This window comes from Actinoplanes subglobosus, from assembly GCF_042650585.1.
Taxonomy (GTDB): Bacteria; Actinomycetota; Actinomycetes; order Mycobacteriales; family Micromonosporaceae; genus Actinoplanes; species Actinoplanes subglobosus.
The window spans coordinates 199,537-254,206 of sequence record NZ_JBHSBL010000015.1; the positions used below are offsets into that span (position 1 = coordinate 199,537).

The window sequence follows — 54,670 nt, forward strand, 5'->3', positions numbered from 1 at the left end:
GGTCAGGATGGAACCGGCCACGACACCGGCCAGCGTCAGGCGCCCGGCCGTCCCGGCGTCGAGCAGGGCGGCGAAGACGGCCTCCTTGCCGACGAAACCGATCGCCGGGGGCAGGCCCGCCATCGAAGCCGCGGCCGTGACCGCGACGACCGCCAGCATCGGCGCCCGACGGCCCAGGCCCTGAAGGCGGCGCAGGTCACGGGTGCCGGTCGTCTTGTCGATGACGCCGACCACCAGGAACAGCGACGCCTTGAACAGCGCATGCGCGAGCAGCATCGCCACCCCGGCCAGTGCCGTGCCCGCCGTCCCGAAACCGAGGACCGCCGTCAGCAGACCCAGTTGGCTGACCGTCCCATACGCCAGGAGAAGTTTGAGATCGTGCTGGAAGAGGGCCGCCCAGCCGCCCAGGAGCATCGTGACCAGGCCCAACCCGACGACCAGGACCTGCCAGACCGACGCCGCCGTGCCACCGGCCGCGACGATCATCGGAGCGAACCCGGCGATCAGGAACACCCCAGCCTTCACCATCGCCGCCGCATGCAGATAGGCGCTGACCGGCGTCGGAGCGGCCATCGCCGCCGGCAGCCAGAAACTCACCGGGAAGATCGCCGACTTCGACAGCGCCCCGCACAGGATCAGGACCACCGCGACCACCAGGAGCGGGCCATCCGGCATCGCCGCGGCCACCTGCGACCAGCTATAGCCACCCGCGTGCTGACCCAGGATCACGATCCCGACGAGCATCGCCAGGCCACCCGTGGTCGTGACGATCAGGGCCTGGAGCGCGGCCCGCCGGTTGGGCCGGGCCGTGCCGGTGTGCCCGATCAGCAGGTAGGAGAAGACCGTCGTCAGCTCCCAGAACACATACATCAGCAGCAGGTCGTCGCTGGCCACCAGACCGAGCATCGCCCCGGCGAAACCGACGAAGACCGCCGCGAACCGGCCCAGCCCCGGCGTCTCCGGTGTGAAGTAGCGGGCGCAGTAGGCGAGCACCAGCGCGCCGACCCCACCGACCAGCATGACCAGGAGCCAGGACAGCGCATCGACCCGGAACGCCAGACTCAACCCGAGATCAGGCACCCACTGATGGATCCACGCGCCCTCGCGGTTGGTCACCGCCCAGCCGACGACGGCCAGAGGCGCCGTCGCCAGCACGTAGAAGGCGCGCGGACCCAGGAAACGGACCAGCACCGGTGCCAGCATCGCGGCGACCAGGTGCGCGGCCAGCAGGATCAGCACGGCTCGGCCAGCATGTCGTGCAGACGGGCGAGCGCGGGCGAACTGCCGACCGCCAGCAGCACATCGTCGGCCTGGAGCTTGAGTGCGGGGTCCGGGTGGGGGAGCACCCGGGCCCCGCGGATCACGGCGACGACGTCGGCGCCGTGTGGGGTGGCCAGCGACCGGTCCGCACACGCCGAACCGGCGGGAACCCGGATCCGGACCGCCTGCGCCTCGCCTGCCGTGATCCCGTCGGCAGACAGTGCCGGCGTGCCGAGGTGATCGAGCACGACGGTCGCGTGCAGGACGTCGGCCACCAGGTGGGCCTCGTCGGCGCAGAGCAGCACCGTGCCGGCCACCCGATCCGGCTCCTCCGGGTCGTAGATCGCCAGGTCACGACACCCGTCTGGCCGCACCACGACGGCCAGGCGATTCCCATCGCGTGTGGTGAGCAGGTGGGACACGCCGACTCCGGGCAGACCGATCCGTTCCAGTGTCATAGCGGCGCCTCCTGCTCGTTCCTGCATGTCCTCCATCCAAGTCAGCGGCAGTGCCTTTGACCATCCGGTGAGCTCTCCATTCAAGGAGCGGGCTGCCACCCATTCCGTGTTCGGGTAACCGAACTCCGAATGGGTGGCTGCCCGGATGGACGATCAGTACGCGGATTGGGCAGGCTGGGCCGGACATCCCGTTCGCCCCTCGGATAGGCGATGGGGTGGATCGGACGGTGACTTGGCCGGGCGACCGGCGGATGGGTGCGATGGTGGAGGAAACACCGGCGAGGAGGCCACAGCGGTTGTCCCTGTTCTGGCGGATCTTCCTGCTCAACGCGGTGGTCGTGACAGCGGCGTTCGCGCTGCTGATGGTCGGTCCGTTCACGGTGTCGACGCCGGTGCTGCTGACCGAGGCGATGATCCTCACCGGCGTGCTCGTGGTCATGCTCGTGGCCAACGCGGGCCTGCTGCGCATAGGCCTGGCCCCGCTGGAGCGGCTCGCCCGCACCATGACCACGGTCGACCTGCTCCGCCCCGGCCATCGTCTCGCGGTCACCGGGCGCAGCGGCATCGCCGACCTGATCCGCAGCTTCAACACCATGCTCGACCGGCTCGAGGCCGAGCGCGCCGCCAGCGCCGCCCGCGCTCTGTCGGCCCAGGAGGCCGAGCGTCAGAGGATCGCCCAGGAACTGCACGACGAGGTGGGGCAGACCCTTACGGCGGTGCTGCTGGAGTTGAAGCGGGTCGCCGACCACGCGCCCGAGCCGGTCTGCGGCGAGGTCCGGCAGGTGCAGGAGACGGTCCGCAACGGCCTCGACGAGATCCGCCGGATCGCCCGGCGGCTACGGCCGGGGGTCCTCGAGGAGCTCGGTCTGGCCAGTGCTCTCAAGTCGTTGGCGGGCGAGTTCTCGACGCCCGGGGTGACCGTGCGCCGCACCATCGACAGTGACCTGCCCGACCTGGGAAAGGAGACGGAACTCGTGCTCTACCGGGTCGCGCAGGAGTCCCTGACCAACACGGCCCGGCACTCCGGCGCCCGCCAGGTGACGCTCAGCCTGTCCTACGTCCCGGTTCCGGTACGTGCCGCCACTGGTTTAGGACCGGCCTCGGCGCCCACGGCCGCCACAAGCCGGGGCTTCGACCGGCTTCTCCCCAGCCCCGGCGGCCGATCCGCCTTGGACTCCGATCCGCCGGGGACAGATGCGGGACACCCGGACTCCGAGCGGCCGGGGACGGCGCCGGGGTGGCCAGGCTTCGAGCGGGCGGGGACGGCGCCGGGGTGGCCAGGCTTCGAGCGGGCGGGGACGGCGCCGGGGTGGCAAGGCTTCGAGCGGGCGGGGACGGCGCCGGGGCGGCCAGGCTCTGAGCGGCCAGGCTCCGAGCGGGGGGATGCCGGGTGGGTGGAGTTGCGGATCCGCGACGACGGGCGTGGAGTCGGGGGAGCCCCGGAGGGTGCCGGCGTGCGGGGGATGCGGGAGCGCGCGCTGCTGATAGGCGCCGATCTCACGGTCGGGCCTGCGCCGGGGCGGGGGACCGAAGTTGTTCTGCGAGTGCCGCTCGGCGGAGAGGAACACCATGAATGACCGCGGGCCCGCCCGTATCCTGCTCGCCGACGATCATGCGCTGGTCCGGCGCGGGGTGCGGCTGATTCTGGACAGCGAACCGGACCTGACCGTGGTCGCCGAGGCCTCCGACGGGGCCGAGGCGGTCACCCAGGCCCGCGCGGAGCGGCCGGACCTGGCGATCCTCGACATCGCCATGCCGCGGCTGACCGGGCTGCAGGCGGCCCGCGAGTTGTCCCGTCTTCTTCCCGACATGCGCATCCTGATCTTGACGATGTACGACAACGAGCAGTACTTCTTCGAGGCGCTGAAAGCTGGGGCGTCCGGATATGTGCTCAAGTCTGTCGCCGACCGGGATCTGGTCGAGGCGTGCCGCGCCGCGGTTCGGGGTGAGCCGTTCCTCTATCCGGGGGCGGTCAACGCCCTGATCCGCAACTATCTGGAGCGGGTGGCCGACGGCGAGGACCCAGCCTCCGGCCGGGCCATCACCGACCGCGAGGAGGAGGTGCTGAAGCTGGTCGCCGAGGGCCACTCGTCCAAGGAGATCGCCGACCTGCTGGTGATCAGTGTCAAGACGGTTGAGCGGCACCGATCCAACCTGTTGCAGAAGCTCGGCCTCCGCGACCGTCTCGAACTGACCCGATATGCGATTCGGGCGGGCCTGATCGAACCATGACGCCCGCTGACCTGGTGGCCCGCTGACTGGTGACCTGGTGACCTGGTGACCTGGTGACCTGGTGGCCTGCGGCCTGGTGGCCTGCGGCCTGGTGGCCCGCTGGCGGGGGACTGGCCCGGGGTGGCGCTTAGTTCTGGTCAGCGGGAATGTGGACGGCTTGTCAGAGCAGGCCGGGATCCTTTCCGGCGCCGTAGAACCAGTGGTGTTCGGCGTCGGGTAGGGACGGCAACTCGTCACGGACGAGGAGGGCGATCTTGTCGGCGAGGTCGGCGATCACCTCACCGTCGATCTCTTTCGCCAAACGGAGGTGGTATGGCTCTCCATCGATCTGATAGCGGCGGTTCGCCTCGGCGGCGGAGATCACTCCCCGGACCCTCAGCCGACGGGCGGCCTCGGCGATCAGCGTGGTCAGCCGGGTTCGTTGAGCTCCGGTCCAACTGCTGTCGTCGAGTTCGAAGGCGTAGCTCGCACCCACCTCCACCTGCGTCCGTAGATCGGTGAGGACGTTGGCGAACGTGGGATCGGGCTGTTCCGCGGCGACCTCGATCGTCTCCAGCAGCAGGATTCCCAGGCTGACGTCATAGGCCCAGAACATTCGTTCGCCGAAGGTCACGGGGACGGTCTTGCTCACGACTCGGCATCCTAGGGATCACCGCTGACACGCGCAGTCCCGCCCGCTCCAGGTGTGTGTGTCGATGCTTTCGGTGACGCTTTGGCCGTACCGCATGGTTATGAACTTAGTTTCCGGATTGCCGCCGTCAGGCGCGGACCGTCGAGTTCGGTGTCGCTGACCAGGGACTGGAGGATGAAACCGTCCAGCAGGGCGCATATGTCCCGGGCCGTTGCCGTTCCCACCGCGGCGATCAGGGTTTCCGGGATGTCGTTCAGCCAGGCCTCGGCCAGGGGACGCAGAGCCTCGTCGCGGGCTGCGGCGACGAACAGCTCGTACTCGATGCGGACCTGGCGGCGGTCGGCCAGATACTCCTGGACCAGCCCGGTCAGGGCCTCGGGCATGTCGGGGGCCTTGCTCAGACGCTCGTCCCAGGCCTGCAGATCAGTTTGGAGGGTGTCGAGTGCGTGTCGCAGGCCGGCCGCGATCAGGTCGTCGAGCGTCGGGAAATAATAGGTCGTCGCGCCCAGAGGCAGGCCGGCGCGGGCCGCCACCGCACGATGGGTGGTGCGGCCCACGCCGTTCTCGGCGACGACCTCCATGGCGGCTGCGGCCAGCGCTGCCTTGCGGGCCTCGGGATCGCGGGCGCGCTGGGGGCGGCGTGCGGTCAATGGGCGCCGCTGGTGTTGAGATTGAGCATCACGACTCCGCCGATGATGAGGGCAATGCCCGCCACCTTAGCGGTCGTGAGTGGTTCGCCGAGGAAGACCGCGCCGATCGCGACGATCGCGGCGGTGCCCACCCCGGACCAGATCGCGTAGGCGACGCCCACCTCGATGGTTTTGACAGCATGCGCGAGCAGCACGAATGACGCGGCGTAACCGGCGAGGACGGCGAGGGTGGGCCACAGGCGGGTGAAGCCGTGGGTGCTTTTCATGAGGGCGGTGGCGACGAGTTCGGCGGCGATCGCGATGAACAGGAACAGGTAGTGCACGGTAGGCCTTCGATCTAATCTTGTACGGATGTACAAGTACGATCGTACAAGAAGGGATCAGCCCAATGCCAGCGCGATGAAGCCCACTCCGATCGCCGCGCACAGGCCGCCCAGGCCGATGACCAGCAACGTCACCTGCCATGCCTGGTAGGCGCCGAGTAGCGCGCCCCGCAACGTCTCGCCCATGAAAGCCGTCTCGCGGAGCTTGCCCAGCTTTTCGTCGGTCTTGGAGTTCTGGCACTCGGCGGCTATCTCGGCATAGGTGCGCCCGCCCGTCGCCGCGGACACGTGCTCGGCGATCAGATCCGAATAGGCCCGGGCCTCCGTGCCGGTGCGCACCGGGCGGCCGGCATAGACTCCGAGGGGGGCCGGCAGGCCGGTCGGCGGGAACGAGATGCGCTGCTGTTCCAGTTCGTGGGTGACGCCGCGGCGACCGGCGAGGCCGTGGAAGATCATGATTGGGGCGGCGGCGAGCAGGGCCAGGCCGACCAGGCCGAGGATGGTCTGAATCATGCCGCCGAGTCTCGTGCGGGTGACGCCCGTCAGGCAGGGCCGGACGTCCTCACCCGCCGGGACGGCCACCTGCCGCGTCTCACCAGGCGGGCGTCGATGTCCCGTCGGCCGGGATTCCTGCCGTAGCGGCCGTCGAGGGCCGCCTCACCCGGCGGAATTCCGCCTGCTTCCGCGCCGGCCATTGCGTATGGGCTGGTGGGGTGGCAGCCAGGTGGGTGCCGGCTTCTCGGGTGGCAGCGGCTCGGTGAGGCTCCCTGCCTTGGTCAGCCGCCCGGGCGGCTGCACGGGGTGCCTATCGACAGCTCCGCCGTGGCCTCCTCGCCGTTCGCCGTGGTGATCCGGATCGGCACGCAGTCGGGCTCGATCACCCACGTGCCGCCGGCGAAGACCGACCATCCGCCGTCGCCCGGGCAGGCGATGACGCGCACCGCGGTGGCCGGCTCGACATCGGTGTCGCCCCAGCTCAGACGGGCTCGATCGGCCCATCCCGGCAGCAGGCTCAGGTCGGCCGTCACGCCGCTCCGGACCAGTAGGCCCCACTTCGCGAACAACCGGGTCGGGCCCTCACCGGACGTCTGCTCGGCGGGCTCCAGCACCTGACCGGGCGCGGGCACGGCCACGACGTCCGCTACCACCCGATACGTCCCGCCGGGCTCGTCTTCCCTGCCGATCGCGTCGGGGCACCCCGTGACCGGGCCGACCGTCAAAGGGCTGCCCGGCGGGACGGACGGCGGTGGGTTCAGGATGCCGGGATCGTCACCGCAGCCGGCGGCGCCGGCCATCAGGAGCAGGACGATCATGCGTCGTACGATCGGCATCCGCCGATTTTGTCAGAGGGTCCGTCTAATGTGCCTGCCATGGATCCCGTGCGCCGTGGCCGGACCGCCACCTCCGTCATCTTCCTGATGTTCGGCGTCGCTCTCGGGGTGTGGACTGCCCGCATCCCGGCGGTGAAGGAGCAACTCGGCCTCACCGATGGGCGGCTGAGCGTCGCGCTGCTGGCCTTCGCCGCGGGCTGCATCACCGGGATGATGGTGATCGGCCGGCTGACGGATCGGTTCGGCAGTTCTCGGGTGCTCGTCCCCGCCGCGCTGCTCGAGGGCGTGCTGCTCATCCCACCGGCGCTGGCCGGGGGCCTGGTGGCGCTGTGTGTGGCGCTGTTCGTCTTCGGGGCCGGCCACGGGACTTTGAACATCGCGATGAACGCCAACGCGGCCGAGGTCGAGCGAGCCCACGGGCGGCCGATCATGGCGTCGTTCCATGCGCTCTACAGCATCGGTGGGTTCCTCGGGGCGATCGTCGGCAGTCTGTTCGCGCACGCGGGTCTCGGCGTCGGGCCGACCCTGATCAGCGTGGGGGTGATCGCGGTCGTCCTGGCCGCCTTGGCTTCGAGGTGGGTTTTCCGGTCGGCACCGCAGGTGGCGGTTGTGACCGGCTCCGACAGTCCAGGTGCGCGGCGGCCGCTGCTCCTGCTCTTCGGGGTCGTGGTGCTCTGCACCCTCGTCGGTGAGGGCGCGGCGGCCGACTGGAGTGCGGTCTATCTCCGTGATGACCTGGGTGCGTCCGAGGGTTTCGCGGCGTATGGCTACGCGGCCTTCGCGATCATGATGACCGCCGGGCGGCTGGTGGGTGACCGGGCCGCTGGACGGTTCGGCTCGGTGGCCCTGATCCGGGTCAGCGGGTTGATCGCCGCCGCGGGGCTCGGCGCCGGTCTGCTGATCGATCATCCGGTGGCCGGAGTTGCCGGGTTCGGCCTGCTGGGTCTCGGGGTGTCGTGTGTTGCGCCGCAGTTCTTCTCCGCGGCGGCGGGCGTCGACCCGAGCCGTGCCGGGCAGGCTTTGTCGACCGTGGTGAGCATCGGCTATGTCGGGTTTCTGCTGGGTCCGATCGCCATCGGGGCGGCCGCCACGGCGGTCGGGCTCCCCGCGGCGCTGTGGATTCCCGTGGTGCTGGCCGTCTTCGTCGCGTTGAGCGCCGGGAGCATCCGGACCACGTTGCGGCCGCTCGACGCCCATAGCGGCGAACGACCAGCGGCCACCGCCTGATCTGCGGCCACCACCTGATCTGCGGGCGCCGCCTGATCGGCCGGGCGGCCGGCGGCTGCCGCCTGATCGGCCTGGTGGCGGTGGGTACCGCTCTATCGATCGTGCGGCCAGCGACCACGGCTTGATCGGCGGCTGCCGTCCGAGCTGCGGTGCGGCCATCGGGTCGGGGTCAGGCGGGGGCCAGGAGGCTTCGGGTGATCGAGCCGATGTCCCGGGTGCCGGTCAGGGCCATCGTCAGGTCCAGTTCGGCGATCACGTTGCGGATCACGTCCTCGACACCGCGCTGGCCCTCGAGGGCCAGGCCGTACATGTAGGGGCGTCCGAGTAGGACCGCGTTCGCGCCGAGGGCGATCGCGGTGAAGACGTCGGCGCCGGTGCGGATGCCGCTGTCCAACAGGACCGTCGGTTCCGGGCCGATTTCGGAACGGATGGCGACCAGAGCGTCGAGGGAGGCGATGGAATTGTCGATCTGGCGGCCGCCGTGGTTCGACACCACGATCGCGTCGGCACCGAGGTCGAAGGCGCGGCGGGCGTCGTCCGGGTGCAGGATGCCCTTCAGGACCACCGGCAGGCGCGTCCGGTCGCGGAGCGTGGCGAGATGATCCCAGCTCAGACCCGGGTTGGAGTAGACGTCGAGGAACGTCTCCACCGACGCCTTCGGCAGTGGCGAGCGCAGGTTCGCCCAGAACCGGCCCGGGTGGTTGCGGGTCATCGCCAGCAGCGTGCGGATCGCTCCGAGCGTCACCTCCGGCCGAGGCGAGGGCTGCGTGGCCCGCTCGGCGGCGATCTGCTGGAAACGGGGGTCCGAGGTGTACTGCGCGATGCCCTGACCACGGCTGAACGGCAGCGACCCCAGGTTGAGGTCCTGCGGTCGCCAGCCCAGGACCGTCGTGTCCAGGGTGACGACCAGGGCGCCCGCCCCGATCGCCTCGGCCCGGGCGATCAGGCTGTCGACGAGCTGCTCGTCCTTGCTCCAGTAGAGCTGGAACCAGCGGGCCGCGTCGCCCATCGCCGCGGCGCAGTCCTCCATCGGGTTGCAGCCCTGATTCGAGAAGATGTAGGGCGTACCGGTAGCGGCGGCGGCTCGGGCGATCTTGAGGTCGCTGTCGGCGCCCATCAGCGCGCCCGCGCCCACCGGCGCCAGGAGCAGTGGCGTCGGATGGCCGGTACCGAGGAGGTTGATCGAGAGGTCCCGGTCGGCCGTGCCCGAGGCCATCCGCGGCACGATCGCCCAGCGGTCGAAGGCCTCCCGGTTACGGCGCATGGTCCGCCCCTCGCCGGCGCCACCGGCGACGTACGCCCAGGCGCGGGTGCTGCTGTTGCGGCGGGCACGGCGTTCCAGCTCGGCGAAGTCGGCCGGGACCGCGGGGCGGCGGCCGAGGACACCCTGACGGTAGATCGTGCTCAGGCGTTCGAGCCCGGCTCCGGACATCGGCTCCTCCTCCGGCGGTGGCACGTGACGGCAGTCGGCGTTGTGCTGGTCCGCGAATTTTCGGCCGCCCGATCGTGTGGCTGACACGCTAAACCAAGTCAGATGACTTGAGAAGGCGACTGACCAGGAAAGTTAAGATTTGGAGGTGGCAAGTGGTGGGGTACGCGCGGCGCGGCGCGAGCAAGCGGTCGAAGCGCTTCTCGACGCGACCTTGGAGAGCCTTGCCACCAGCGGGTTCGCCGCCACGACGACGCGTGGGGTCGCCCAGTTGGCCGGGGTCAGCCAGGGGCTTCAGCAGCACTACTTTCCGACGAAGGCCGCGCTCATCGACGCGGCCATCAACCGGCTCGCCGGGCGGCTGCTGGACGAGGCATCGCAACCCGTCGAGGGGGCTACCGAGCGGCAGCGGGCCGAGCTGTTGCTTCGCCGGGTGTGGGAGAGCTTCAGTTCGCCGGTGCTCGCGGTCGTCGCGGAACTGCTGGTTCTCGGGCGCACCCATCCGGATACGGCGGAGAAGACCGCCGCCACGCTGGTTGCTGTCACTGATCGGGTGGTTGCTGTCGCTGAGCAGGCACTTCCTGGGTATGCGAGGCGGGCCGGGTTCAGGGAGGCGCTGCTCGTCGCACTCAGCGCGATCCGGGACGCCACGACCGTGGCCCGGATTCCCGGCACCGGTCGCGCGCTGCCGGCCCTCGACGCGATCACCGCCGGGTTCCTCCGGTCGGTGGGCGAGCGGGTGCGCTGACCGCGGCCGCTCAGCACGGTCTCCGGCACCACCCCGACATGTCCGGCGGCGATCAGGCGGCGGGCGCTCACCGTGACCGGCCCGCCGACGACCAGAGCACCAGGCCTGGCAGCGGGAAGCCAGGGCCGGCGGAGGAGGCTCCAGGGCTGGCGGAGGAAGCTCCAGGGCTGGCGGTGGGAAGCATCACGGTCGTCGGTGGGAGCTCCCGGGCCGAAGGGGGCGGACCGCGTCCGGGCGGCGCGGGTGGACCACGACAGGTGGGAATGGTGCGGTTGGGCGGCGGGGTCGCGTACTAGATGGGGGTCTTGATTCCGAGGTAGGTGAGAGGGCCCGGGTCGGGGACCGGGAGGACGGTGAAGCCGAGACGGTCGTAGAAGCCTCTGGCCTTTACGTTTGCGGTGAGCATGCCCAGATGGACGCCGGGGGCGTCTACCGCTGACAGGAAACGGGTGATCAGGCGGCGGCCGAAACCGCGGCCCTGGTATGGCGGCAACAGGTCGATGTGCAGGTGAGCGGGGTAGCCGTCCAAACCGTCGACCAGCATGCGCTCGGGGTTGAAGTGCAGGGCGACCATGTCCTGTTCGGGGGTGCGTGGTGGCGGTGGCGGCACCGGGTAGCGGTCGCCGACCAGCGGGATCCATTCGGCGCGGTAGCGATGGACGAAGTCGGGGGTGTCGGAGGTGCCCACCACGTAGCCGACCGCCTCGCCGCCGTCGTCGACCACGAAGGCCAGGTCCGGCTCCAGGTGGGCGTAGGGGCCGGCGAACAGGTCGCCCATCAGGTCGTCGGTCGAGTAGTGGCCGCGGGCGTCGTCGCCGGCGTCGGCGGTGCGGACGCAGATGTCGTAGATAGCGGCGCGGTCGGTGGGCCGGTACAGGCGGATCTCGGGCACCCACGCACGGTATGCGGTGGAAGCGCTTCCACCGCAACCGCCGACCCGCGCCGGCGAGCGCAACCGCCGACCCGCCCCGGCGAGCGCAACCGCGGACCCGGGTCGGCGACCGCAACCGCTGATCAGGGTCGGCCGGCCGTAACCGCGGATCCGGGTCGGCGACCGTAACCGCTGATCAGGGTCGGCCGGCCGTAACCGCGGATCCGGGTCGGCGACCGCGACCATGGAGCCGGGTCGGCCGAGCGCAACCGCGGATCCGGGTCGGCGAGCTGGGGTCGGGCTACGCCTTGGTGAGGACGTCGAGGTAGTGCTGGTTGTACATGATGCCGAGGATGTTGCCGAACGGATCGGTCACCGAGGCGGTGATGAAACCGGGGCCTCGTTCGGTCGGTCTGTCATGTTCCGCCGCACCCAAGGTCAGCAGGTGCCGGTAGGTGGTCTCGACGTCGTCGACCGCCCAGTAGACGATCGCCCCGGACGGGCGCTCCACCGGCCGATGCGGAGCGAAACGGGCGTCGAGCACGCCGAATTCGTGCTGGTAGTCGCCGATCCGCCATTCCAGGTAGGCGTGTGACGGGCCGGCGTCGCGGATGAAATAGGGCTCGGTGCCGAGGACCTTCGTGTACCAGGTCCGGGCCGCGGCCATGTCGTCGGCGAAGAACGTCGTGGTGGTGAGTCCGCGGAGCATGTCGGGTTCCCTTCGATCGCTGTCGAGGTCCAGGTTGCCGGTCAAAGTGCTCACCTTCTGAGCACTTTCTCTGCGAATCTGATCGGCATGCGTGCGGACCGGCTCGTCGCCACACTTCTGTTCATGCAGACCCGTGGGCGGGTGACCGCTGCCGAGGTCGCCGCCGAACTCGAGGTCTCGGTGGCCACCGCCCGCCGTGATCTCGAAGCGCTGTCGGCGGCCGGGATTCCGGTCTATCCGCAGCCCGGGCGGCACGGCGGATGGTCGCTGGTCGGCGGTGCGCGGACCGACCTCAGTGGGCTGTCGGCAGCTGAGGCGCGGGCGTTGTTCCTGCTTGCCGGGCCGGCCGCGGTGTCCGGTGAGGCGAAGGCGGCGTTGCGCAAACTGCTCCGGGCGCTGCCCGCCCCGTTCCGTGACGAGGCCGAAGCGGCGGCTGCCGCCACGCTGATCGACCCGGCGAAATGGGGTGAGCGACAGCGGCAGCCGCCCGCGGTGGTGGGCCTGCTCCAGGAAGCGGTGGTCCGTCGCCATCGGGTCCGCTTCACCTATCGAAGCGCCCAGCGGGACGCCGACCCCTGGGGTGTGGTGGAGAAAGGCGACGTGTTCTACCTGGTCGCCGGGACGCCGAGGGGACGGCGGACGTTTCGGGTCGACCGGATGTCCGCGGTGACGGTGACGGGGGAGACGTTCGAGCGGCCGTCCGGCTTCGAGCTGGACTCGGCCTGGGACGAGGTCGTCGGTGAGGTCGAGGGGAAACGGTCTCGCACCTGGGCGACGCTGCTCATCGAGGAACGTTTCGTGTGGGTGCTGCGTGACCACTTCGGCCGGCACTGCGAGGTGGACGAGATGCTCGGTGACGGGCGGGCGCGGGTTCGGGTGGGTGCGCCGGAACCGCGTGACATCGCCCGCACGCTCTCCGGCTGGGGGTCCGCCGTCGAGGTCCTCGACCCGCCGGAAGTCCGCGCCGAACTCGCCCGGATCGGCACCGAACTCGTCGCCCTCTACGACGCACCCGATCGAGGAGAGGAGACGGAGGGGAGCGCGGCGGGAGGCGGGGAGGAGGCGGACGGGAGGCAGAGCGGAGAGGTAGCGGAGGCAGGCGGGGGACGTAGCGGAGGCAGGCGGGGGACGTAGCGGAGGCAGACGGCGGACCGAGCGGAGGCAGACGGCGGACCGAGCGGAGGCAGACGGCGGACCGAGCGGAGACGGATGGGAGACGGAGCGGAGGCGGAGCCGGAGTGAGGGCGATCAGGCGGTGGACCTGAGCACCGGGCGGCTCGGGAACAGGCGGGCAGACGAATCCGCACCCAGGGCGGCCTTCGCGGCGGCCGCGGCGATCAGTTCGACCGGGTGGGTCGCAGTGGACAGGGCGGCGCTGACGCAGGCGGCGACCGGGATGTCGTCGAACCCGGTGACCGCCACATCGCACGGCACCCGGACGCCGGCCGCGGCGAGCGACTGCAAGACCCCGAACGCTGTGGCATCACTGACCGCGGCGATCGCGTCGGTGTCCGGCCATCGCCGCAGTACCGTGGCGGCCGCGAGACGGCCGCGGCCTGCGGTGAAATCACCGGGGACGACCCGGATCGGCAACCCGGCCTCCCGCATCAACGTCGTGTAGGCGCCCAGCGGAGCACGCGCCGCCGCCAACCAGGCCGGGCCGCTGACCAGGGCGATCCGCCGGCGCCCGATCACGTGCAGATGCCGCAGAAGGGCACCGATCCCGGCCGCGCTGTCCACATCCAGTCCGTCGGCGCCGATCGCGGCGAACCGGCCCCGCAGGCCGGCGGGCACGTCGTCGAGCGAGTCGTGCCCGGCGAGGACGACGGCGGCGACGCTGCGGTCGGCGGCGATCCGTTCGAGTCCGGCGGCCGCGTCCAGAGGCAGGTGCCGCAGGGAGACCCCGAGCCCGTCGGCGTCGACGGCGGCGGCCATCGCCGCGGCCGCCCGGGTGACGAACGGGTCGTGCACGATGCCGGCCCGGCGATCACGGACCGCGAACAGGATCCGGGTCCCCGCGCCCCGGGCCAACCGGCTCGCCACCGGGTGCGGCACATAGCCGACCTCCGCGGCGGCCCGCCGGACGGCCTCCCGGCTGGCCGCCGACGCGGGTCCGCGGCCGGAGACCACACGGGACGCGGTGGCGAGGGACACCCCGGCGAGGCGCGCGACCTCGGCGAGTCCCGGGCTGCTGCTCATGGCCGCAAATATCCAGGACAAAACCCCGAAAGACCAGGCGGCGGTACGCCCATCGAGCCGACCGGCAGCGATGAGGCAGGAGCGGGAACCAGGAATGAAGCGCGGCCTGCCCGGAGCACGTGGTGGGCGTGATGTGCCCAGGGCAGGCGGGGCGGTCCGGGGGTGGGCGTGATGGGACCAGAACGGACGGGCGATCCGGGGGATGGGCGCGATGTGCCGAGGGCAGGCGGGATGGGGCGGGATGGCGCCCGGGCAGGTCGGGTGGTCCGGGGATCGGCGGGACTTAAGTCCCGCGCAGAGGGGGACCGCGGGCTCAGGCGGCCCGCCGAATCATCGGACAGCCTTGAGGGGCGTCGGGCACCCGCTCGGCCGATCGTGAAAACGGCGAAGGAAACCACCGTGTCACTGGACCCCGGAACCGCCCCACTCCTCGGGGCCCGCCGCTTCCTCACCCGCGAGACGGTCGGCGACCACGGGCGCACCCTGCACAGGGTCGACAACAGCGAATGGGACGCGTTCTACCGTGACCGCTGGCGCTACGACAAGGTCGTCCGCTCGACCCACGGCGTCAACTGCACCGGCTCCTGCTCGTGGAACGTGTTCGTCAAGGACGGGCTGATCACCTGGGAGCACCAGGCCACCGACTATCCGACGACCGGGCCGGACTCACCCGACTACGAACCGCGGGGCTGTCCGCGTGGGGCGAGCTTCTCCTGGTACGAATACTCGCCCTCGCGCGTGCGTCACCCGTACCTCCGTGGCGTTCTTGCCGAGATGTTCCGTGAGGCGCGGCAGCGTCTCGGTGACCCGGTGGCCGCGTGGGCGGAGATCGTCGAGACGCCGCTGAAAGCGCAGGCCTACAAGGCGCAGCGTGGGCGCGGCGGGTTCGTCCGGGCCACCTGGGACGAGGCGATCGAGCTGATGGCGGCCGCGCACGTCCACACGGTGAAGACGTACGGCCCGGATCGTGTCGTCGGTTTCTCCCCGATCCCGGCGATGTCGATGGCGTCGTTCGCGGCCGGCACCCGCTATCACGCGCTGCTCGGCGGCACCCTGCTGAGTTTCTACGACTGGTACGCCGACCTGCCGATCGCGTCGCCGCAGATCTGGGGCGACCAGACCGACGTCCCCGAGGCCGGCGACTGGTGGAACGCGACCTACCTGATGATGTGGGGTTCCAACATCCCGGTCACGCGTACGCCGGACGCGCACTTCCTCGCCGAGGCCCGCTACAAGGGCACCAAGGTCATCGCGGTGAGCCCGGACTACGCGGACAACGTGAAGTTCGCCGACGACTGGCTGGCCCCGCACCCGGGCACGGACGGCGCGCTCGCGATGGCGATGGGCCACGTGATCCTCACCGAGTTCTTCCGCGACCGCGAGGTCCCGTACTTCCTAGATTATGTCCGTAAATATACTGACCTGCCGTTCCTGGTGACGATCGTCGACGGCAAGGCCGACCGTTTCCTCACCGCCGCGGATCTCGGCGAAGCGGACGGCGAGCACAAGACCGTCCTGATCGACTCCCGGACCGGCGAGTTGATCACACCGAACGGCTCTCTGGGCCACCGCTACGGCGAGCCCGGCAGATGGAACCTCGATCTCGGCGAGGTCGTTCCCGAGATCGGCCTGAAATCCGACGAGGCGGTCGAGATCGCGATGGCCCGCTTCGACGTCGGCGACACCGAGGGCGGCACCACGATCCGCCGTGGCGTCCCGGTCCGCCGTGTCGGCGAGCACCTGGTCACCACGGTCTTCGACCTGGTCATGGCGCAGTACGGAGTGAAGCGCGGCGACCTCCCCGGCGACTGGCCGACCGGCTACGACGACGCCGGCTCCCCGAACACCCCGGCCTGGCAGGAGCGCATCACCGGAGTCGACGCCAAGCTGGCGGCCCGGATCGGCCGCGAGTTCGCCCGCAACGCGGAGCGCAGCAACGGCCGCTCGATGATCGTCCTCGGCGCCGGCGCCAACCAGTGGTTCCACTCCGACATGACCTACCGCGCGTTCATCTCCCTGGTCACGCTGACCGGCTGCCAGGGTGTGAACGGGGGCGGCTGGGCACACTACGTCGGCCAGGAGAAGGCCCGCCCGATCACCGGCCAGCAGCACATGAGCTTCGCCTTCGACTGGCAGCGGCCGATGCGGCACCAGGCGTCGACACCGTTCTGGTACCTGCACACCGACCAGTGGCGCTACGAGCGGATCCCGGCCGACGAGCTGGCGTCCCCGCTGGGTACGGGCCGGTTCGCGGGGATGGCGTTCGCCGACACGGTCGCGGCGGCCCAGCGGATGGGCTGGAGCCCGGGGCACCCGTTCTTCAACCGCAACCCGCTGGACATCGCGGACGAGGCGGCGGCGGCGGGCAGGAGCACGCAGGAGTACATCATCGAGTCCCTGAAGGACGGGTCGATCAAACCGGTCGCCGAGGACCCGGACGACCCGGCGAACTTCCCGCGCTGCCTCACCCTGTGGCGGGCCAACCTGCTCGGCTCGTCCAGCAAGGGCAACGAGTACTTCATGCGTCACCTGCTGGGAGTCACCTCCCTTGACACGGCCGGCGAGTGCGAGCCCGGCCAGCGCCCCCGCGACGTGACGTGGCGTGACGACGCACCGGTCGGCAAACTCGACCTGCTGACCACCATGGACTTCCGGATGACCAACACCGGGCTGCACTCCGACCTGGTCCTGCCGGCCGCCACCTGGTACGAGAAGCACGATATCTCGACCACCGACATGCACCCGTTCGTGCACGCGTTCAGCCCCGCGGTCCCGCCGCCCGGCGACGCGCACACCGACTACGACACGTTCCTGGCCCTGGCCGACAAGGTCAGCGAGCTCGCCGGTACGCACCTCGGCACCCGGACCGACGTCCTGGCCGCGCCGCTCCAGCACGACACCCCGGACGAGCTGGCCATGCCCGGCGGCCGGGTCCGTGACTGGAGGTTCGGCGAGTGCGAGCCGGTTCCCGGCAAGACCCTGCCGAAGCTGATCGAGGTCGAGCGCGACTACACCCTGATCGGCCGGAAGATGCGTACGGTCGGCCCGCTGCTGGACAGGCTCGGCACCACCACGAAGGCGATCACCGTCGACGTGAACCCGGAGATCGCCTACCTGAAGCACCAGAACGGCGTCATCGACGGCCGTCCGTCGCTGGCCACCGCCGACCGGATGTGCGAGGCGATCCTGACCTTCTCCGGCACCACCAACGGCCGGATCGCCCACCAGGGCTTCGCCGAACTGGAGAAGCGCACCGGCCAGAAGTTCACCGACCTGATCGAGGGCCACGAGAACGACCGGGTCACCTACCAGGAGACCCAGGAGGCGCCGCAGCCCGTCTTCCCCAGCCCGGAGTGGTCCGGCTCGGAGAAGGGCGGCCGCCGCTACTCCCCGTTCACGATCAACGTCGAGCGACTCAAGCCGTGGCACACCGTCACCGGCCGCCAGCACTTCTTCGTCGAGCACGACTGGGTGGCCGAACTCGGCGAGCAGCTGCCGGCCTTCCGCCCGCCGCTCAACATGGCCCGGCACTTCGGCAGGCCCGGCGACGCGGTCGACGGGGGAGTGACGGTCCGGTTCCTGACCCCGCACGCCAAGTGGTCGATCCACTCGATGTACCACGACAACGAGCTGATGCTGGCCCTGTCCCGGGGCGGCCCGGTGATCTGGATGAGCGTCCAGGACGCCGCGAAGATCGGGGTCCGCGACAACGAGTGGATCGAGGCCCACAACCGCAACGGCGTGGTCGTGGCCCGTGCCGTGGTCTCGCACCGGATGCCCGAGGGCACCGTCTTCCAGTACCACTCGCCGGAGCGCACGGTGAACGTCCCGAAGACCGAGGGCACAAGAAGGCGGGGCGGCTACCACAACTCGATGACCCGGCTGCTGATCAAGCCGACCCACCTGGCCGGCGGGCACGGCCAGCTCACCTACGCCTTCAACTACTACGGCCCGATCGGCAGCCAGCGCGACGAGATCACCGTGATCCGCCGCCGCACGCAGGAGGTGGAGTACTGATGCGCATTCGAGCGCAGGTCGCCATGGTGATGAACCTGGACAAGTGCATCGGCTGCCACACCTGCTCGGTCACCTGCAAGCAGACGTGGACCAACCGCGAGGGCACCGAGTACGTCTGGTTCAACAACGTCGAGACCAAGCCCGGCATCGGCTACCCCAGGCACTACGAGGACCAGGAGCGCTGGAAGGGCGGCTGGAAACTCGACCGGAAGGGCCGTCTGGTGCTGCGCAGCGGGGGCCGGGCCAAGCGCCTGTCCCGGATCTTCGCGAACCCGGACCTGCCGACCATCGACGACTACTACGAGCCGGCCACCTTCGACAAGGACATCCTGGTCAGCGCGCCGGCCGGGCTCAAGGACACCCCCGTCAAGCAGCCGTACTCCAAGCTCACCGGTGAACCGATGGCGATCGAGTGGGGCGCGAACTGGGAGGACTCGCTCGGCGGCGACACCATGGCCGAGGACCCGAACCTCCGCGGTCTGCGGGACAAGGTCCAGTTCGAGTTCGAGAAGACCTTCATGTTCCACCTGCCGCGGATCTGCGAGCACTGCCTCAACCCGGCGTGCGTCTCGGCCTGCCCGTCCGGCGCCATGTACAAGCGCGAGGAGGACGGCATCGTCCTGGTCGACCAGGACCGGTGCCGGGGCTGGCGGATGTGCGTGTCGGCGTGCCCGTACAAGAAGGTGTACGTCAACCACGCCACCGGCAAGGCCGAGAAGTGCACGTTCTGCTTCCCGCGGATCGAGGCCGGTCAGCCCACCGTCTGCTCCGAGACCTGCGTCGGCCGCCTCCGCTACCTGGGCATCCTCTGGTACGACGAGGAGGCCGTCCTGGCCGCGGCATCGGTCCCCGAGGAGGAGCTGCTGGACGCCCAGCGCGCCGTCTTCCTCGACCCGCACGACCCGGACGTGCAGCGGGCCGCCCGTGAGGCCGGCCACCCGGACGAGTGGATCGAGGCCGCGAAGGCGTCCCCGGTGTGGAAACTGATCAGCGAGTACCGGATCGCGCTGCCGCTGCACCCGGAGTACCGGACGCTGCCGATGGTCTGGTACGTGCCGCCGCTGTCCCCGGTCCTGGACGCCGCGGGTGCCGCCGGACGCGACGACACCGACGCCGACGACATCTTCCACACCATCGACGACCTGCGGATCCCCGTCGCATACCTGGCGTCGCTGTTCACCGCCGGCGACACCGCGGCGGCCGGTGGGGTTCTGATGAAGCTGGCCGCGATGCGCGCCTACATGCGGGCCCGCACGCTGGACGGCACCGTCGCGGCGGAGCTTCTCGACGGCATCGGCATGACCGGTGAGCAGGTCGAGGCCATGTACCGGCTGCTCGCCGTCGCGAAATACGACGAGCGGTACGTCATCCCGGCGGCGCACCGGAGTCAGGCCGCGGCGCTCGAAGAGCTCGGTGGCTGCTCCCTGGACGGCGAGGGCGGACCGGGCATGGGCGGCAGCGGCCCGGTCCCGGTCAGCATCGCCACGAGGAGGGGCTGATGAACCGCTCGCACGCCTTCCAGCTGGCCTCGCTGCTGCTCACCTACCCCGACGAGGAACTGCTGGCGGCCGGTGACGAACTGCGTGCCGCCGCTGCCGGAGTCGACGAGTTCGAACGGTTCGTCGAGTGGCTGCTCACCGGCACCCTCACCGAGGCGCAGCGGCACTACGTGCAGACGTTCGACCTGCGCCGGCGGTCCGGGCTGTACCTCACCTACTACCTGCACGGAGACACCCGCAAGCGCGGAATGGCGCTGCTCATGCTCAAGCAACGGTACCGGGCCCACGGGCTGCGGCTGTCCGACGGGGAACTGCCCGACCTGCTGCCGATCGTGCTGGAGTTCGCCGCCACGGTCGGGCCCGGCGACGGGGAGGCACCGTTGCGCCAGCACAGGCAGGGGATCGAGCTCCTGCGTTCGGCATTGCACGAGGCTCGTACGCCGTACGCCCTGATCTTGGATGTCGTCTGCGCCCTGCTGCCGCAACTGACCGACGACGACCGCGCCGCGCTGATGTCCCTGGCTTTCGACGGGCCGCCCGTCGAGACCGTCGGTCTCGACGAGGTGGGCCTCGGCCCCACCCTTGCTCCTTACTCGGAGGTGTGCGGATGAGCACCCTTGTCTGGATCGTGCTGCCCTACGCCTGCCTGGCCGTCTTCGCCGCCGGGCACGTGTGGCGGTGGCGGCACGATCAGTTCGGCTGGACCACCCACACCAGCCAGCTCCTGGAGAACCGGCTGCTGCGGCTCGGCTCGCCGCTGTTCCACCTGGGAGCCTTCGGGGTGATCGGCGGGCACGCGATGGGCCTGCTCGTCCCCGCCTCGTGGACCACGGCCGTCGGCGTCTCCGAGCACACCTACCACCTGGTGTCGGTCACCGGCGGCACGGTCACCGGGATCATGCTGGTCGCCGGCCTGGCATTGCTGATCGCCCGCCGCTTCGTCAACGGCCGGATCCGGCGGGTCACCACGACCATGGACCGGATTCTGTACGCCGCACTCACCGCCATGGTGGTCCTCGGCATGAGCGGCACCGTGGCCGTCAACCTGCTCGGCGACGGCTACGACTACCGCGAGACGATCGCCGTCTGGTTCCGTGGCATCTTCTGGTTCCAGCCCGACCCGTCCCTGATGAGCGGTGCCCCGCTGGTGTTCCAGCTGCACGCGATCGGTGGCTTCCTGTTCCTGGCGCTCTGGCCGTTCACCCGGTTGGTGCACGTCTGGTCGGCACCGCTGGCCTACCTGTGGCGGCCCTACGTCGTCTACCGCGGCCGGCGCACGCCCGCCCCCGCGCCGCAGCCGGCTCCGGCGGCCGTCCGGAAAGTTGTCACACCCTCGTCCTAGGGTGGGGGCCATGACGACTCTGACCGATCGGCCCCACACCGCCCTGCTCGTGATCGACGTCCAGGTCGGTGTGGTCGCCGGCGCACCCCACCGTGACGACGTGATCGCCAACATCAACACGCTGGTGGCCAAGGCACGCTCCGAGGACGTCCCGGTCATCTGGGTGCAGCACTCCGGCGAGGGCCTGGCCCGCGACACCGACCCGTGGCGCTATGTGCCCGAGCTGACCCGCCGCGACGAGGAGCCACTCGTCCACAAGGAGTTCGGTGACTCGTTCGAGGCCACCGACCTGGAGGCGCTGCTCGCCGAGCGCGGGGTCGGCCGGCTGATCGTCACCGGCGCGCAGAGTGACGCGTGCATCCGCTCGACCCTGCACGGCGGATTCGTCCGGGGCTACGACGTCACCCTCGTCACCGACGCCCACACCACCGAGGACCTGTCGGCCTACGGCGCTCCCGCCCCCGAGCAGGTCATCGCCCACACCAACCTCTACTGGGGGTTCCAGCGCGCCCCCGGCCGCACCGCCGGGACCGTCGAAACGGGGAAGGTCGACTTCGGCGCATGACTACCGTGAGGTCATGACCACCGACTACCTTCCCAGCGTCTACCAGCAGTTTCTCGACCGTTTCCCGGAGGTGGCCGAGGCCCAGGGCAACCTGGCCCGGACCATCCGGGAGCGCAACCCGTTCGACGAGCGCACCGACCGCCTGATCAAACTGGCCGTGGCGGTCGGTGCCGAGGCCGAGGGAGCGGTCCGGTCCAACGTCCGTAAGGCCCTGCAGCAGGGGTCGAGCATCGACGAGGTCCGGGCCGTGGCCCTGGCCGCCGTCACCACGTGCGGGTTCCCGACCGCCGTCGCCGCACTCGGATGGATAGAAGAGGTAGCAACCGCACCATGAGCACCACCGACAATCTCTGGCTCCAGAAGATCGCCGCCGACCCGGGCCACTCACGGTGGTATATCGATCGCTTCCGGCAGATGGCCGCCCGCGGGGACGACCTGGCCGGTGAGGCCCGCATGATCGACGCCATGGTGTCGCGCGGCGCCCGCATCCTCGACGCGGGCTGCGGCACCGGGCGCGTCGGCGGGTACCTGGCCGCCGCCGGTCACGACGTCACCGGGGTCGACCTCGACCCCGAGCTGATCACCGAGGCCCGTTCGCAGCATGCTCGGGCCGTCTGGCAGGTCGGTGACCTCAGCGAGCTCGACCTGCCCACCCGGTTCGACGTGATCGTCTGCGCCGGCAACGTGATGGCCTTCGCCGGCCCGTCCAGCCGGGGCGAGATCCTGCGCCGCTTCCGCGCCCACCTCGGCGACGGCGGCCGGGCCGTGGTCGGTTTCGGTGCCGGCCGCGGTTACGAGTTCGACGACTTCCTCGCCGACGCGTCCGCGGCCGGTCTCACCCCCGACCTGCTGCTGAGCACCTGGGACCTGCGGCCCTACCAGCCGGGAGCCGACTTCCTCGTCGCGGTCCTCACCCCCACGGCCTGAGACGGTCGGAACGCGGCCTTTCGCCGGCCTGCGGCCTTTCGCTGGCCTGCGGCCTTTCGCCCGGCTGGCGGTCGTCCGCCGGTCGGCTCGCGACTTCGCTGGCTCGCGGCCGTTCGTCGGCTCGCGGCCATCCGTCAACCCCATGGCCGGAACGGTGTTCCGCCGGTGTCCTCGGGGCGTGGTGGCTTCGGGCGTTCCTCGAGCGCCCTCTGGAGGGCACGGGTGACCATGTTGAAGACGCGTGGTTCCCGGCTCTCGTAGAGGCTGACCACCCGGCCCTGGTAACGGGCCTGGAGCACCCACACCTGCTTCGTGCGCCACGGCTCCCACCAGTTGCGCTCGACGACCTTGATGGCGACGTCACCGATGTCGGCGATCGCGAACCTCTCCGGTTCCCCGCCCGTCTCCCGGATGAACGCCTCGCTGGTCACCTCGGCGTCGTAGCTGCGGTAGTACACCCTCCTCACCAGGACTCCTCTCGGAACGGCCCCCGAACGTCATGGTCACACGGGCGTCGACACCTCTCAATCCGTGGACCGGCCGACTCCGGTTCCGGCATCTCCAACCGGCCCTTTGATCGCGCCGCGCGGGCCCGGCACTCCCGCCGCGCGGGCCCGGCACTCCCGCCGCGCGGGTCCCGGCCCTCCTGGCCCGCTGGCCCCGGCACTCCTGGCCCGCTGGCCCCGGCACTCCTGGCCCGCTGGGCCCGGCACTCCCGGCAGGCTGGCTCCGGCGTAGCGGCCCGCTGGCCCCGCCGGCTCCGGCGTCCCGGCCCGGGCCGGCGGGGACGGGGCCCCTCCGGGACGGGTCCAACGTCCCTGTTCGTGGGGCCGGGCCGGAGACGAGGCTGGTGGTGACCCGCTGACCGGGCCACCGCCGGACGATGGAGTGGAAGATGAGCACACCGCAGACCCCGACCGCCCGAACCGGAGGCCGGGCCGGACTGATGCTCGCCCTGGCGACCGTCGGGTTCGCCGTCAACTTCTGGGCGTGGGCGCTGCTCAGCCCGCTCGCCAGCAGGTTCCAGGCGGCCCTGCACCTGACCCCGTTCCAGCAGGCGCTGCTCGTGGCCGTGCCGGTGGTCGTCGGCTCGGTCGGGCGGATCCCGGTCGGGGCGCTCACCGACCGGTACGGCGGTCGCATCATGTTCCCGCTGATCTCCCTCACCACCATCGTGCCGGTTCTCCACCTCGGCCTGTTCGGGCACGACGCCCTCACGTCGCTGCTGGTGGGCGGGTTCTTCCTGGGCATCGGCGGTACCGCGTTCGCGGTCGGTGTCCCGTTCGTCAACGCCTGGTTCCCGCCGGAGCGGCGTGGCCTGGCCGTCGGCGTCTTCGGCGTGGGCATGGGCGGTACCGCCATCAGCGCCCTCACGACCGTCAAGCTCGTCGACGCCCACGGGACCGCCACCCCGTTCCTGATCACCGCTGGGGTGCTGGCCGCGTACGCCGCCGTCTCCTGGATCGTCCTGCGTGACGCGCCCGGACGGCCGGTGCCGACCGCACCGCTCGCGCAGCGTCTCGCCGCCGTGCTCCGTCTGAAGATCACCTGGCAGGCGTCCGCCCTGTACGCCGTCGCGTTCGGTGGCTACGTGGCGTTCTCGGTCTACCTGCCGGCATACCTGAAGACCGCCTACGGCCTGACCCAGGCCGACGCCGCCAACCGGATGGCCGGATTCGTCCTCCTGGCCGTGGTGATGCGTCCCGTCGGCGGCTGGCTCTCCGACCGCTTCGCCGCCAGCCGGGTCCTCGCCGTCGCCCTCGGGGTCGTCGTGCTCGGCGCGGTCGCCCAGTCCTTCACGCCCGGCCTGGCCCCGGTCGGCACGATCGCCTTCCTCGCGATGGCCGCGGCCCTCGGCACCGGCAGCGGCGCCACCTTCGCGCTGGTCGCCCAGGCGGCCCCGGCCAAGATGGTCGGCGCGGTGACCGGCGTCGTCGGTGCGGCGGGCGGCCTCGGCGGTTTCGTTCCGCCGCTGGTGATGGGCGCGATCTACGGACAATTCCAGTCGTACGCCCTGGGCCTCGCCCTCCTCGGCGTGGTCGCCCTGGCCGCCCTGCTCCTGGATCTCCTCTCGGTCGGCCGCCGCCCGGTGGCCGTCTGACCGACTTCCGCAACCGGCGCCCGGGCACACCTTGTGGTGCGGCCGGGCGCCGGGGTGTCGTCAGCCGTCGCCCGGCTGGTCAGCCGTCGCCCGGCCGTCAGTCGCCGTCCGGCCGGTCAGCCGTCGCCCGGCCGTCAGTCGCCGTCCAGCCGGTCAGCCGTCGCCCGGCCGTCAGTCGCCGTCCGGCTGGTCAGCCGTCGCCCGGCCGTCAGCTGCGGGCGCGCGGCCCGGGCCGAACCCGGAGCCCGGCGGCGGTCACTGCCCGGTCGGCTCACCGTCGCGGTCCGGCTGGAAGATGTCCTCGATCTTCAGGCCGAACACGTCGGCCAGGGTGAACGCCAGTGGCAGGCTCGGGTCGTAGCGCCCGGTCTCGATCGCGTTGATCGCCTGCCGGGACACCTGGCATCGGTCGGCCAGGTCGGCCTGGCTCCAGCGCCGGGCCGCCCGCAGCTCCCGCAACCGGTTCCTCATCGGTTGAAGCGGGTGCGCAGGTCGGCGATCACATGCCACACCGCCATCCCGCCGATCACGATCAGCTGCGTGACCTGCCGCATCTCGATGATCCCGGCCGAGTCGAGCACCGCGGCCACCTGCAGCGCCACGAGCACCACCGCGAACGCGACGGCCATGCTCTCCAGCTGGATCTTGCGCAGGTATTCGTCGGCGCGCCGGAACGCCCGATACAGCACCCAGACCATGGCCAGCGCGAACACGGCGGTGGCGGCGATCCACCATGCCTTCTGCGCGGGGGTCTGGTCGGGGTCGCTGCCGAGCGCCAGCGCCAGCCAGCCCAGCACGACCACCGGAAGCCCGTCGACGAGGACGGCACGGCGGGCCGCGCGTGCCGAGTGATCCTGCTGTGCTTCTCTCACCATGAGAGAAAAGTAAGGTGTACCTGACATCTGGTCAAGTGTCCCTGACATGATGGCGGCGGCATCGATGACACGGGAGGCATCGCGATGGACGGCGTACGGCGGGACCCGATCCGGATGGTGACGCACCGGGCTCAGTGGGCCGTCGATTTCGAGCGCGAACGTGCCCGGGTCGCGGCCGTCCTGGCGCCCTGGAGTGCCGGGCCGGTCGAGCACATCGGCAGTACCGCGGTGCCCGGGCTCGTCGCCAAACCGATCATCGACATGGCGGTGTGCCTCACCGATCACCGGCACGGCGCCTCGGCACGGACCGCGCTCGCCGGGATCGGCTGGGTGCACGCGCCCGAGCCCGGCGACGCGGACCGTCGCAAGTGGTCCTTCTGCCTCCCGGACCCCGGCTGGCGTACCCACCACCTGCACGTCTACGAGATCGGCGACCCGATCCCGCGGTCGCTGACCACCTTCCGGGACCACCTGCGCGGGCATCCGGAGGACGCCGCCGAGTACGGCCGTATCAAGACCATGCCGGCCGAGGCCGACGAACACGACCGGCCCCGCTACCGCGCCGGGAAAGCGCCGTTCATCGAGGCGGTGCTGCGGCGTGCGCGTAATGCCGGTGCGCCCCGCGCCCCGGATCCCTAGCATCGGCGGTGATGACTCGACTCGTACACATCGGCAGGCAGCGTGATGCCGCCCGGTTCACCCGCGGTGGCATCGCCGCGCGCAGCCGGGGCCGGTCCGGCGTCCGTGGCGTCTACGCGATGGCGACGCTTCCCGACTACACCCTCACCCACCAGTGGGTTCGTGAGCTCCGCCGCTGGCATCCGGGTGTGCTGGTCGCCGTCGACCTGCGGATTCCCGACGACACCCCGGTCACCGTGGGGCGTTACGGTCGCGAGCCGTGGGAGAGGACGGCTGCCGAGGCCGCGGGGCTGCTGCGGGAGATCGCCGATCCGCGCGGTTACGAGATCTTCATCCCCAGGGCGATAACCCCGGCGGAGGTACGGGGAACGCGAGCCGTTCCACAGGGCATCGGATGGCGGTACCTGCCCGACGCCCACGGCCGTGAACCCTGCACCTGCATGGGATGTCTGCAACCGGGCACACCCGGCGTGGCCGGACTCCGTCGCCGGTCGCCCGACTTCGAGCCGTCGCCCCGGAAACCCGAGCTGATGGCCGGCCTGCGGGCGGCGTCGAGCCCGGAGGAGATCGCCTACGCGCTGCGCCTCCTGGGTGGCCGCAGCCGGGGCGCCGCCGAGGAGTTGGCCTACCTGGTCGACCACCCCGACGCCGACGTCCGGGAGGCGTTGCACTTCGTTCTCGACAACTACCGGGGCCGGACCGCCCGGCGCTTGCAGGAGCACCTCGTCGCCCGTTACGAAGCCGAACAGGCCTGACCGCGCCGCCCGCTACCTGCTTCGCCGCGAAGGACCGCGGAGTGCGTTGGGGGAGGCCGGGGACGGCGTCAGGCTTGCCACTCGGGAGCCAGGATCGACATGACGGTCGCGTCGATCCAGTCGTCGCCGTCTCGGAGCGACTGGCGCAGCACACCCTCGGCGACGAAACCGACCTTCTCGTAGACGCGGCGGGCCCGGGGGTTGTGGGCGAACACCTCGAGGGAGATGCGGTGCAGGCCCAGTTTCTCGAAGCCGTAACCGACGATCAGCCGGATCGCCTCGGTGCCCAGGCCGCGGTTCCGGCCGGCCGCCACCATCAGGGTCCGGAAGTTGCAGCTGCGGTTGTGCGGGTCCCACTCGTTGAGGACCACCTCGCCGACGCACTCGCCGGTCGCCCGGTCCACCACCGCCAGGTCGAGCCGGTCGTCCTGACTGTTGCGGCTGCCGTACCAGGCCCGGGTCCGCTCCTCGCCGGGTGCGTCCTCCGGGGAATTGCCGGTCAGCCGGGCCACCTCCGGGTCGGCGATCGCCGCGAGGAACACGGGGACGTCGGCGTCGACGAACGGCCGCAGGACGACCAGCTCACCGGTGAGCGTCGGCTTGATCGAGAAATCGGACATCAGCCGATCCTCCGACCCGGCCGCAAGAGGCGTCAAACCATTTGCGAGCCGCCGGGACCTCAGGACGGCGTCAGGCTCTGTGTGCCGATCACGGTGAGCAATTTGAGCCGGTCGGCGGCGTCGCTGCCGACCGGAGCCGAGTAGGCGACGATCTTCACATCACTGCCCGGCGCGGTCAGCACGTCGCAGTCGACGGTGAACGTGCCGACCGACGGATGGTGCACGGACTTGCTGTTCGACTCGTGGACACCCACCGCGCCGCTGTCCCACAGGTCGGCGAACTCACCGTTCGCGGCGCGCAGGCCCTTCACCAGCTCCCGCAGGCCGCGATCCTCCGGATACCGCACCGTCGCCGCCCGCAGGTCGGTGACCAGCACGGCACGGAACAACTCTCTCTGCGACGGCGTGCAGTGGATCCGGCTCGGCATGTCGGTGAACTCGCGCCACGCGACGTTGCGCTCGCGGCCCCGGAACTCCGACATGTCACCGATCAGGGCGGCGGCCAGCGGATTCCACTCGATCATGTGCCACGCGGCGTCGCACACGGTCAGCGCCACGCCGTCGAGCTGATCGAGCAGGCGGCGCACCCCGGGCGGGATGTCGGCCGGGATCCGCCCGGCGCCGGGGGCGGTCTGGCCGGCGAGGACGAACAGGTGCTCCCGCTCGGCCGGTGACAACCGGAGAGCGCGGGACAGAGCCGACAGCACCTGTACGGACGGGGACGTCGCCCGCCCCTGCTCCAACCGGACCACGTAGTCGACCGACAGCCCCGCCAGCTGTGCCAACTCCTCACGGCGCAGCCCGGCGGCCCGCCGCACCCCACCGGCCGGAACACCCGCCGCCTGCGGTGTCGTGCGGTCACGCCAGCCGCGCAGCGCCCTGCCCAGTTCACTCACACCGTCAAGTATCGCCGCGTCCCGGCCGGTCAGCCTGGTACCGCTGGTACCACCCGGTCAGTCGCGCGACCGGGACCGGCGCACCGGCAGGCCGGCCAGCAGCGCGTCGAGGGTGTCCTGGTCGGCCCAGCCGTTCAGCGCCACCGCACCGGACGGCGACACCGTCACCTCCACCCGGTCGGGGGCGGCGACGTCACGCAGACGGTCGGTGAGGTGCACGAACTCCTGGTTGGTGGAGCCCGCCCACGGACGGCCGTGGTCCAGGAGATCCGCCCGGAACGGGCCCGCGACCAGCAGATCCGTCGCGTCCAGCAGAGCGGCGACGGCCGGGTCGCGGCTGCTGGACAGGTACGCGTACCCGTACCCGCTGAAGGTCATGACGGTGAGCCCGGCCCGCCGCACGCCGGAAGCGACGGCGGCGAGCCCCGCGGCCTGCTCGAAGGGTTCGCCGCCGAGCAGGGTGACACCGCTCGTGCCGGCCGCGACCACCCGGTCGACCAGCTCGTCCGCGCTCGTCGGCGTGCCACCGCGGGTGGTGAACAACTGCGGGTTGAAGCAGCCGGGGCAGCGGATCGAGCAGCCCTGCACCCAGATCGCGGTGCGCTCGCCCGGGCCCTCGGCCGTCGTCCGGTCGAGGAACCGGGCCACCCGGACGAGCGGGTCAGATGTCGACGACGCGGCCATACGGCACGTCCCGCTCGGGCTGCGCCTGCACCGGCGGCGCGGGCGGTGTGCAGGTCAGGCGGTCACGGACGGCCGCGAACTGGTGCGGCGCCAGCTCGGCGGCGGCCGCGAACTCCGCGACCGTACCGAAGCCGTTGCGCTCCTGCCGGGCGGCCACCGCGCGTGCAGCCCGCTCCGGACCGAACGACGGCAGGGCCGCGAGATCGTCCGCACTCGCCGTGTTGACGTCCAGGGTCACCGGAACCGGAACCGGAACCGGAACCGGAACCGGAACCGGAACCGGGGGTGGAGGCGGCGCCGCATAGTACCGGTCCGGAGCCGGCACTGCCTGCTGGATCTCCGGCGGCAGCGGTGGGTGCGGCGGGTACGTCCAGGGCTGTGCCGGGCCGTAGGACCACGGCGGCGGCTGCGGCGCGTGGGCCTGCCACCGATGGCCGGCCAGCCATCGCAGCCAGGAACCGTTGATGGCCACCGCGTGCGCCACCGACGCCACCCACGTCAGCACCCAGAGCAGCGCCATCAGCGTCGACGCCGCCGAATCCTGGGGCAGGCTGTCGCCGGCGAACAGGAACACGTTGGCCGCGACCGTGTAGACGATGCCGGCGATCCACCACGCCGGCCGCCTGGCGCGCAACCCGACGTAGAGGAACCCGGCCACGCTGGCGCAGCCGAACGTCAGGATCGGGGCGAGCAGCCAGGAACTGTTCGCCAGCTTCCAGGAGAGCGGCTGACGGTACGGGTCAGGCGGGGTCCACGTCACGGTTCACCTGCTGTTGGCGCGCGGTCTGCTGCTCGCGCGTGTAGTCCGTCGTGTAGGCGCTGTCGTGCACCCGGCCGTCGACCAGGTCCTCCAGGACGGCGATCCAGTCGAGGCAGCGCTCACCGAGGATGTCGACCGTCTCGGCGGTGACGGTGCCGTCGGGGGCGACGGTCACCACGATGCGCGGCTGCTCGCTCATGCGCGCTCCCTCTGCACCTGGAAGACCATGCGGACCGACGTGTCGGCGGCGACGGTCTCCGACTCCAGGCGCAGCCCGGCCGCCGGGGCCTGATCGCGGAGGCGCTCCAGCACCGCCCGCTGGACCAGCCGTCCATACGCGGCGTCCACCTCGGACACCTTCCGGATCGCGCCAGCCTCGTCCGCACCGCTGAAATGGGCTGACCAGATGCCCTCGGCGTCGCGGGAGAAGGTCGCATCGACGCCGTCGGTCCATCGGACCGCGGCGTGATCGTCCGTCAGGGTGACGGTGGCGCCGGTGTCGCGCAGCGCGTCACCGAGCATGCCGGTGTCACGCATCCGGGTGGCGACCCGGCAGACGCCGTCGGCCTTGCGGTCGGCGGCGGCCTTGACCGCGGCGGCGCCGGCCATCGCCAGCGGCACCAGGAGCATCGTCACACTCACCGTGAAACCCCCGTTCCTGTGTGGTGTGCCGACACCCTACCGCTCGGACAGCCCCCAGTCCTCGTTGCCGGTCGCCGAGACGGCACGGGTGCCCGCCCAGGCGCGCAACTCGGTGATGTGCTCGGCCTGCGTGACACTGAGCGGCACGATGCTCATCACCGCACGGACCAGGTCGTCACGGCTCAGCGGTCGCCGGTCGGAGAAGGCGTCGAACAGCGCGGCGGTGACCGCCTGCTCGATCTCGGCGCCGGAGTAGCCGTCGGTCAGGCCGGACAATTCGATCAACAATGGATCGTCGAGCTCGATGCCGCCGGCTGCGCGAGGGTGGGACATCGCCCGGCGCAGATGCACCCGCCAGATCGCGATCCGCTCGGCGTGGTTCGGGAGGTCGACGAAGAACGTCTCGTCGAACCGGCCCTTGCGCAGCAGCTCCGGTGGCAGACCGTGGAACGCGTTGGCGGTCGCGATCACGAACACCGGAACCGTCTTCTCCTGCATCCAGGTGAGGAAGGTGCCGAACACGCGCGAACTGGTGCCGGAGTCGGTGGTCCCGGTGCCGGCGAAGCCCTTCTCGATCTCGTCGATCCACAGCACACACGGCGCGATGGCCTCGGCCGTGCGCAACGCCGAACGCATGTTGTGCTCGCTCGCGCCGACCACGCCCTCGAAGATCTTGCCGATGTCGAAACGCAGCAGCGGCATGCTCCAGGCCGCCGCCATCGCCTTTGCGGTCAGCGACTTGCCGCAGCCCGGGATGCCGGTGATCAGCACACCGCGCGGGGTCGGAAGGCCGTAGTCGGCGGCGTCGGCCAGCCACGATCCGTTGCGCTTGAGCAGCCAGGACTTCAACTTGCCCAGGCCGCCGACGTCGTCGAGGCCGAGGTCCGTGGAGACGACCTCGAGCACGCCCGATTTGCGGATGGTCTGGCGCTTCTCGTCGTGCACCACGTCGAGCCCGGACCGGTCCAGGACCTGACTGCTGACCATGGCCCGGGCGTAGGCGTTCTCCGCCTCCTGCATGGTCAGACCGGCCGCCGCCGTGGCCAGCTGCTCCCGGCCCGCCTCGTCCAGTTCGACCCGCAACCGCTGATTGGACTGGATCATCGCGTCCAGCAGGGCACGTCGCTCGGCCGCACCGGGCAGCGGGAAATCCACGATCGTGACGTCCTTGGCCAGCTCCACCGGCAGGTGCAGCACCGGCGACATGAGCACCAGCGTGCGCGGATGCCGTCCGGTCCGGAACGCCTCGGCGATGTCGCGCAGCAGACGGACCGGCTCCGCGCCGGTGATGTCGTCCGGGAGCAGCCGGTGCAGGTCCCGGAAGACGAAGACGCCCGGCTCCTCGATCCGCGGCAGGGCCCGCAGCGCGTCGGTGGCCCTCTGCACGCCGGAGCGGGGCTCCCCGTTCGGCTGGATCAGGCCGCCGGTCATCGTCCACGTCCAGACCGGGCGCGGCACCCGCACCAGATCCGGGTGACCGGCCACCGACCGGATCTTGTGCAGGGCGCGCTGTTCCTCGTAGGTCTCCAGGTAGAGCACCGGAATCCGGGCCTTGAGCAGCTGTGCGAACGTCTCGGCGAACGGCCTGTCCACTCCGGCGCCTCCCTTCAGGCTGCTATCAGCTTGCCGTGCCGGTGCCCCGGATGGGCTGCAGGGCCGGTGCGGTCCGGTGCAGGACGACGATCCGCTTCGAGTCGGTGATGTAGACCTGCCGGAAACCCATCAGGTCGAGCTGCTTCATGATCTGCGGGATCTCGTTGCGGCCGATCGGGCAGCTCGGGTTGACCTTGTCCACGATCGCCCAGTCACCCTCGTCCACGTTCGAGCCGATCAGGGTCACCTCGTTGGTCGGCAACAGGGGGATGAGCAGGTTGTTAGTGGCCCGTACGGTCACGCCCCCGGGAATGTGGGCCAGTGCTGCCGGGGCCTCACCGACGATCGCCTGGTTGTTGAACGGTTTCGCGGTGCCCTGGTACCACGTCACGATCGCGTTGTCGGTCAGGTTCTGCACGCCGAACCAGAGGAAGACCGGCGCGGCGACGGCGGCCATCACGGTCGCGGTCCGCGGGTTCCACCAGGCGCGTTCCTTCGCCGGCTCGGCGTCGGGTTTCGGCGGCAGCTGCGGATCCGGGTCCGGGCCGATGCCCCGGGCCCGGTCGACCAGGCTGCCGATGCGCCGGAACCCGTCGGCCACCGCCGCGAACAGGATCGGGATCAGCGGCATGTCGTAGTAGAGGCTGTGCGACCACTGTGTCTCCCGCGACGACAGCATCCGGCTCAGCATCACCGGCACGATGAGCAGCGCCAGCGGTGACGCGAGCGCCGCGAACCCGACCGGGATCAGCAGCTGCTGCCACGTCTCGACCTTTGCCGGCTCGTTCGTCATCAGCCCGAGGATCTCCAGCGGATGCGTCAGCATGTACGGGATCCCGGCGAACAGCCCGTCCGCGTGCAGGCTCTCCTGATAGTCCTTGGCGTAGGTGAAGCCGCCCGGGTTGAGGTTGGGGATGATGAACTTGAGCGTCACCACGAACCAGGACACGCCCCACCCGATCAGGAACGCGCCGTGCCTCCACTGCCGGTTGAACAGGGCGTAGAGGCCGATCAGCGCGCACATCAGCCCGCCGTCCTCCTTGACCGTGACCAGCATCGCGAACAGGATCGTCGCCTGCGTCCACCTGCCGGCCAGCATCCGCTCCAGCCCCCAGGCCAGGAAGAGCGCGCCGAACATCACCTCGTGCACGGGGAACTGGATGGTGCCGAAGACGGCATGACTACCGAGGTAGGCGATGAGCATGGCGGAGCCGATCAGGATGCCGTGCCGCCGCCGGAACATGTGGTAGATCGGGATGCCGGACAGGCAGATCAGCACCACCTGGGCGTAGACCAGCATCAGCGCGTCGTCGTTGATCCAGACCAGCGGCGCGAGCAGGGCGAAGGCCGGGGAGAAGTGGTCGCCCAGCTGGACGTACCCCTTGATCGGCACCATCGGCCATCCGCCGTTGGCCCAGCCCTGCACCGCCTGGTAGAAGATGCCCAGGTCGCAGGCGCCGACCGCATAGGCGTCGTACTGGGCCCGTGCCCAGGGCGCGAACAGGAAGATCGCCATCCCGACTATCCACCCGCAGGGGGACAGAACAGTTCGGATCGCATGGTCACGCAGTCTCGCCAACACGGCGACAACCTAGTCGATCTCCTGGTGGGGGGTCACATCGGCCGGGTTGCGGCAAGGGGAATCCCTCTTGTGCCGTTCAGCCGCTATGTGCGGGCATATCACGACCTGACGGGGCCACCCGCGATCTACCGGTATCTATCTACCCGTCAGTAGCGTCCCTCGGAGAGCAAGCCGTTGGGGGCGACGGCTCCTACCGAAGGGACCAGGGGACGTGAGACTCCACCGCAGAGCAGCCGGCGTGGCCGCCCTCGCGCTCGGCATGAGCCTGAGCGCCATCACCCCAGCGCTGGCCGCCGAACCGACCGGGACCATCCGCGAGGCCGGTTCGCCCGACGCCATCGAAGGCAGCTACATCGTCGTGCTCAAGGACGGCGCCAGCGAGGCCGGGCTCACCAAGTCGTACGGCGGCGCGGTCAAGCGCGGCTTCGGCAAGGCCCTCAACGGGTACGAGGCGACACTGACCGAGACGCAGGCCAAGCGGCTGGCGGCGAACTCGAAGGTCGCCTACGTCGAGCAGAACCAGATCATCCGGCTCGCCGACACCCAGACCAACGCGACCTGGGGCATCGACCGCATCGACCAGGCCAGCCTGCCGCTGTCGACGACCTACACCTACCCGAACACGGCGTCCGGCGTGCACGCGTACATCATCGACACCGGCATCCTGACCACGCACAGCCAGTTCGGCGGGCGCGCGGTCAGCGGCTACGACTTCGTCGACAGCGACAGCAACGCCACCGACTGCAACGGCCACGGCACGCACGTCGCCGGCACCGTCGGCGGCACCACCTACGGTGTGGCCAAGGCCGTCCAGCTCGTCGGCGTCCGCGTCCTCGACTGCGAGGGCAGCGGCACCACCGCCGGCGTCATCTCCGGCATCAACTGGGTGACCAGCAACGCCATCAAGCCGGCCGTCGCCAACATGAGCCTCGGCGGCAGCGCCAGCAGCACCCTCGACACCGCGGTGTCGAACTCGATCGCGGCCGGCATCACCTACGCCGTCGCGGCCGGCAACGACAACGCGAACGCCTCCAGCTACTCACCGGCCCGCGTGGCCTCGGCGATCACGGTCGGCGCGACGACCAGCACCGACGCCCGCGCCAGCTACTCCAACTACGGCAGCACGCTGGACATCTTCGCGCCCGGCTCGTCGATCACCTCGGCCTGGTACACCAGCACCAGCGCCACCAGCACGATCAGCGGCACCTCGATGGCCACTCCGCACGTCGCCGGCGCGGCCGCGCTGATCCTCCAGGCCAACCCGTCCTACACCCCCGCACAGGTCGCCTCGGCCCTGACCGGCGCCGCCGTCAGCGGCAAGGTCACCAGCGCCGGCACCGGCTCGCCCAACCTGCTGCTCCAGGTCGGCACCGGCGGCGGCACCACCCCCACCCCGACCGGCTGCACCGGCACCAACGCGACGGCCACCGCCATCCCCGACGCCGGCTCCGCGGTGACCAGCACCATCACCATCTCCGGCTGCGGCCGGGCGGCCTCCTCCACCTCGACGGTCGCGGTGAACATCACCCACACCTACCGCGGTGACCTGGTGATCGCCCTGGTCGCTCCGGACGGCACCAGCTACAGCCTGAAGGCCAGCAGCAGCTCGGACAGCACCGACAACGTCAACACCACCTACACCGCCAACCTGTCGAGCGAGACCGCCGACGGCGCCTGGAAGCTCTCGGTCCAGGACGTCTACGCCTCCGACACCGGCACCATCAACAGCTGGACCCTGACGGTCTGATCCCGTTCCCCAGATGATCGGGCCCGGCGGCCTTCCGCCGGGCCCGATCCGTCCGTTTGGCAGACTCTGCGGCATGGGTCTGTTCACACTGCCCGAGGCGCGCGCCGAACTGGCCCGCCTCCGCCCGGTCCTCACCGAGATCGTCACCGTCCGGGCCGACCTGGTCGAACTCTCCGCCGCCCTCACGCCCGGCGGCGCACCCAGCCCGCTCGGCGGCCTCCCCGAACGCAAGGCGGCCGAGGCCCGCCTCAACGAACTGATGACGACCGTCCAGGAGACCGGCGCCGAACTCAAGGGTGTCGCCCCGCTCCTGGTCGACTTCCCGGCGACCCTCGACGACGTCCCGGTCCTGCTGTGCTGGCTCGAAGGCGACACGGACATCACCTGGTACCACCGGGCCGACCTCGGGTTCGCCGGCCGCCGCCCCCTCCCTCCGGGGCCGTGAGCCGATGACCGCGCAGCCGCTGAACGTCGTGATCGCCCAGGTCTCCTCGCGGCGAACATTCCCGACCGAGTCCGGGGATCGGTATCGGGGTCAGCGCGTCAGGACGTCATCGCCCTGACATATCGCCGGGCCGATTACCCAGCTGGCATGTCACATTGGCATCAATAAATGTCTTGAGTCGCCGGAGAATCGCGGAAAGCCCCCCGAGGAACCGGAGACCCCCCATGATCCGGAAACACCTGGCCCTGGCCACGGCGGCGGCAGCCGCCCTGGCCGGCGGCCTGATCGCCGTCGTGACCACCGCCGGACCGGCCCAGGCCGCGACGATCTCCCAGCCGCTGCGCACCATGGTCGCCAACCTGCCGGTCGCCACCGAGGTCCGCACCGGCTACGACCGTGACCTGTTCAACCACTGGATCGACGCCGACGGCGACGGCTGCAACACCCGCTACGAGGTCCTGATCGCCGAGGCCACCGTCACCCCGAGCGTCGGGTCGGGCTGCGCGCTCAGCGGCGGCCGGTGGCTGTCCTACTTCGACGGCGCCACCTGGACCGACCCCGCCGACCTGGACATCGACCACCTGGTGCCGCTGGCCGAGTCGTGGGACTCGGGTTCGCGCAACTGGACGGCGGCGCAGCGCCAGGCCTACGCCAACGATCTCGGCGACGCCCGCGCCCTGGCCGCGGTGACCGATAACGTCAACCAGTCGAAGGGCGATCAGGACCCCGCCGAGTGGATCCCGTCGCTGGCGAGTGTCCGCTGCCGCTACGTCACCGAGTGGACGGCGGTGAAGACCCGCTGGGCCCTGACCGTCGACACCGCCGAGAAGAACGCCCTGGTCACCTACGCCGCCGCGTGCACCAACAGCACGGTGACGGTGGAGACGATGATCGGCGGCGGCACCACGACGTCACCCACGACCTCGCCGACCGCCACCGCGACCGGCGGCACCTGCACCGGCAGCAACGGCACGGACGTCACCATCCCCGACGCCGGAAGCGCCGTGACCAGCACGATCACCATCTCCGGCTGCTCGCGCACGACCGCGTCCGCCACGTCGGCGGTCTATGTCAACATCGTCCACCCGTTCCGCGGCGACATCTCGGTCTACCTTTACGCACCCGACGGCACCTACTACGTCCTCAAGGCCGCGAGCAGCAGCGACAGCGCCGCCGACGTGATCACCACCTATACCGCGAACCTGTCGTCGGAGACCGCGAACGGCGCCTGGCGCCTCAGCGTCAGGGACAACTATTCCGGCGACAGCGGATACCTCAACACCTGGTCTCTGACTGTCTGAAAACCATCATTCGGTACGGCCATGAAGAGCACCGTGGCCACACCGCGAGCAGGGCGTTCCGTCCGGGCCGAAACGCGGCCGCCGGGCTGAATGCGACCCGCACCGTGCGCCGCGCGCGAGCCGTGGGTCCGGCACCCCATCGGCTGGGGGTGCCGGGGCTACGGCTCGCGGCCGGTGACCCGTGATCGTGGCTGGTGCCGCACGGGGCCGCTCACGCGTACCCCTCGATGGTCCTCCGTGGGTCTATGAGGATCTTGGGGCCGGGGCCCGCGGTGGCCGGACGACGGCCCGCCAGCACCGCGGCGGCCTCGTCGAGGGAGACCGTCGCGGCGACCAGCGGCCGGGGATCGACGGCCCCGGACGCGAACGCCTCGATCGCCGGCGCCAGCCCCGCCGACGCGCCGAGGATGCCGACCGCCGTCACGTCCTTCAGCACCGCGTCCCGCGTGTCGATCATGCTGGGCGCCCCGGACAGCCCGATGCAGACGACCCGCCGGCCCGGCTCGACCAGGTCCACGGCCAGGGCCGGCATCGACGCCGCGTTGGTGGCGTCGACGACCGCGTCCCACGGCAGCGACGGCAGCGACCCGCGCGTCCACGACTCGGCGAACCCGAGCGACCGCGCGAACGCCAGCTCCTGCCCGAGCAGGTGCACCTCGACGCCACGGGCCCGCGCCAGCATCGCGGTGAGCAACCCGATCGTGCCCGTACCCAGCACGAGCAGCCGTTCCCCGGCTGCCAGGGCGGCCGCGTCGACACAGCGCTGCGCGTTGCCGGCCGGCTCCACCAGCGCACCCGCCGTAGCGTCCACACCGTCCGGCAGCACGTGCAGACGGTTCGCGGGGAACGCCAGGCGCTCGGCCAGCGCACCGGCCAGCCCGTCGCGGATCCCGAGCTCGTGCCGCTCCGGGCAGACATGGTGCCGCCCGCCCACGCACCGGCGGCAATGTCCGCAACCGATCATCGTGTCCCCGGTGACCCGCCGGCCCAGCCACGACGCGTCGACACCGGCGCCGGCCTCCCGGACGGTCCCCGACCACTCGTGGCCCGGGCGCAGCGGATACGACGACACGCCGCTGTGCAGGTAACTCATCTCGCCGGTGAACAACTCCACATCGGTGCCGCAGACCCCGGCCCGCTCCACCTCGACGACGACCTGCCCCGGACCGGCCACCGGCGCCGGGACCTCCCGTACCTCGGCCGCACCCGGACCGGTCAGCACCAGCGCGCGCATCATGATCGAGATCCCGCCTGTTCCTCGGCCCTGCCTGGGCCGGTCAGCGCCTGTGCGTGCGTCATGATCGAGATCCTGCCTGTGCCGCGGCCGGTGAGCATCTGTGCGTGCCTCATGATCGAGATCCTGCCTGTGCCGCGGCCGGTGAGCATCTGTGCGTGCCTCATGATCGAGATCCCGTTCGTGCCGCGGCCGCGCCCGCCGCCGTCTGCAGCACGCCCAGTCCGATGATCATGACGAGGGTAGCCGTCCAGGTCCCCGTCCGTTCGGCCAGCACCCCGGCGGCCACCGGACCGGCCGCCGCCAGCAGATACCCCAGCGACTGGGCCATGCCCGACAGCCGGGTCGTCTCCGACGGCGTACGCCCGCCGAGACTGATCAGCGTCAGCGCCACCACCAGCGCCGCACCCTGGCCCAGCCCGGCGATCCCGGTCCACAGCAGTACCGCCCCCGGCGCCGCCAGCAGTCCGACGATCGCCACGACCACCGGCAGACTCGCCGCGACCGCACCGGCCGCCCGCGTCGCCGGATCACGCAGCAGCACCGGAATCGCCAGCCCGCCCAGGATCCCCACACCCTGGAACACGAACAGATGCAGCCCCGCCGCCCGCTCCGACACCCCGTACGCGATCTCGATCGTCGGCAACCAGGTCACCAGCACGTAGAAGCAGGTGCTCTGCAGTCCCATGAACGCCGTGATCAACCAGGTCCCCGGTTGCCGCCAGACAGCCGCGCCCTCACCCGGAGGCCCGTTTTCGATCACTGGCGCCGCCCGTGCCCGCGGCACCCACACCACCGCGGCGAGCAATGCCGGAATCGCCCACAGCGCCAGCGAGAACCGCCAGTCGGCAGCGTCCGCGACCGGCACCGCCACCGCCGACGCCGTGCCGGCCCCGACCACGATGAACGTCGTGTAGAGCCCGGTGGCCCGCGAGACGTTCGCCGCGTAGTCCCGCCTCACGATCGCCGGGACCAGCACGTTCCCGACAGCGATCGCACACCCGATCACGATCGTGCCGGCCCACAGACCCGCCACCCCCGTGTACGACCGGGCCACCGCTCCGACCGCCAGCACGAGCAGCGCCACCAGAACCGCCCGCTCCATGCCGATCCGCGCCGACAGCCGATGCACCTGCGGCGACACGGACGCGAACGCCAGCAACGGCAACGCTCCCAGCAGCCCCTGCGCCGACTCGCTGAGCTCCAGGTCCAGGCTGATCTGCGGCAACAGTGGCCCGACCGCGGTGATGGCGGGTCGCAGGCAGAGAGCTACGAGGAAGATGGCCGCAGCCGCGGTCGGCAGTAAGCGCTTCACGCCCGAGAGCCTCTTACGCCCCATTGCCGGGGTCAAGATCCCCAGCCGTCGGCAGCAGCGGAGGGTGATGCGATGCCGGGGGACCAGGGGTGGGGTGAGGCAGCGCCTGCGCATGGGCGGTCGGGCGGGTTTTAGCATCCGGTGCCTGGGTGCGTCTCTGGAACCCCGGAAACCGGAAGTCGGGGAACGGCCTCTTGGGATGTTGGGGAGGGTGTGGTGCGGGTGGGACCGTGCCTGGGTCCGGGAACGGGGATTTGCGATGATCGACGTCATAGCGGCGTCAAGCACCGGGCGGGTCGCGGTCGCCGACCGGGTGGCGCGGCTGTTCACCGAGATCCTGTCGCCGGCGGTGCTGGTGGCCGGGGTTCTGTTCGCGGTTGCCGGTGCTTCCGCCGGGTCCCCGATGTCGGCGCTGGTCATGGGTGTGGTCGCGGCGGCTGCGGCAAGTTTTCTGCCGATCGCCTACATCCTGCGCGGCGTGCGCCGGGGCTCCTGGACCGATCGGCATGTCGGTGTCCGGTCCCAGCGAACCCTGCCGATGCTGGTCTGCCTGGGTTCGACTGTCTCCGGCACGCTCGCCCTGGCCGCGGCCGGTGCGCCCCGGGACCTGCTGGCCCTGATCGCCTGCATGGCCGTGGCACTGCTGGTGGCTGTCCCGATCACTCTGCTGGCCCGGTGGAAGATCTCCCTCCACTCCCTGGTGGCGGCCGGGACCGCTGTCACCTTCACGGTCGTCTTCGGCTGGGCGCTGTTGTTCACGTGGCCGCTGGCGGCGGCCGTCGGCTGGTCCCGGGTCCACCTCCGTGACCACACCACCGCCCAGGTCCTCGCCGGCGCTCTCGTCGGAGTCTGCGCCACCGGCCTGCTCTACCCGGCGCTGCGCTGATCACCGGACATCCAGCGGGCCCGTTGATCGCCGGACCGAAGGAGGGCCCGCCCGGCGGTCAGCCGGGCAGGCTGGTCAGGTAGAGGGCGGACGGTACGGCCAGGACCAGGCCGATGGCGGTGAGCCAGACGGCACCCATGCGGCCGGTCCGGATGTCGTCGCGGCGGACGGCGATCGTCTTCGCCCGGCTGTCGGTGGTGAAGACGGTCAGGCCGGTCCGGCTGGGGAGCAGGCCCCGGCTGGTGGTGCGCCCGAGCGCGAACACCGGCACCCCGCGAGGCAGGCGGATCTCGGTGAGCCGGAGACGTTCGGACCTTCGCAGATCGGCGACGACGTCGTCGGGCACGATCGGGGGCAGCGGCACCGGTGCGGCGTGCCGGTGTTCCAGGCTGGTGACGGTGTAGGCGTACGGCCCGCTCATGATCGGGTCGTAGAGCGCCCGCGACGGTGACACCAGCCGTGGGTCGACCGGGATGCGGGCGGCGTGGTCGGCGATCGCGGGCCACGCCGGTGACTCGATCTCGAGGATCACGTCGTGGTCGGGCCCGTAGTCGCCGGTGGTGAGGGCGCGGCTGGGTTCGCGGAGCAGCACCAGCCGGTACCACGCGCAGTCCTCGCCGGTGGCCGGGGCGATCTGGCGGCCGGCGATGCCGTATTCGGTGGTGCCTTCCAGGGCGACCCGGCCCCGGGTGCCGACGGGGGAGGGCCGGAGGCGGTGCAGGGTCCAGAGGGCCCGCAGGTCGCCGAGTATCAGGAGGAGGAAGATTCCGGCTCCGGCCACGAGGAGAACGCCGAAGCAGAACGCCACAGTCGCGACGGTCATCACGCACGTCACGATAGAAGGGCTTGGCGAGCGTCGATATCGTCCGGGACGTGGATCTGGACCGGGTCGAGGAGCGGGTGGCGGTCGTGGACCGGGCGATCGAGCCGATCGCGACACGGCGGGAGCCGGGCCCGCCCGTCTGGTCCGGGCCGCCGGGGGAGGCGCTGACGCTGCTGGGCGAGCTTCTCGACGCGTACGAGCAGGGTCCGGAACCGGATCGGGCCCGGATCCGCGGCGTCTTCCGGAGGTATCGCTCTTTCGCGTGGGCGGCGGCGGAGCCCGGCGACCTGCGACGGAGACTCGTGCACCTGTCCGCTCTGGATCAGGGCGACGACACCCGGGACATGCTCCTCGCCCTCGACGGACTGTGCCGGCGGGCCCGCGCCGGGGGAGCCGACATCGACCCGCTCCTGCGTGCGGTCGCCGCGATGTCGAGTACGGAGAACCGGATGGGCATGGGTTCGACCCGCGACATCCTCCTGAGCGTGTGCGCCACGAAGGACCCCGACGGCGACTCCCGGCCCTCCACCTGACCCGGGCGCCGAGAGTCAGGTCGTCTCCTACCTGCGGAAACGCACCATCACGGAGCCTGATCGCTACCATGTCAACGGGCGATTTCCGCGATGTTTCGAGCTTTGGTTGGCTTCCTTCAAGCCGGCGACGGCGCTCACATCGAAGATGATCTGAAGGGGTCGCCCATGTTCCGGACCCGCCGGCGAGCCGCGACAGCCCTTCTGCTCGGCGGAAGGACGGAGCGATGAGGTTTGATCACGTGGGGCTCAGCGTCGCGGATCTGGAGGCGGCGACCGAGTGGTACCGAGCCGCCCTCGGGCTTCAGGTCGAGCTCCGGCTGCGGGTCGACGCCGTGGATCTGGACATCGTGATGCTCGTTCACGAGCGGTACGGCTATCGCCTGGAACTGCTGCACCGCCCCGGCAGTGTGGGCCCGGAACCCTCCGGCTCACCGGCCGCGGCCGTGCTTCGTCGCGGATTCGGGCACGTCGCTTTTGGCGTACCCCATGTGGTGTCTGCTTTTGATCGTCTCCTGGCGCTCGGCGCCAAGCCTGTCATGAAACCGTGCCCGTCTCCGGAACCCGGGGTGACCATGGCCTATGTCGCCGACCCGGAGGGCAATCTGCTGGAGCTCGTGGAGCGTGCCGCATGACCGACCTGACCGGGAAGGTGGCGCTGATCAGCGGCACCGGCAGGGGAGTGGGCCGCGCCGCCGCTCTCGAGTTCGCGGCGTGCGGGGCGACGGTGTTCGGCGCCGACCTGGACGCGGCCGCCGACGCCGAGACCCGGGAGATGGTGGCGGCGGCGGGCGGCGTGATGCGGTCGCTGGACCCGGTCGACCTGAGCGGGCAGGCCGGCGCCGACGCGTGGGCGAACGCCGCGGTCGAGGCCTTCGGCGGGATCGACATCCTCTACAACAACGCCTCGGCGCTCCGGCACGGGCCGATCGACACCCTGCCGGAAGAAGACTGGTATTTCACGATCCAGAACGAATTGCACCTGGTCTTCCACTGCACCCGTGCGGCCTGGCCCCACCTGGTGAGTCGCGGCGGCGGCGTGATCCTCAACGTCGCCTCGGTCGCCGCCAAGCGGGGTGTCGCGTTCGTGCCGATGGCCCCGCACGGCGCCGCGAAGGGCGGCGTCCTCGCGCTGACGAGACACCTGGCCGCGCAGGGAGCCGACGTCGGTATCCGGGCCAACGTGATCTCGCCGGGGATGATCCGCACGCCGGAGACGGCGCAGTTCGTCGACGATCCGGACGGGCCGGTGCCGTCGTTGCTGAGGATGACGCCGTCGCGCCGGGTCGGTGAGCCGTCGGACGTGGCGAAGCTGGCGGCGTTCCTGGCGTCCGACGACGCGACGTTCATCAACGGCGCGGACATCCCGATCGACGGCGGCGTCTCCGCGATGGGCGGCTGAGCATGGCTTCTTCAGGAGACCGGATGAACAAGCTGGTACGCCCCGGCGACCCGGACTGGGAGCAGGCCCGGGTCGGCCGGGTCTTCAACGCCCGCCGCCCGTCCCGGGAACCCGCCGCGGTCCTGCTCGCCACCTGTGAACAGGACCTGGTCGACGGGGTTGACCTGGCCCGCGCCAACGGCTGGAAGGTCTCGGTCCGCTCCGGCGGGCACAGCTGGGCGGCGTGGAGTGTCCGGGACGACGCGCTCCTGATCGACCTGGGCGGCTTCCGTGAGATGACGTACGACCCGGCGACCACGATCGTCTCGGTCACGCCGTCGGTGAAGGGAGGCCAGGAACTGCGGCCGTTCCTGGCCTCGCACGGCAGGTTCTTCGCCGGCGGCCACTGCCCGACCGTGGGTGTCGGCGGGTTCCTGCTGCAGGGCGGCCAGGGCTACCACGCCCGCGGCTGGGGCTGGGCCGCCGAGCAGATCGCCGCCATCGACGTGGTCACCGCCGACGGCGAACTGGTCCGCGCCTCCGAGACGGAGAACAGTGACCTGTTCTGGGCCGCCCGCGGCGCCGGTCCCGGGTTCTTCGGCCTGGTCACCCGCTTCCACCTGCGGACCCGTCCGTTCCCGGCGGCGATCGCCGAGACCGTGCACGTCTACCCCCTCGATGCGTTCGACGAGGTGATGACCTGGCTGGACGGCATGCACCACACCGTCTCGCCGGATGTCGAGATCGTGGCCGTCTCCGCCGAGGGCACGCTCGCCGTCACCGGTCTCGCGCTGTGCGACACGATGCCCGCCGCCGTCGAGGCCCTCGCGCCGCTGGAGACCTGCCCGGCGATCGGCAGGGCGCTGGTCCGGCGGACCGCCGAGCCGTCGTCGTTCGAGTCGCACGCCGAACGGCAGCTCGCGGCGAACCCGGAGGGCTACCGCTACATCGTCGACAACGCCTGGCTGACCGGGCTGTCGCCGGCCGTGACCGAGCTGTTCACGACACTGCCGACCGCGCGGTCGTTCGTGATCTGGTTCAGCATGGCCCCGCTGCGGGAGCTGCCGGACATGGCGTTCTCGATGCAGTCCGAGGTGTACTGCGCGACCTATCTCGTCTACGACGACCCGGCCGACGACGAGCCGCTGCGGGCCTGGCTGACCGACCGGATGACCGCGTTGCAGCCGGTCACCGCCGGTCAGTATCTCGGCGACTCCGACTTCACCGCCCGGCAGCTGCGGTTCATGGGCGACGCCCAGTACCGGCGCCTGCACGAGATCCGGTCCCGCCGTGACCCGGAGTCACTCTTCGCCGGCTATCTCACCGGTGACGGCGGGCAACCGGCCAACATCAACCCGTGGGAGACGCCGTGAGGTGCAGGGACAAGATCGTGGTCGTCACCGGGGCGGCCCGCGGTCAGGGACTCGCCGAGGCCGAGGCGCTGCGGGCCGAGGGGGCGACGGTGATCGCCACCGACGTGCTGGACGGTGACGGGGTGCGCCCGCTGGACGTCCGCTCGCCGGCTCAGTGGACGCGGCTGGCCGACGAGCTGCGGTCCGAATACGGCCGGGTCGACGCGATCGTCAACAACGCCGGCGTCACCGGCCGTGACCGGCTGCCCGACATCGACGTCGCCGCCTGGGAGAACACCCTGGCCATCAACCTGACCGGCCCGATGCTGTCGATGAAGACGCTGGTCCCGCTGATGCCGGCGGGTTCGTCGATCGTCAACATCTGCTCGGTCGCCGCGGTCTCCGGGCACGCGGCCGCGCCGTACACGGCCAGCAAGTGGGCGCTGCGCGGGCTGACCCGCAGCGCCTCCCTGGAGCTGGGCGTCCGCGGGATCCGGGTGAACGCCGTGATGCCCGGCCTCATCGACACCCCGCTGATGGCGTCGGCGCCACAGGCCTTCTTCGACGCGGCGCTTCCGGAGATCCCGCTCGGCCGGGTCGGCACACCCGCCGACGTCGCTCCGCTCATCGTCTACCTCGTCTCCGACGAGTCGGCGTATGTCAACGGCGCCGAGATCGTCGTGGACGGGGGCCTGACCGCCCACGTCTCGCACAAGGCGATCGCGGACGCGACAAGAAGACCATGAGGGGGTACGCCACCCGCGCCCCCAACTGACGAAAGAGGTTCCAGAACAGCCCCCGGTGCTACCCGGGGGCACACTGCGGGGCGTCGTCGCGGAGTACCTCGGGCCGGCCCCGCGACTGACACCCCGCACGCCGGTGTGGGTCAGGTACGGAACGGCCCGGTGACGCAGTAGGTGATGCCACCCGAGGACACGCCGCTGGTGCCGCGCTGCGACGAGAAGTAGAGACGGTTGCCGGCCGCGGTGAACGCCGGGCCGCACAGCTCCGACGAACCCTGCCCGGTGACCCGCAGGAACACCGAGATCCTGTCGTCCGGCGTGATCATGCAGATCTCCATGTTGCCGCCGTCCTCGGCGACGTAGAGATCGCCGTACGACGATCCGGTCACGTTGTCGACCCCGGTGAGCGGCGCGCTCCCGGAGGTGACCAGGTTGTCGTCGTAGGCCAGCTCGTACGTGCTGTTCAGCAGGTTGACCTGCCACACCCGGTTGTCGCCCTTGGTGGTGAACCACACCGTGTCGTTGGCGTAGTGGCAGCCCTCGCCACCGTTGAACGACTTCGACCCGGACACCTGGCTGCGGGTGACCGTGGGGGAGCCGTCCGGGTCGGGCACGTTCGCCCAGGTGAACGAGCCGGACGTGGCGCTCCCGGCGACCATCACCTGCAGCGTGCCGGAGGACAGGTCGCCCCAGGTGGTGGGCACGAACCGGTAGAAGCGGCCGTTGGTCTCGTCCTCGGTCAGGTAGATGACCTTGCGGACCGGGTCGGCGGCGGCCGCCTCGTGCTTGAATCGGCCCATCGCCGGCCGGGCCACCGCGGTGCCGCCCAGCGGGTAGGTCTCCCAGACCCGGCCGAGGCTCACCTCCTCGCAGCTCAGCCAGGTGTTCCACGGGGTCTTGCCGCCCGCGCAGTTCTGGTTGGTGCCGGAGAGGATCCGGGACGCGCCGATGATCGCGCCGGTCGAGTCGAACAGGATCCGGGAGACCCCGCCGCCGGCCGAGGAGCTGACCTCGGAGTTGGACACGTAGATCCAGCCGGTGCCGTTCGGGATGACCGCGCCACCGTCCGGGGCGTCGTGCCAGGTGTAGGTGGTGCCCGGCACGGTCTGCCGGGAGCGGGCGATCACGGTGCTGGTGAAACCGGCCGGTAGCTGGATGCCGTTGGCGTCGGCGGCCTGGAGCGCGCCGTACGGGCCGGTGGCGTTCTGGGCCGGCGCGGCATAGGCGGCCGACCAGGCGGTGAAGGGCAGGGCCAGGCCACCGGCGCCGGCCATGGTGGTACGCAGAAGAGTTCGCCGATCCATGGGCGCCGACCGTATTCGTGCATTGAGGACAGTCGCTGAACGGCAGGCGTCGAATCACTGACCATCAATGGGGAATGGCGAGCAGTGCCCGGAGGGCCGGCTCGGCCGCGGTGAAGGCGATCGGTTCGCTGCCCAGCAGCGGGCCGTAGAGGACGCCTTCGAGGGTGCGCAGATAAAGGGCGGCGCGCCGGCGCAGGTCCGCCGGGTCGCCCTCGATCCCCGACTCCAGGAAGATCCGCAGCTGGGCGTCGATGGCGTGCTGCCGCACGTCGGCGGCCGCGGTGAACAGCACCCGGGCCGCGGTCTGCGGCTCCGCCGCCACGAACTGCCGCATCTGCTGGGCCGAGTCGAGCAGCTCGGTGAAGATCCGGGACACCGCGATGACCCGGTCCGGCCCGGTCCCGGTGGCCTCCTCGCCGGCCTCCGCGATCAGGATCTCGGCGATCGCCCAGAACACCTCGCCGAGCAGCGCGTCCCGGCTGCCGACCGCGCGGTAGAGGGTGGCCCGGCTGATCGCCAGCTCGGTCGCCAGAACGTCCATGTCTATTGTGGAATGCTGAAGATAATGGTGTGCCGCACCCCGCAGAAGAACCTCCGGGGCGATCACGCGCCGCGCCGTGGGAATGACGATTCTCCTCCCCCGAGAAATGCGTCCTGGCCGTGGACACGCTTCCGGCGGCACCGCGGTTCAATGATCTGGAATTTTGTCCCGTAATGCGGCTGAAATCTGCGCCACCGCCGCCAGCTGATCCGGTGTGAGCGCTTCGACGAACAGCTCACGGACGACGGTCAGATGCGGGACGGTGGCCGCATGGAACGCCGCCGAACCGGCCTGCTCCAGGACCACGAACGCGCCACGGCTGTCGCCGCTGAACCCCTCCCGCCGGATCAGGCCGCGCCGCTCCATCCGGCCCAGGTGGTGCGACAGCCGGCTGCGCTCCCAGCCGATCGTGACGGCCAGGTCGGACGGGCGCAGCCGTGTCCCCGGTGCCTCGCTCAGCGCCAGCAGCACCGTGTAGTCACCGGGGGAGAGCCCGGTCTCGCTCTGCAGGCGCCCGGCGACCACACCCCGCAGCGCCTCCACGGTCTCGATGAAGTCCCGCCAGACCCGAAGCTCGGCGGATGTCGGAAGTCTCCTGGGCATAAACCTCGGCCCTCCACTGTTCGACGTGTCGATCAGTCTAGTTGACACGTCAATCAGTATGGGGGAAGCGCCATGATCCTCGGCCTCGACACCTTCGGCGACGTCCCGGTCGACGACGCCGGGCAGCCGATCTCGCAGGCGGCCGCGATCCGGCAGGTCGTCGCCGAGGCGGTCCTCGCCGACCAGCTCGGCGTCGACGCGATCGCGCTCGGCGAGCATCACCGCCCGGAGTACTCGATCTCCACCCCGGAGACCGTGCTCGCCGGCATCGCGGGCGTCACCGAGCGCATCAAACTCGGCTCCGGCGTCACCGTCCTCAGCTCCGACGACCCGGTCCGCGTCTTCCAGCGCTTCGCCACCGTCGACGCGCTGTCCCGCGGGCGGGCCGAGGTGATCCTCGGGCGCGGCTCGTTCACCGAGTCGTTCCCGCTGTTCGGCTACGACATGGCCGACTACGCCCGGCTCTTCGAGGAGAAGCTCGACCTGTTCGTGAAGCTGCTCGACGAGAAGCCGGTCACCTGGTCCGGCCGGACCCGCGCCGCGCTCACCGACGCCGACGTCTACCCCAAGACCGAGTCCGGGCGGCTCGCCACCTGGGTCGGCGTCGGCGGTTCGCCGGAGTCGGTGGTCCGCACCGCCCGGCACGGCCTGCCGCTGATACTCGCCATCATCGGTGGCCCGGCCGCCCGGTTCGCGCCCTACATCGACCTCTACCGGCGGGCCGCCGACCAGCTCGGCACCGTCGCCCACCCGGTCGGCATGCACTCGCCCGGGTTCGTGGCCGACACCGACGACGAGGCGAAGGAGCTGTACTACCCGGCGTACAAGGTGCAGCGCGACCGGATCGGGGCGCTGCGGGGCTGGCCGCCGCTCACCCGCGCCGAGTTCGATCACGAGGTCGAGTCCGGGTCCCTCTACATCGGCGCGCCGGAGACGGTGGCCCGCAAGATGGCCGGCGCGATCCGGACGCTCGGCGTGGGACGGTTCGACCTGATCTACACCGCGGGGGCGCAGTCGGCCGGTGCGCGTACCCGTGCGGTCGAGCTTTTCGGGTCCAAGGTCGCCCCGATGGTGCGGGAGTTGCTCGCGTCCTGAAAAGGACCATATTCGCCGGACAAGTCGTGCAAATATGCAGTGTGTCCGAGTTCAAGCGCCGTGCGCCCTGGTGGGCCCGGCTCGCCGTCGCCGCCGGAACCCTTCTGCTGCTGCCCGCCGCGGTCGCCGTACCGTCCGTGGCGGGCCCGCCGCAGGGCGGACCGACCGGCCCGCTCAACATCCTGCTGGCCGGCATCGACCCGCGCGGCACCCACGTCAAACCGCTCGCCGACACCATCATCGTGGCCCACGTGCCGGCCGACCGCAGCGGCGTCTACCTGTTCTCGCTGCCTCGCGACCTGGTCGTGTGGATCCCGCCGTTCGCCAAGACCGGCAGCACCGGCCAGCGCGCGAAGATCAACGCCGCGATGGCCCTGGGCAGCCCGGCCGGCGCCGGCCGGTACGACCCGGCCCAGGGCTACGAACTGCTCGCCACCACGGTCGGCCGGGTCACCGGCATCCGCCACTTCGACGCCGGCGCCGTGATCGATTTCGGCGGGTTCAAGCGCATGGTCACCGCCCTCGGCGGCGTCGAACTCACCGTCGACCAGGACGTCGTCTCCGAACACCTCAAGCCCGACGGCACCCGCCGCGACCTGCTGCCCCATTGCCGGATCGGCGGCGGCTGCCTGCGCCCCTACACCGGACCGCAGAAGACCTACCCCAAGAGCGACATCCCGGTACGCCTCCGTCCGTGGGAGGCACTCGACTTCGTCCGGCAGCGCTACGGGCTACCCGGGAGCGACTACGACCGGCAGCGCCACCAGCGGCAGTTCCTGCGGGCCGTCGCCCGGCAGCTGACCGATCCCGCCCAGGTGCTGCGGGTGATGACGGCCGTCGGCGACGGGCTCACCTTCGACGGCGGCGACTTCGGCATCGCCGACTGGCTGGACGTGCTCAAGGACATCGACACCAGCGCCCTCACCACCATCACCCTGCCGGGCGGCCCGGTCTTCGACGCCGGCGGCAGATACCTCGGCGAACGGTTCGATCCGGGCGCCACCAGCTTCTTCGCCGCGGTGAAGCAGGATCGGCTCGCCCCCTACCTGCTCGACCACCCGGCGCTGGTCGACCGGTCACCCCGACCGGCCGCCCGCCGCTGACCCGTCGCTTTCCTCGACGGTGCCGTCGCTTTCCCTGACGGTGCCGTCGCTTTGCTCAACGGCGCCGGCGTGCGATCGCCAGGCCGAGCATCAGGGCCGCGCCGGCCAAGGCGATGCCGGCGGCCAGCGCACCCAGCGGGAGACCACCCTCGTCCGCCTGCTCGGCCGCGACCGGCCGGTTCTTCTCCGGCGTCGCCTCCGAAGTCGGTTCCGGCTTCGGTTGCGGCGACGTCACGGCCGGTGCCGGCGTGTCCGGCAGCGGATACCGCAGCATGTCCACACTGCCGGCGCCGCCGGTCATCTCCGAGATGCTCAGCAACGCCGTGCCGTCCGCCGCATACGCGATCGACTCACCCTGCGGCTCGTCCGGAAGAGCGATCCGGCGAGGCGATCCCTCCTCGATCGCGCGGACCACGGCGTCCGCGGTCCCTCCCGGTTCCACATCGAATTCAAACGCGTCGGCGTACGTCCGGAGCGCCACCCGGGACCCGTCGGAGCTGGCAGCGGCACCCGTGACCACGAAACGCCCCTTGAACCCGTACGGGTTGTCGGTCGTCGTGACCGGGATCCGGAAACTCCCGGCCCGGCGCAGCGGCACCACCGACGCCGCGTCGAGCTCGCGTTCCGGCACGTACACCCCGGCGGTCAGCGGATCCTTCGTGACCACGATCGGCGTACCGTCACCGGCCACCAGCAGCGCCTCCGCGTCGTGGGCGCCGTCCGGATAGGACATCCGGAACAGGGTCGGCGACTTCGCCCCCGGCGCCAGCCGCCACACCCCGATCGTCTCCCGCTCCCGATCGTTGTCGCCGATGTCCCCGATCCACAGGGTGCCGTCCGCCCCACGGGCCAGGTCCTCGGTGTCGCGGGGCCGCGACGGGAACGACACCGTCCGGTTCACCTTGCACTTCGCCCCGAGGTAGAAGATCTTCCGCCCGGACTCCTTGTCGGCGCCGTCGTTGACCACGATGTAGCCGTCATCGTCGGCGAGCAGCCCGGAGATCTCCACGAGCCGGTCGTCCTTCACCTTGCAGAGCGTCTCCGGCGCGGCCGCCGCCGGCACACCGGCCATCGGAAGCACCGCCACGACCAGGGCCGCACCCGCGGACAGCACCGTCATCCCACTCCCACCGTCGAGCCGACCGATTCCCACCCTGCCACGACGCCGCCAGCCGGGCCGCACAGCAATCCCACAGGACGCTCACGGGGGAGGCAGATGCTGGCCGGTCACGCTCGTGACATGACACAGATGACCTTCCCCGTCGCGTTCCCCGCCACCCGCCGTTACCAGGCGCCCGCACCCGCCGCCCCGCCCGTCTGGCGTCTGCGGGGCGTCGAGTTCGCCGCCGCCCTCGTGGTCAACCTGGGCGCCGACCCGGCGACCGCGTCCCACCAGGCCGACCGTGGAGTCATCGCCGCCGGTCCCCGCGTCGCGGCCGCCACGACGCGCTCGTGGATCACGTCGTGGTAGATGTCACAGCTCCCACATGTTGGTCCCGCGGGGCGACACCCGGGGTCCCGACCAGCCGATCCGACCTGCGATTACACCCGGTGACACCCACCGATTGACGACCGATCAACGGTACGGCCGGGCGTCCCCACTGGACACCGGGAAACCACGCGTGCCGGTACCGTGCCGCAGTGCCCGACAGCCGTCCGAATCTGATCGCCGAACGCTACCGCCTGGTAGGCCAGATAGGCCAGGGCGGCATGGGCCGCGTCTGGTCGGCCCGGGACGAGCTGCTCGGCCGCGACGTGGCCGTCAAGGAGCTGGTCCCGTCCGCCGGTCTCACCGAGCCCGAGCTGCACGCGCTCCGCGAACGCACCATCCGCGAGGCCCGCGCCATCGCGATGCTCGACCACCCCAACGTGGTCCGCATCTTCGACGTCGTCTTCCACGGCGGCGAACCGTGGATCGTGATGGAACTCGTCCCGTCCCGCTCGCTGTTCGACACCGTCCGCGACGAGGGCCCGATGCCACCCGAGCGGGTCGCCCGCGTCGGTCTCGGTGTCCTGGCCGCCCTCCGCGCCGCCCACCGGGTGGGCCTGCTGCACCGCGACGTGAAGCCGGGAAACGTGCTGCTCGCCCACGACGGCCGGGTGGTACTCACCGACTTCGGCCTGGCCACCGCCGCCGGCGACGCGAGCATGACCAGCACCGGCATCGTCCTCGGCTCCCCGCAGTACCTGGCGCCGGAACGAGCCCTCGACGCCGAGGTCGGCCCACCGGCGGACCTGTGGTCGCTGGGCGCCACCCTGTACGCCGCGGTCGAGGGCCGCCCACCGTACGTGCGCTCGTCACCGATGGCCACGCTGGCCGCCCTGGCCACCGAACTCCCGGCCCCGCCGGAACGGTGCGGGCCCCTGCGGCACGCGTTGACGGCCCTCCTGCAGCGGGACCCGGCCCGGCGGGCCGACGCCGACACGGCCCAGCGCCTGCTGCTGGCCGCGACGTCCCCGGCCGCGCCGCCACCCGCCGACCTGCCCCGCTACGACACCCCCACGTTCGCCGTCCCCCACCAGCGGACCCCGGCCCCGGTCCTTCCACCCGCCCCGGCGGGCGTGCCGGCCGCGGTGCCCGCCACCGGTCCGGCCGATCCACTCGCGGTGCTCGCCCCGTCACCCACACCTCCGGCCGATCCGCCGGCGGTGCTCGCCCCGTCACCCACGCCTCCGGCCGGCCCGCCGGTGGTGCTCGCACCCCCTGCCGCGGCCGGGCGAAGCGGTTCGACAGGTGGGGCTGCCGGTACGCGGCGGCGTGTGCTCGTCGGGGTGGCCGCTGTGGCTCTGGTGGTCGTGGGCGGGCTTCTCGCGTACCCCATGATGTCGACGGAGAGCACCGCGGACCCGCAGCCGGAACTCGCTCTCGTCGTGCCGTCGCCGGGCGAAGCCGGCGGGGTGGGCAGCAGCCTCGTTCCGAGCGTGCCGGTGAAGACCAGCCGCCCGCGTTCCCCCGCACCGTCCGGTCATCCGGCCAGTGCCGGCACGCCGGCGAAGACCACCGAGCCGACCGCCGCGCCCGTCGCTCCGAGCACGGCGGCCACCACGACCGCGGCCGCCGTCTCCGGTCGGCGGTTCGTCAGTCACGGCACCGGGACCTGCCTCTACGCGCCCGGGACGACCGGCCGGATCCAGTCGTGGGCCTGCAACGACGACGCGGGTGAGCGGTTCACCCACCCGTCCGACGGCACGCTCCGGGTGCGCGACAGATGCGTACAGATCGCCGGTACCGGTGACGGCGCCACCCTCGATCTGGCCGCCTGCACCGGCGCGCGTGCCCAGCAGTGGAACTACAACGAGTCCTACGACCTGGTCAACCTGTGGGCCGTCAAGTGCGTCGACATCCCGGACGCGAGCAGCGCCAACGGCGTCGTCGTGCAGATCTGGGAGTGCTCCGGCGCCTCCCACCAGAAATGGGACTACTGACCCCGTCAGGGGGTGCCGGCCACCGAGAGGGTCACGGTGGTGGCCGGGATCTCGTGGGTGCCGGGAGCCGGCGGGGTGGACAGCGCCTCGACCGCCGACGGGGGAAGGTCGATCTCCAAGGCATTGTCGTCGAGCGGGCGGACGGCGTAGTCGGCCGACGGCGTCAGCAGGACCCGGGCGTGGCCGTCGCCGTCTAGGATCAGCGGGCGGTCGTGGCCGAGACGGGAACGGATCGCCTGCGCCAGAACCGGGCCGTCGCCCTCCTTGAAGCGCAGCACCACCGCGCCCGGGCTGGGCAGTTCGAAACGGAAACCGGCGAGCAGCAGCAGCCCGGTCGACGAACCGTCGCGTTCGCGGCCGGCGTCGACCGCCGTGCGGACCGCGGGGTCGTCAGTGGCCGAGGGGCGGTCCAGGTCGGTGACCAGCAGCGGGTTGTCGCGGGCGGCGAGCAGGCCGAGCACACCGTCGGTGTCCCACTGGCGGACGGCCTCGTACTCGTCGCCGGTCAGCCCGACCACCTGGAGGAACCGCAGCCGCCCGTGCGGGGTGCCGATGGTGCCGAGCTCCGGGTCCTCGGCGAAGGCGAGCGCCGTCACCGCCGTCGCATGGCCGGGGGCGATCGGGCCGGCGGCGTTCATGTGGTGACCCGGCTCGAACCAGTTGCCGCTGGAGTACACGTACCGGGCCAGGCTCTGCAGCAGGTTGGCCGCCCACATCGGCGGTTCACCGTCGGCCGGGTCCCGGGCGATCCGGAAGGTGAACTCGAATCCGAGACCGGAGATCTCGGTCTCCTCGTCGTTCTCGTCCCGGGCGTAGAGCTCGCTCATCCCGTACCCGACGACATGCCAGTGGTCGTCGCGCGGATAGAAACTGATCCCGTCGAGCGGGTCCTGCCCGCCCAGCGCGAACGGCGGCATCGGGGCGAAATGCTGCGGCTCGACACCGGGGTAGAAATCGTCGAGACGAGCGTCGATGGCGTCCCATCCGGGGGCTTCTGCGGTCACCCGGGAAGGAAACCACACCGTCTACGATCGGATGATGCCGGACATCGATCTCGACAGGCCCCGTCCCGAGAGCGTGCCGCGCGTCCTCCGGCCACGCCGGCTGCTTCCTCTGGTGGCCGGCCTGGTCCTGCTGGGGGTCGCCGCCGAGCCGGTGATGCCGTTCGAGCCGCCGTTTCTCCCCGACCCGGTGCTGATCTGCGATCCTCAGCCGGGCAGTGACGGCCCGCGGTACATCGTGTTCATCGACGACGCCACCGGCGAGGTCATTCAGG

The 54,670-nt window shown here is 71.0% G+C and carries 59 protein-coding genes (2 of these 59 running past the window's edge); 29 read left to right on the forward strand and 30 right to left on the reverse strand.

The window, feature by feature from the left end:
- Together mbhE and ACFO0C_RS15610 are read right to left on the reverse strand one after the other, a co-directional pair.
- Nucleotides 1–1,239: the 5' end (the start) of a hydrogen gas-evolving membrane-bound hydrogenase subunit E gene (gene mbhE, locus ACFO0C_RS15605; protein WP_378067328.1), read on the reverse strand. It extends 1,974 nt beyond the left edge of the window; the window shows 1,239 of its 3,213 coding nt (coding positions 1–1,239); it begins with the start codon at nt 1,237–1,239; the stop codon falls past the left edge of the window.
- Complete coding sequence (locus ACFO0C_RS15610) at nt 1,233–1,718, reverse strand: cation:proton antiporter regulatory subunit (protein ID WP_378067329.1); 486 nt, start codon at nt 1,716–1,718, stop codon at nt 1,233–1,235. The genes mbhE and ACFO0C_RS15610 overlap by 7 nt, the downstream gene beginning before the upstream one ends.
- Before the next feature lie 296 nt (nt 1,719–2,014).
- On the opposite strand from ACFO0C_RS15610, the gene ACFO0C_RS15615 reads away from it, so the two are divergent.
- Both ACFO0C_RS15615 and ACFO0C_RS15620 read left to right on the forward strand, forming a co-directional pair.
- Nucleotides 2,015–3,295 carry a histidine kinase gene (locus ACFO0C_RS15615; RefSeq protein WP_378067330.1) on the forward strand — a complete coding sequence of 427 codons (1,281 nt, stop codon included), beginning with the start codon at nt 2,015–2,017 and terminating at the stop codon, nt 3,293–3,295.
- Entirely contained in the window at nt 3,288–3,950 is a 663-nt protein-coding gene (locus ACFO0C_RS15620; RefSeq protein ID WP_378067331.1) for a response regulator, read from the forward strand. Before ACFO0C_RS15615 ends, ACFO0C_RS15620 begins: the two co-directional genes overlap by 8 nt.
- A gap of 160 nt (nt 3,951–4,110) precedes the next feature.
- Here ACFO0C_RS15620 and ACFO0C_RS15625 read toward each other — a convergent pair whose 3' ends face one another.
- The 5 genes from ACFO0C_RS15625 to ACFO0C_RS15645 form a co-directional block, all read right to left on the reverse strand.
- Nucleotides 4,111–4,581, reverse strand: a complete 471-nt coding sequence (locus tag ACFO0C_RS15625; protein ID WP_378067332.1) for a hypothetical protein — start codon at nt 4,579–4,581, stop codon at nt 4,111–4,113.
- Nucleotides 4,582–4,679: 98 nt separating this feature from the next.
- Nucleotides 4,680–5,231, reverse strand: a complete 552-nt coding sequence (locus ACFO0C_RS15630; RefSeq protein WP_378067333.1) for a TetR/AcrR family transcriptional regulator — start codon at nt 5,229–5,231, stop codon at nt 4,680–4,682.
- The gene (locus ACFO0C_RS15635) at nt 5,228–5,554 is read right to left on the reverse strand and encodes a DMT family transporter (protein WP_378067334.1); all 327 of its coding nucleotides are present in this window, start codon (nt 5,552–5,554) and stop codon (nt 5,228–5,230) included. The genes ACFO0C_RS15630 and ACFO0C_RS15635 overlap by 4 nt, the downstream gene beginning before the upstream one ends.
- 57 nt (nt 5,555–5,611) lie before the next feature.
- Nucleotides 5,612–6,067, reverse strand: a complete 456-nt coding sequence (locus tag ACFO0C_RS15640) for a hypothetical protein (protein WP_378067335.1) — start codon at nt 6,065–6,067, stop codon at nt 5,612–5,614.
- Between the two features lie 263 nt (nt 6,068–6,330).
- A complete protein-coding gene (locus ACFO0C_RS15645; protein ID WP_378067336.1) occupies nt 6,331–6,885 on the reverse strand; it encodes a hypothetical protein in 555 nt (184 codons plus the stop codon).
- A gap of 39 nt (nt 6,886–6,924) precedes the next feature.
- On the opposite strand from ACFO0C_RS15645, the gene ACFO0C_RS15650 reads away from it, so the two are divergent.
- Nucleotides 6,925–8,112 (forward strand): MFS transporter, encoded by a 1,188-nt coding sequence (locus ACFO0C_RS15650; protein ID WP_378067337.1) that lies wholly within the window; start codon nt 6,925–6,927, stop codon nt 8,110–8,112.
- A 169-nt stretch (nt 8,113–8,281) separates the two neighbouring features.
- On the opposite strand, the gene ACFO0C_RS15655 is transcribed toward ACFO0C_RS15650, so the two are convergent.
- Entirely contained in the window at nt 8,282–9,544 is a 1,263-nt protein-coding gene (locus tag ACFO0C_RS15655; RefSeq protein WP_378067338.1) for an alpha-hydroxy-acid oxidizing protein, read from the reverse strand.
- A 145-nt stretch (nt 9,545–9,689) separates the two neighbouring features.
- Here ACFO0C_RS15655 and ACFO0C_RS15660 point away from each other — a divergent pair, with 145 nt between their 5' ends.
- Complete coding sequence (locus ACFO0C_RS15660) at nt 9,690–10,289, forward strand: TetR/AcrR family transcriptional regulator (protein WP_378067339.1); 600 nt, start codon at nt 9,690–9,692, stop codon at nt 10,287–10,289.
- 292 nt (nt 10,290–10,581) lie between these two features.
- On the opposite strand, the gene ACFO0C_RS15665 is transcribed toward ACFO0C_RS15660, so the two are convergent.
- Complete coding sequence (locus ACFO0C_RS15665; protein WP_378067340.1) at nt 10,582–11,181, reverse strand: GNAT family N-acetyltransferase; 600 nt, start codon at nt 11,179–11,181, stop codon at nt 10,582–10,584.
- A gap of 280 nt (nt 11,182–11,461) precedes the next feature.
- On the reverse strand, nt 11,462–11,923 hold the full coding sequence (locus tag ACFO0C_RS15670; protein ID WP_378067341.1) for a VOC family protein: 462 nt from the start codon (nt 11,921–11,923) through the stop codon (nt 11,462–11,464).
- A gap of 33 nt (nt 11,924–11,956) precedes the next feature.
- On the opposite strand from ACFO0C_RS15670, the gene ACFO0C_RS15675 reads away from it, so the two are divergent.
- Nucleotides 11,957–13,003 carry a helix-turn-helix transcriptional regulator gene (locus ACFO0C_RS15675; RefSeq protein ID WP_378067342.1) on the forward strand — a complete coding sequence of 349 codons (1,047 nt, stop codon included), beginning with the start codon at nt 11,957–11,959 and terminating at the stop codon, nt 13,001–13,003.
- 114 nt (nt 13,004–13,117) lie between these two features.
- Here ACFO0C_RS15675 and ACFO0C_RS15680 read toward each other — a convergent pair whose 3' ends face one another.
- Nucleotides 13,118–14,068, reverse strand: coding sequence for a LacI family DNA-binding transcriptional regulator (locus tag ACFO0C_RS15680; RefSeq protein ID WP_378067343.1), 951 nt, complete (start codon nt 14,066–14,068; stop codon nt 13,118–13,120).
- A 399-nt stretch (nt 14,069–14,467) separates the two neighbouring features.
- Here ACFO0C_RS15680 and ACFO0C_RS15685 point away from each other — a divergent pair, with 399 nt between their 5' ends.
- The 7 genes from ACFO0C_RS15685 to ACFO0C_RS15715 are packed head-to-tail and all read left to right on the forward strand — an operon-like array spanning nt 14,468 to nt 22,418.
- Nucleotides 14,468–18,085, forward strand: a complete 3,618-nt coding sequence (locus ACFO0C_RS15685; protein ID WP_378067344.1) for a nitrate reductase subunit alpha — start codon at nt 14,468–14,470, stop codon at nt 18,083–18,085.
- On the forward strand, nt 18,085–19,584 hold the full coding sequence (narH, locus tag ACFO0C_RS15690) for a nitrate reductase subunit beta (protein WP_378067345.1): 1,500 nt from the start codon (nt 18,085–18,087) through the stop codon (nt 19,582–19,584). The genes ACFO0C_RS15685 and narH overlap by 1 nt, the downstream gene beginning before the upstream one ends.
- Nucleotides 19,584–20,195, forward strand: coding sequence for a nitrate reductase molybdenum cofactor assembly chaperone (narJ, locus tag ACFO0C_RS15695; protein WP_378067346.1), 612 nt, complete (start codon nt 19,584–19,586; stop codon nt 20,193–20,195). The genes narH and narJ overlap by 1 nt, the downstream gene beginning before the upstream one ends.
- On the forward strand, nt 20,192–20,926 hold the full coding sequence (gene narI, locus ACFO0C_RS15700; protein ID WP_378067347.1) for a respiratory nitrate reductase subunit gamma: 735 nt from the start codon (nt 20,192–20,194) through the stop codon (nt 20,924–20,926). The genes narJ and narI overlap by 4 nt, the downstream gene beginning before the upstream one ends.
- Before the next feature lie 10 nt (nt 20,927–20,936).
- Nucleotides 20,937–21,491 (forward strand): isochorismatase family protein, encoded by a 555-nt coding sequence (locus ACFO0C_RS15705; protein WP_378067348.1) that lies wholly within the window; start codon nt 20,937–20,939, stop codon nt 21,489–21,491.
- A 13-nt stretch (nt 21,492–21,504) separates the two neighbouring features.
- Entirely contained in the window at nt 21,505–21,825 is a 321-nt protein-coding gene (locus ACFO0C_RS15710; protein ID WP_378067349.1) for a carboxymuconolactone decarboxylase family protein, read from the forward strand.
- Nucleotides 21,822–22,418, forward strand: a complete 597-nt coding sequence (locus ACFO0C_RS15715; RefSeq protein ID WP_378067350.1) for a class I SAM-dependent methyltransferase — start codon at nt 21,822–21,824, stop codon at nt 22,416–22,418. The genes ACFO0C_RS15710 and ACFO0C_RS15715 overlap by 4 nt, the downstream gene beginning before the upstream one ends.
- 134 nt (nt 22,419–22,552) lie before the next feature.
- On the opposite strand, the gene ACFO0C_RS15720 is transcribed toward ACFO0C_RS15715, so the two are convergent.
- Nucleotides 22,553–22,885 carry a DUF6232 family protein gene (locus ACFO0C_RS15720; RefSeq protein WP_378067351.1) on the reverse strand — a complete coding sequence of 111 codons (333 nt, stop codon included), beginning with the start codon at nt 22,883–22,885 and terminating at the stop codon, nt 22,553–22,555.
- A gap of 428 nt (nt 22,886–23,313) precedes the next feature.
- On the opposite strand from ACFO0C_RS15720, the gene ACFO0C_RS15725 reads away from it, so the two are divergent.
- On the forward strand, nt 23,314–24,519 hold the full coding sequence (locus ACFO0C_RS15725) for an MFS transporter (protein ID WP_378067352.1): 1,206 nt from the start codon (nt 23,314–23,316) through the stop codon (nt 24,517–24,519).
- A 255-nt stretch (nt 24,520–24,774) separates the two neighbouring features.
- On the opposite strand, the gene ACFO0C_RS15730 is transcribed toward ACFO0C_RS15725, so the two are convergent.
- Nucleotides 24,775–24,990 (reverse strand): helix-turn-helix transcriptional regulator, encoded by a 216-nt coding sequence (locus ACFO0C_RS15730; RefSeq protein WP_378067353.1) that lies wholly within the window; start codon nt 24,988–24,990, stop codon nt 24,775–24,777.
- The gene (locus ACFO0C_RS15735; protein WP_378067354.1) at nt 24,987–25,394 is read right to left on the reverse strand and encodes a hypothetical protein; all 408 of its coding nucleotides are present in this window, start codon (nt 25,392–25,394) and stop codon (nt 24,987–24,989) included. Before ACFO0C_RS15735 ends, ACFO0C_RS15730 begins: the two co-directional genes overlap by 4 nt.
- 84 nt (nt 25,395–25,478) lie before the next feature.
- On the opposite strand from ACFO0C_RS15735, the gene ACFO0C_RS15740 reads away from it, so the two are divergent.
- Both ACFO0C_RS15740 and ACFO0C_RS15745 read left to right on the forward strand, forming a co-directional pair.
- The gene (locus ACFO0C_RS15740) at nt 25,479–26,033 is read left to right on the forward strand and encodes a GrpB family protein (RefSeq protein WP_378067355.1); all 555 of its coding nucleotides are present in this window, start codon (nt 25,479–25,481) and stop codon (nt 26,031–26,033) included.
- An 11-nt stretch (nt 26,034–26,044) separates the two neighbouring features.
- The gene (locus ACFO0C_RS15745) at nt 26,045–26,788 is read left to right on the forward strand and encodes a HEAT repeat domain-containing protein (RefSeq protein WP_378067356.1); all 744 of its coding nucleotides are present in this window, start codon (nt 26,045–26,047) and stop codon (nt 26,786–26,788) included.
- 68 nt (nt 26,789–26,856) lie between these two features.
- On the opposite strand, the gene ACFO0C_RS15750 is transcribed toward ACFO0C_RS15745, so the two are convergent.
- From ACFO0C_RS15750 to ACFO0C_RS15785, 8 genes are read right to left on the reverse strand one after another with little or no spacing between them, the layout of a single operon-like run.
- On the reverse strand, nt 26,857–27,408 hold the full coding sequence (locus ACFO0C_RS15750; RefSeq protein WP_378067357.1) for a GNAT family N-acetyltransferase: 552 nt from the start codon (nt 27,406–27,408) through the stop codon (nt 26,857–26,859).
- A gap of 59 nt (nt 27,409–27,467) precedes the next feature.
- Nucleotides 27,468–28,304, reverse strand: a complete 837-nt coding sequence (locus ACFO0C_RS15755) for a helix-turn-helix transcriptional regulator (RefSeq protein WP_378067358.1) — start codon at nt 28,302–28,304, stop codon at nt 27,468–27,470.
- Nucleotides 28,305–28,361: 57 nt separating this feature from the next.
- Nucleotides 28,362–28,988 carry a 4Fe-4S single cluster domain-containing protein gene (locus ACFO0C_RS15760; RefSeq protein ID WP_378067359.1) on the reverse strand — a complete coding sequence of 209 codons (627 nt, stop codon included), beginning with the start codon at nt 28,986–28,988 and terminating at the stop codon, nt 28,362–28,364.
- Entirely contained in the window at nt 28,966–29,748 is a 783-nt protein-coding gene (locus tag ACFO0C_RS15765; RefSeq protein ID WP_378067360.1) for a helix-hairpin-helix domain-containing protein, read from the reverse strand. Before ACFO0C_RS15765 ends, ACFO0C_RS15760 begins: the two co-directional genes overlap by 23 nt.
- Complete coding sequence (locus ACFO0C_RS15770; RefSeq protein WP_378067361.1) at nt 29,729–29,947, reverse strand: DUF2997 domain-containing protein; 219 nt, start codon at nt 29,945–29,947, stop codon at nt 29,729–29,731. The genes ACFO0C_RS15765 and ACFO0C_RS15770 overlap by 20 nt, the downstream gene beginning before the upstream one ends.
- A complete protein-coding gene (locus ACFO0C_RS15775; protein WP_378067362.1) occupies nt 29,944–30,390 on the reverse strand; it encodes a hypothetical protein in 447 nt (148 codons plus the stop codon). The genes ACFO0C_RS15770 and ACFO0C_RS15775 overlap by 4 nt, the downstream gene beginning before the upstream one ends.
- Before the next feature lie 36 nt (nt 30,391–30,426).
- Nucleotides 30,427–31,983 (reverse strand): AAA family ATPase, encoded by a 1,557-nt coding sequence (locus tag ACFO0C_RS15780; RefSeq protein ID WP_378067363.1) that lies wholly within the window; start codon nt 31,981–31,983, stop codon nt 30,427–30,429.
- A 25-nt stretch (nt 31,984–32,008) separates the two neighbouring features.
- On the reverse strand, nt 32,009–33,499 hold the full coding sequence (locus ACFO0C_RS15785) for a DUF2079 domain-containing protein (RefSeq protein ID WP_378067364.1): 1,491 nt from the start codon (nt 33,497–33,499) through the stop codon (nt 32,009–32,011).
- A 277-nt stretch (nt 33,500–33,776) separates the two neighbouring features.
- On the opposite strand from ACFO0C_RS15785, the gene ACFO0C_RS15790 reads away from it, so the two are divergent.
- The 3 genes from ACFO0C_RS15790 (at nt 33,777) to ACFO0C_RS15800 (ending at nt 37,058) form a co-directional block, all read left to right on the forward strand.
- Nucleotides 33,777–35,312 (forward strand): S8 family peptidase, encoded by a 1,536-nt coding sequence (locus tag ACFO0C_RS15790; protein WP_378067365.1) that lies wholly within the window; start codon nt 33,777–33,779, stop codon nt 35,310–35,312.
- A gap of 73 nt (nt 35,313–35,385) precedes the next feature.
- On the forward strand, nt 35,386–35,757 hold the full coding sequence (locus ACFO0C_RS15795; protein ID WP_378067366.1) for a DUF2203 domain-containing protein: 372 nt from the start codon (nt 35,386–35,388) through the stop codon (nt 35,755–35,757).
- Between the two features lie 224 nt (nt 35,758–35,981).
- Entirely contained in the window at nt 35,982–37,058 is a 1,077-nt protein-coding gene (locus tag ACFO0C_RS15800) for a proprotein convertase P-domain-containing protein (protein WP_378067367.1), read from the forward strand.
- A 211-nt stretch (nt 37,059–37,269) separates the two neighbouring features.
- On the opposite strand, the gene ACFO0C_RS15805 is transcribed toward ACFO0C_RS15800, so the two are convergent.
- Both ACFO0C_RS15805 and ACFO0C_RS15810 read right to left on the reverse strand, forming a co-directional pair.
- Nucleotides 37,270–38,295 carry a zinc-dependent alcohol dehydrogenase gene (locus ACFO0C_RS15805; protein ID WP_378067368.1) on the reverse strand — a complete coding sequence of 342 codons (1,026 nt, stop codon included), beginning with the start codon at nt 38,293–38,295 and terminating at the stop codon, nt 37,270–37,272.
- Nucleotides 38,296–38,455: 160 nt separating this feature from the next.
- A complete protein-coding gene (locus ACFO0C_RS15810) occupies nt 38,456–39,607 on the reverse strand; it encodes an MFS transporter (RefSeq protein WP_378067369.1) in 1,152 nt (383 codons plus the stop codon).
- 259 nt (nt 39,608–39,866) lie between these two features.
- On the opposite strand from ACFO0C_RS15810, the gene ACFO0C_RS15815 reads away from it, so the two are divergent.
- Nucleotides 39,867–40,493, forward strand: a complete 627-nt coding sequence (locus tag ACFO0C_RS15815) for a phosphoesterase PA-phosphatase (RefSeq protein WP_378067370.1) — start codon at nt 39,867–39,869, stop codon at nt 40,491–40,493.
- Nucleotides 40,494–40,551: 58 nt separating this feature from the next.
- On the opposite strand, the gene ACFO0C_RS15820 is transcribed toward ACFO0C_RS15815, so the two are convergent.
- The gene (locus tag ACFO0C_RS15820) at nt 40,552–41,316 is read right to left on the reverse strand and encodes a hypothetical protein (protein ID WP_378067371.1); all 765 of its coding nucleotides are present in this window, start codon (nt 41,314–41,316) and stop codon (nt 40,552–40,554) included.
- Between the two features lie 23 nt (nt 41,317–41,339).
- Between ACFO0C_RS15820 and ACFO0C_RS15825 the strand changes: the two genes are divergently transcribed.
- The 5 genes from ACFO0C_RS15825 (at nt 41,340) to ACFO0C_RS15845 (ending at nt 45,325) form a co-directional block, all read left to right on the forward strand.
- The gene (locus ACFO0C_RS15825; protein ID WP_378067372.1) at nt 41,340–41,849 is read left to right on the forward strand and encodes a hypothetical protein; all 510 of its coding nucleotides are present in this window, start codon (nt 41,340–41,342) and stop codon (nt 41,847–41,849) included.
- A 224-nt stretch (nt 41,850–42,073) separates the two neighbouring features.
- Nucleotides 42,074–42,481 carry a VOC family protein gene (locus tag ACFO0C_RS15830; RefSeq protein WP_378067373.1) on the forward strand — a complete coding sequence of 136 codons (408 nt, stop codon included), beginning with the start codon at nt 42,074–42,076 and terminating at the stop codon, nt 42,479–42,481.
- Entirely contained in the window at nt 42,478–43,248 is a 771-nt protein-coding gene (locus tag ACFO0C_RS15835; protein ID WP_378067374.1) for an SDR family NAD(P)-dependent oxidoreductase, read from the forward strand. The genes ACFO0C_RS15830 and ACFO0C_RS15835 overlap by 4 nt, the downstream gene beginning before the upstream one ends.
- 23 nt (nt 43,249–43,271) lie before the next feature.
- Nucleotides 43,272–44,600, forward strand: coding sequence for an FAD-binding oxidoreductase (locus ACFO0C_RS15840; RefSeq protein ID WP_378067375.1), 1,329 nt, complete (start codon nt 43,272–43,274; stop codon nt 44,598–44,600).
- Entirely contained in the window at nt 44,597–45,325 is a 729-nt protein-coding gene (locus ACFO0C_RS15845) for an SDR family NAD(P)-dependent oxidoreductase (protein ID WP_378067376.1), read from the forward strand. The genes ACFO0C_RS15840 and ACFO0C_RS15845 overlap by 4 nt, the downstream gene beginning before the upstream one ends.
- 140 nt (nt 45,326–45,465) lie before the next feature.
- On the opposite strand, the gene ACFO0C_RS15850 is transcribed toward ACFO0C_RS15845, so the two are convergent.
- From ACFO0C_RS15850 to ACFO0C_RS15860, 3 genes are all read right to left on the reverse strand, one after another.
- Nucleotides 45,466–46,626, reverse strand: a complete 1,161-nt coding sequence (locus tag ACFO0C_RS15850; RefSeq protein ID WP_378067377.1) for an alkaline phosphatase PhoX — start codon at nt 46,624–46,626, stop codon at nt 45,466–45,468.
- A 64-nt stretch (nt 46,627–46,690) separates the two neighbouring features.
- Entirely contained in the window at nt 46,691–47,167 is a 477-nt protein-coding gene (locus ACFO0C_RS15855) for a QsdR family transcriptional regulator (protein ID WP_378067378.1), read from the reverse strand.
- 147 nt (nt 47,168–47,314) lie between these two features.
- A complete protein-coding gene (locus ACFO0C_RS15860; RefSeq protein ID WP_378067379.1) occupies nt 47,315–47,770 on the reverse strand; it encodes a MarR family winged helix-turn-helix transcriptional regulator in 456 nt (151 codons plus the stop codon).
- A gap of 72 nt (nt 47,771–47,842) precedes the next feature.
- Between ACFO0C_RS15860 and ACFO0C_RS15865 the strand changes: the two genes are divergently transcribed.
- Together ACFO0C_RS15865 and ACFO0C_RS15870 are read left to right on the forward strand one after the other, a co-directional pair.
- Nucleotides 47,843–48,865: an LLM class flavin-dependent oxidoreductase gene (locus tag ACFO0C_RS15865; RefSeq protein ID WP_378067380.1), complete on the forward strand. Its 1,023-nt coding sequence runs from the start codon at nt 47,843–47,845 to the stop codon at nt 48,863–48,865.
- Nucleotides 48,866–48,906: 41 nt separating this feature from the next.
- Nucleotides 48,907–49,968 (forward strand): LCP family protein, encoded by a 1,062-nt coding sequence (locus tag ACFO0C_RS15870; protein ID WP_378067381.1) that lies wholly within the window; start codon nt 48,907–48,909, stop codon nt 49,966–49,968.
- Between the two features lie 55 nt (nt 49,969–50,023).
- On the opposite strand, the gene ACFO0C_RS15875 is transcribed toward ACFO0C_RS15870, so the two are convergent.
- Nucleotides 50,024–51,088, reverse strand: a complete 1,065-nt coding sequence (locus ACFO0C_RS15875; protein WP_378067382.1) for a hypothetical protein — start codon at nt 51,086–51,088, stop codon at nt 50,024–50,026.
- Nucleotides 51,089–51,208: 120 nt separating this feature from the next.
- On the opposite strand from ACFO0C_RS15875, the gene ACFO0C_RS15880 reads away from it, so the two are divergent.
- A complete protein-coding gene (locus tag ACFO0C_RS15880) occupies nt 51,209–51,439 on the forward strand; it encodes a hypothetical protein (RefSeq protein ID WP_378067383.1) in 231 nt (76 codons plus the stop codon).
- Nucleotides 51,440–51,609: 170 nt separating this feature from the next.
- Nucleotides 51,610–53,394 (forward strand): protein kinase domain-containing protein, encoded by a 1,785-nt coding sequence (locus tag ACFO0C_RS15885; protein ID WP_378067384.1) that lies wholly within the window; start codon nt 51,610–51,612, stop codon nt 53,392–53,394.
- A gap of 5 nt (nt 53,395–53,399) precedes the next feature.
- Here the strand turns inward: ACFO0C_RS15885 and ACFO0C_RS15890 are convergent, their stop codons facing one another.
- A complete protein-coding gene (locus tag ACFO0C_RS15890) occupies nt 53,400–54,398 on the reverse strand; it encodes a suppressor of fused domain protein (protein WP_378067385.1) in 999 nt (332 codons plus the stop codon).
- Nucleotides 54,399–54,432: 34 nt separating this feature from the next.
- Between ACFO0C_RS15890 and ACFO0C_RS15895 the strand changes: the two genes are divergently transcribed.
- Nucleotides 54,433–54,670, forward strand: partial view of a hypothetical protein gene (locus ACFO0C_RS15895; RefSeq protein ID WP_378067386.1) — the 5' portion only. 20 nt of this gene lie beyond the right edge of the window; 238 of the gene's 258 nt are visible here — the first part of the coding sequence; its start codon is at nt 54,433–54,435; its stop codon lies beyond the right edge, outside the window.

Coding starts and splice junctions, on each gene's coding strand:
- ACFO0C_RS15640 (WP_378067335.1), bottom strand. CDS start 6,067: ATGATTCAGACCATCCTCGGCCTGGTCGGCCTGGCCCTGCTCGCCGCC.
- ACFO0C_RS15745 (WP_378067356.1), top strand. CDS start 26,045: ATGACTCGACTCGTACACATCGGCAGGCAGCGTGATGCCGCCCGGTTC.
- ACFO0C_RS15800 (WP_378067367.1), top strand. CDS start 35,982: ATGATCCGGAAACACCTGGCCCTGGCCACGGCGGCGGCAGCCGCCCTG.
- ACFO0C_RS15715 (WP_378067350.1), top strand. CDS start 21,822: ATGAGCACCACCGACAATCTCTGGCTCCAGAAGATCGCCGCCGACCCG.
- ACFO0C_RS15650 (WP_378067337.1), top strand. CDS start 6,925: ATGGATCCCGTGCGCCGTGGCCGGACCGCCACCTCCGTCATCTTCCTG.
- ACFO0C_RS15735 (WP_378067354.1), bottom strand. CDS start 25,394: ATGGTGAGAGAAGCACAGCAGGATCACTCGGCACGCGCGGCCCGCCGT.
- ACFO0C_RS15655 (WP_378067338.1), bottom strand. CDS start 9,544: ATGTCCGGAGCCGGGCTCGAACGCCTGAGCACGATCTACCGTCAGGGT.
- ACFO0C_RS15795 (WP_378067366.1), top strand. CDS start 35,386: ATGGGTCTGTTCACACTGCCCGAGGCGCGCGCCGAACTGGCCCGCCTC.
- ACFO0C_RS15830 (WP_378067373.1), top strand. CDS start 42,074: ATGAGGTTTGATCACGTGGGGCTCAGCGTCGCGGATCTGGAGGCGGCG.
- narJ (WP_378067346.1), top strand. CDS start 19,584: ATGAACCGCTCGCACGCCTTCCAGCTGGCCTCGCTGCTGCTCACCTAC.
- ACFO0C_RS15675 (WP_378067342.1), top strand. CDS start 11,957: ATGCGTGCGGACCGGCTCGTCGCCACACTTCTGTTCATGCAGACCCGT.
- ACFO0C_RS15880 (WP_378067383.1), top strand. CDS start 51,209: ATGACACAGATGACCTTCCCCGTCGCGTTCCCCGCCACCCGCCGTTAC.
- ACFO0C_RS15725 (WP_378067352.1), top strand. CDS start 23,314: ATGAGCACACCGCAGACCCCGACCGCCCGAACCGGAGGCCGGGCCGGA.
- ACFO0C_RS15760 (WP_378067359.1), bottom strand. CDS start 28,988: ATGGCCGCGTCGTCGACATCTGACCCGCTCGTCCGGGTGGCCCGGTTC.
- ACFO0C_RS15860 (WP_378067379.1), bottom strand. CDS start 47,770: ATGCCCAGGAGACTTCCGACATCCGCCGAGCTTCGGGTCTGGCGGGAC.
- ACFO0C_RS15855 (WP_378067378.1), bottom strand. CDS start 47,167: ATGGACGTTCTGGCGACCGAGCTGGCGATCAGCCGGGCCACCCTCTAC.
- ACFO0C_RS15645 (WP_378067336.1), bottom strand. CDS start 6,885: ATGCCGATCGTACGACGCATGATCGTCCTGCTCCTGATGGCCGGCGCC.
- ACFO0C_RS15875 (WP_378067382.1), bottom strand. CDS start 51,088: ATGACGGTGCTGTCCGCGGGTGCGGCCCTGGTCGTGGCGGTGCTTCCG.
- ACFO0C_RS15835 (WP_378067374.1), top strand. CDS start 42,478: ATGACCGACCTGACCGGGAAGGTGGCGCTGATCAGCGGCACCGGCAGG.
- ACFO0C_RS15710 (WP_378067349.1), top strand. CDS start 21,505: ATGACCACCGACTACCTTCCCAGCGTCTACCAGCAGTTTCTCGACCGT.
- ACFO0C_RS15805 (WP_378067368.1), bottom strand. CDS start 38,295: ATGATGCGCGCGCTGGTGCTGACCGGTCCGGGTGCGGCCGAGGTACGG.
- ACFO0C_RS15770 (WP_378067361.1), bottom strand. CDS start 29,947: ATGAGCGAGCAGCCGCGCATCGTGGTGACCGTCGCCCCCGACGGCACC.
- ACFO0C_RS15850 (WP_378067377.1), bottom strand. CDS start 46,626: ATGGATCGGCGAACTCTTCTGCGTACCACCATGGCCGGCGCCGGTGGC.
- ACFO0C_RS15815 (WP_378067370.1), top strand. CDS start 39,867: ATGATCGACGTCATAGCGGCGTCAAGCACCGGGCGGGTCGCGGTCGCC.
- ACFO0C_RS15730 (WP_378067353.1), bottom strand. CDS start 24,990: ATGAGGAACCGGTTGCGGGAGCTGCGGGCGGCCCGGCGCTGGAGCCAG.
- ACFO0C_RS15740 (WP_378067355.1), top strand. CDS start 25,479: ATGGACGGCGTACGGCGGGACCCGATCCGGATGGTGACGCACCGGGCT.
- ACFO0C_RS15865 (WP_378067380.1), top strand. CDS start 47,843: ATGATCCTCGGCCTCGACACCTTCGGCGACGTCCCGGTCGACGACGCC.
- narH (WP_378067345.1), top strand. CDS start 18,085: ATGCGCATTCGAGCGCAGGTCGCCATGGTGATGAACCTGGACAAGTGC.
- ACFO0C_RS15820 (WP_378067371.1), bottom strand. CDS start 41,316: ATGACCGTCGCGACTGTGGCGTTCTGCTTCGGCGTTCTCCTCGTGGCC.
- ACFO0C_RS15705 (WP_378067348.1), top strand. CDS start 20,937: ATGACGACTCTGACCGATCGGCCCCACACCGCCCTGCTCGTGATCGAC.
- ACFO0C_RS15680 (WP_378067343.1), bottom strand. CDS start 14,068: ATGAGCAGCAGCCCGGGACTCGCCGAGGTCGCGCGCCTCGCCGGGGTG.
- ACFO0C_RS15620 (WP_378067331.1), top strand. CDS start 3,288: ATGAATGACCGCGGGCCCGCCCGTATCCTGCTCGCCGACGATCATGCG.
- ACFO0C_RS15750 (WP_378067357.1), bottom strand. CDS start 27,408: ATGTCCGATTTCTCGATCAAGCCGACGCTCACCGGTGAGCTGGTCGTC.
- ACFO0C_RS15785 (WP_378067364.1), bottom strand. CDS start 33,499: ATGGCGATCTTCCTGTTCGCGCCCTGGGCACGGGCCCAGTACGACGCC.
- ACFO0C_RS15840 (WP_378067375.1), top strand. CDS start 43,272: ATGAACAAGCTGGTACGCCCCGGCGACCCGGACTGGGAGCAGGCCCGG.
- narI (WP_378067347.1), top strand. CDS start 20,192: ATGAGCACCCTTGTCTGGATCGTGCTGCCCTACGCCTGCCTGGCCGTC.
- ACFO0C_RS15610 (WP_378067329.1), bottom strand. CDS start 1,718: ATGACACTGGAACGGATCGGTCTGCCCGGAGTCGGCGTGTCCCACCTG.